The sequence below is a fragment of the Klebsiella sp. GB_Kp047 genome (assembly GCF_040065235.1).
GTDB lineage: Bacteria > Pseudomonadota > Gammaproteobacteria > Enterobacterales > Enterobacteriaceae > Klebsiella > Klebsiella quasipneumoniae.
Map to the genome: position 1 here is coordinate 57,150 of NZ_JBEAJG010000008.1, position 57,095 is coordinate 114,244.

Annotated in this window: 51 protein-coding genes and 1 pseudogene (1 of these 52 only partly in view); 24 read left to right on the forward strand and 28 right to left on the reverse strand. The window is 58.1% G+C overall.

Going from position 1 to position 57,095, the window contains the following annotated elements; translation table 11 throughout:
• Positions 1–2,013: the 3' portion of a TonB-dependent siderophore receptor gene (locus tag ABLV76_RS06085; protein ID WP_135683454.1), read on the forward strand. Its footprint begins 246 nt before the window's first position; the window shows 2,013 of its 2,259 coding nt (coding positions 247–2,259); its start codon lies beyond the left edge, outside the window; it ends in the stop codon at positions 2,011–2,013.
• Between the two features lie 265 nt (positions 2,014–2,278).
• Here ABLV76_RS06085 and ABLV76_RS06090 read toward each other — a convergent pair whose 3' ends face one another.
• Complete coding sequence (locus ABLV76_RS06090; RefSeq protein WP_017900112.1) at positions 2,279–2,647, reverse strand: helix-turn-helix transcriptional regulator; 369 nt, start codon at positions 2,645–2,647, stop codon at positions 2,279–2,281.
• A gap of 33 nt (positions 2,648–2,680) precedes the next feature.
• On the reverse strand, positions 2,681–4,441 hold the full coding sequence (locus tag ABLV76_RS06095) for a tannase/feruloyl esterase family alpha/beta hydrolase (protein ID WP_049093106.1): 1,761 nt from the start codon (positions 4,439–4,441) through the stop codon (positions 2,681–2,683).
• Positions 4,442–5,065: 624 nt separating this feature from the next.
• Here ABLV76_RS06095 and bamA point away from each other — a divergent pair.
• Entirely contained in the window at positions 5,066–7,489 is a 2,424-nt protein-coding gene (gene bamA, locus ABLV76_RS06100; protein WP_064187833.1) for an outer membrane protein assembly factor BamA, read from the forward strand.
• A gap of 550 nt (positions 7,490–8,039) precedes the next feature.
• The gene (gene iraM, locus ABLV76_RS06105) at positions 8,040–8,393 is read left to right on the forward strand and encodes an anti-adapter protein IraM (RefSeq protein ID WP_004206315.1); all 354 of its coding nucleotides are present in this window, start codon (positions 8,040–8,042) and stop codon (positions 8,391–8,393) included.
• 38 nt (positions 8,394–8,431) lie between these two features.
• On the opposite strand, the gene ABLV76_RS06110 is transcribed toward iraM, so the two are convergent.
• The 3 genes from ABLV76_RS06110 to ABLV76_RS06120 are packed head-to-tail and all read right to left on the reverse strand — an operon-like array spanning position 8,432 to position 10,990.
• Complete coding sequence (locus ABLV76_RS06110; protein ID WP_348878229.1) at positions 8,432–9,193, reverse strand: inositol monophosphatase; 762 nt, start codon at positions 9,191–9,193, stop codon at positions 8,432–8,434.
• 10 nt (positions 9,194–9,203) lie between these two features.
• On the reverse strand, positions 9,204–10,223 hold the full coding sequence (locus ABLV76_RS06115) for a LacI family DNA-binding transcriptional regulator (protein WP_043519228.1): 1,020 nt from the start codon (positions 10,221–10,223) through the stop codon (positions 9,204–9,206).
• The gene (locus ABLV76_RS06120; RefSeq protein ID WP_004206319.1) at positions 10,220–10,990 is read right to left on the reverse strand and encodes a ribonuclease Z; all 771 of its coding nucleotides are present in this window, start codon (positions 10,988–10,990) and stop codon (positions 10,220–10,222) included. The genes ABLV76_RS06115 and ABLV76_RS06120 overlap by 4 nt, the downstream gene beginning before the upstream one ends.
• A 162-nt stretch (positions 10,991–11,152) precedes the next feature.
• Between ABLV76_RS06120 and ABLV76_RS06125 the strand changes: the two genes are divergently transcribed.
• Genes ABLV76_RS06125 through ABLV76_RS06140 form a run of 4 tightly spaced genes read left to right on the forward strand, consistent with a single transcriptional unit; the run spans position 11,153 to position 15,101 of the window.
• Entirely contained in the window at positions 11,153–12,184 is a 1,032-nt protein-coding gene (locus ABLV76_RS06125) for an ABC transporter ATP-binding protein (RefSeq protein WP_004206321.1), read from the forward strand.
• Positions 12,185–12,213: 29 nt separating this feature from the next.
• The gene (locus ABLV76_RS06130) at positions 12,214–13,353 is read left to right on the forward strand and encodes an extracellular solute-binding protein (protein ID WP_004206323.1); all 1,140 of its coding nucleotides are present in this window, start codon (positions 12,214–12,216) and stop codon (positions 13,351–13,353) included.
• 60 nt (positions 13,354–13,413) lie between these two features.
• Complete coding sequence (locus ABLV76_RS06135; protein WP_004206325.1) at positions 13,414–14,244, forward strand: ABC transporter permease subunit; 831 nt, start codon at positions 13,414–13,416, stop codon at positions 14,242–14,244.
• Complete coding sequence (locus tag ABLV76_RS06140; protein WP_348878235.1) at positions 14,244–15,101, forward strand: ABC transporter permease subunit; 858 nt, start codon at positions 14,244–14,246, stop codon at positions 15,099–15,101. Before ABLV76_RS06135 ends, ABLV76_RS06140 begins: the two co-directional genes overlap by 1 nt.
• 46 nt (positions 15,102–15,147) lie before the next feature.
• Here the strand turns inward: ABLV76_RS06140 and ABLV76_RS06145 are convergent, their stop codons facing one another.
• Positions 15,148–15,429: a YjcB family protein gene (locus tag ABLV76_RS06145; protein WP_348878230.1), complete on the reverse strand. Its 282-nt coding sequence runs from the start codon at positions 15,427–15,429 to the stop codon at positions 15,148–15,150.
• A 509-nt stretch (positions 15,430–15,938) separates the two neighbouring features.
• Here ABLV76_RS06145 and ABLV76_RS06150 point away from each other — a divergent pair.
• A complete protein-coding gene (locus ABLV76_RS06150; protein WP_065802845.1) occupies positions 15,939–17,543 on the forward strand; it encodes an EAL domain-containing protein in 1,605 nt (534 codons plus the stop codon).
• On the opposite strand, the gene soxS is transcribed toward ABLV76_RS06150, so the two are convergent.
• A complete protein-coding gene (gene soxS, locus ABLV76_RS06155) occupies positions 17,528–17,857 on the reverse strand; it encodes a superoxide response transcriptional regulator SoxS (protein ID WP_023291646.1) in 330 nt (109 codons plus the stop codon). The two genes, ABLV76_RS06150 and soxS, sit on opposite strands and share 16 nt — an antisense overlap.
• Positions 17,858–17,941: 84 nt before the next feature.
• Here soxS and soxR point away from each other — a divergent pair, with 84 nt between their 5' ends.
• The 4 genes from soxR (at position 17,942) to ABLV76_RS06175 (ending at position 22,862) form a co-directional block, all read left to right on the forward strand.
• Entirely contained in the window at positions 17,942–18,400 is a 459-nt protein-coding gene (gene soxR / locus ABLV76_RS06160) for a redox-sensitive transcriptional activator SoxR (RefSeq protein ID WP_004206331.1), read from the forward strand.
• A gap of 259 nt (positions 18,401–18,659) precedes the next feature.
• Entirely contained in the window at positions 18,660–19,328 is a 669-nt protein-coding gene (locus tag ABLV76_RS06165; protein WP_017900107.1) for a glutathione S-transferase, read from the forward strand.
• 390 nt (positions 19,329–19,718) lie between these two features.
• Complete coding sequence (locus ABLV76_RS06170; protein WP_122542255.1) at positions 19,719–21,068, forward strand: NCS2 family permease; 1,350 nt, start codon at positions 19,719–19,721, stop codon at positions 21,066–21,068.
• A 147-nt stretch (positions 21,069–21,215) separates the two neighbouring features.
• Positions 21,216–22,862 carry a Na+/H+ antiporter gene (locus ABLV76_RS06175; RefSeq protein ID WP_002885082.1) on the forward strand — a complete coding sequence of 549 codons (1,647 nt, stop codon included), beginning with the start codon at positions 21,216–21,218 and terminating at the stop codon, positions 22,860–22,862.
• A gap of 162 nt (positions 22,863–23,024) precedes the next feature.
• On the opposite strand, the gene ABLV76_RS06180 is transcribed toward ABLV76_RS06175, so the two are convergent.
• Positions 23,025–23,906 (reverse strand): LysR family transcriptional regulator, encoded by an 882-nt coding sequence (locus ABLV76_RS06180; RefSeq protein WP_004177821.1) that lies wholly within the window; start codon positions 23,904–23,906, stop codon positions 23,025–23,027.
• 105 nt (positions 23,907–24,011) lie between these two features.
• On the opposite strand from ABLV76_RS06180, the gene ABLV76_RS06185 reads away from it, so the two are divergent.
• From ABLV76_RS06185 to ABLV76_RS06215, 7 genes are all read left to right on the forward strand, one after another.
• On the forward strand, positions 24,012–24,419 hold the full coding sequence (locus tag ABLV76_RS06185; RefSeq protein WP_002885086.1) for a CidA/LrgA family protein: 408 nt from the start codon (positions 24,012–24,014) through the stop codon (positions 24,417–24,419).
• Positions 24,416–25,105 (forward strand): LrgB family protein, encoded by a 690-nt coding sequence (locus tag ABLV76_RS06190; protein ID WP_002885088.1) that lies wholly within the window; start codon positions 24,416–24,418, stop codon positions 25,103–25,105. Before ABLV76_RS06185 ends, ABLV76_RS06190 begins: the two co-directional genes overlap by 4 nt.
• 510 nt (positions 25,106–25,615) lie before the next feature.
• Positions 25,616–26,173 carry a fimbrial protein gene (locus ABLV76_RS06195; protein WP_004192602.1) on the forward strand — a complete coding sequence of 186 codons (558 nt, stop codon included), beginning with the start codon at positions 25,616–25,618 and terminating at the stop codon, positions 26,171–26,173.
• 60 nt (positions 26,174–26,233) lie between these two features.
• Complete coding sequence (locus ABLV76_RS06200) at positions 26,234–26,923, forward strand: fimbrial assembly chaperone (protein ID WP_348878231.1); 690 nt, start codon at positions 26,234–26,236, stop codon at positions 26,921–26,923.
• Complete coding sequence (locus ABLV76_RS06205) at positions 26,877–29,462, forward strand: fimbria/pilus outer membrane usher protein (RefSeq protein ID WP_348878232.1); 2,586 nt, start codon at positions 26,877–26,879, stop codon at positions 29,460–29,462. Before ABLV76_RS06200 ends, ABLV76_RS06205 begins: the two co-directional genes overlap by 47 nt.
• Positions 29,463–29,497: 35 nt before the next feature.
• A complete protein-coding gene (locus ABLV76_RS06210) occupies positions 29,498–30,046 on the forward strand; it encodes a fimbrial protein (RefSeq protein WP_004151734.1) in 549 nt (182 codons plus the stop codon).
• Positions 30,047–30,065: 19 nt separating this feature from the next.
• The gene (locus ABLV76_RS06215; protein WP_002885139.1) at positions 30,066–31,163 is read left to right on the forward strand and encodes a type 1 fimbrial protein; all 1,098 of its coding nucleotides are present in this window, start codon (positions 30,066–30,068) and stop codon (positions 31,161–31,163) included.
• Positions 31,164–31,210: 47 nt separating this feature from the next.
• Here ABLV76_RS06215 and actP read toward each other — a convergent pair whose 3' ends face one another.
• The 3 genes from actP to acs all read right to left on the reverse strand — a co-directional run bounded on the left by actP (position 31,211) and on the right by acs (position 35,317).
• On the reverse strand, positions 31,211–32,863 hold the full coding sequence (actP, locus tag ABLV76_RS06220) for a cation/acetate symporter ActP (protein ID WP_348878236.1): 1,653 nt from the start codon (positions 32,861–32,863) through the stop codon (positions 31,211–31,213).
• Entirely contained in the window at positions 32,863–33,174 is a 312-nt protein-coding gene (locus ABLV76_RS06225) for a DUF485 domain-containing protein (protein ID WP_004206350.1), read from the reverse strand. Before ABLV76_RS06225 ends, actP begins: the two co-directional genes overlap by 1 nt.
• Before the next feature lie 184 nt (positions 33,175–33,358).
• On the reverse strand, positions 33,359–35,317 hold the full coding sequence (gene acs / locus ABLV76_RS06230) for an acetate--CoA ligase (RefSeq protein ID WP_004206352.1): 1,959 nt from the start codon (positions 35,315–35,317) through the stop codon (positions 33,359–33,361).
• A gap of 100 nt (positions 35,318–35,417) precedes the next feature.
• On the opposite strand from acs, the pseudogene ABLV76_RS06235 reads away from it, so the two are divergent.
• Both ABLV76_RS06235 and gltP read left to right on the forward strand, forming a co-directional pair.
• Positions 35,418–35,618: pseudogene (locus ABLV76_RS06235) on the forward strand (hypothetical protein).
• 111 nt (positions 35,619–35,729) lie between these two features.
• The gene (gene gltP, locus ABLV76_RS06240; protein WP_004206354.1) at positions 35,730–37,043 is read left to right on the forward strand and encodes a glutamate/aspartate:proton symporter GltP; all 1,314 of its coding nucleotides are present in this window, start codon (positions 35,730–35,732) and stop codon (positions 37,041–37,043) included.
• A gap of 34 nt (positions 37,044–37,077) precedes the next feature.
• Here gltP and ABLV76_RS06245 read toward each other — a convergent pair whose 3' ends face one another.
• Positions 37,078–37,764, reverse strand: a complete 687-nt coding sequence (locus ABLV76_RS06245) for a tetratricopeptide repeat protein (protein ID WP_004206356.1) — start codon at positions 37,762–37,764, stop codon at positions 37,078–37,080.
• A 204-nt stretch (positions 37,765–37,968) separates the two neighbouring features.
• A complete protein-coding gene (gene fdhF, locus ABLV76_RS06250) occupies positions 37,969–40,116 on the reverse strand; it encodes a formate dehydrogenase subunit alpha (protein WP_077598907.1) in 2,148 nt (715 codons plus the stop codon).
• Positions 40,117–40,388: 272 nt separating this feature from the next.
• On the opposite strand from fdhF, the gene ABLV76_RS06255 reads away from it, so the two are divergent.
• Positions 40,389–41,117 (forward strand): response regulator transcription factor, encoded by a 729-nt coding sequence (locus ABLV76_RS06255; RefSeq protein ID WP_004206359.1) that lies wholly within the window; start codon positions 40,389–40,391, stop codon positions 41,115–41,117.
• A 50-nt stretch (positions 41,118–41,167) separates the two neighbouring features.
• Here ABLV76_RS06255 and ABLV76_RS06260 read toward each other — a convergent pair whose 3' ends face one another.
• The 4 genes from ABLV76_RS06260 to ABLV76_RS06275 all read right to left on the reverse strand — a co-directional run bounded on the left by ABLV76_RS06260 (position 41,168) and on the right by ABLV76_RS06275 (position 45,737).
• Positions 41,168–42,175, reverse strand: coding sequence for a carbohydrate kinase family protein (locus tag ABLV76_RS06260; RefSeq protein ID WP_017900095.1), 1,008 nt, complete (start codon positions 42,173–42,175; stop codon positions 41,168–41,170).
• Between the two features lie 74 nt (positions 42,176–42,249).
• Entirely contained in the window at positions 42,250–43,191 is a 942-nt protein-coding gene (locus ABLV76_RS06265) for an ABC transporter substrate-binding protein (protein ID WP_004206362.1), read from the reverse strand.
• Between the two features lie 30 nt (positions 43,192–43,221).
• Entirely contained in the window at positions 43,222–44,220 is a 999-nt protein-coding gene (locus tag ABLV76_RS06270; protein ID WP_004206363.1) for a ribose ABC transporter permease, read from the reverse strand.
• On the reverse strand, positions 44,217–45,737 hold the full coding sequence (locus tag ABLV76_RS06275) for a sugar ABC transporter ATP-binding protein (RefSeq protein WP_032456860.1): 1,521 nt from the start codon (positions 45,735–45,737) through the stop codon (positions 44,217–44,219). Before ABLV76_RS06275 ends, ABLV76_RS06270 begins: the two co-directional genes overlap by 4 nt.
• A gap of 179 nt (positions 45,738–45,916) precedes the next feature.
• Between ABLV76_RS06275 and ABLV76_RS06280 the strand changes: the two genes are divergently transcribed.
• Both ABLV76_RS06280 and yjdP read left to right on the forward strand, forming a co-directional pair.
• Positions 45,917–48,202 (forward strand): ATP-binding protein, encoded by a 2,286-nt coding sequence (locus ABLV76_RS06280; RefSeq protein ID WP_032456861.1) that lies wholly within the window; start codon positions 45,917–45,919, stop codon positions 48,200–48,202.
• A gap of 70 nt (positions 48,203–48,272) precedes the next feature.
• Positions 48,273–48,626, forward strand: a complete 354-nt coding sequence (gene yjdP / locus ABLV76_RS06285; RefSeq protein WP_348878233.1) for a DDRRRQL repeat protein YjdP — start codon at positions 48,273–48,275, stop codon at positions 48,624–48,626.
• A gap of 22 nt (positions 48,627–48,648) precedes the next feature.
• Here the strand turns inward: yjdP and phnP are convergent, their stop codons facing one another.
• From phnP to yjdN, 11 genes are all read right to left on the reverse strand, one after another.
• The gene (phnP, locus tag ABLV76_RS06290; RefSeq protein ID WP_064795165.1) at positions 48,649–49,407 is read right to left on the reverse strand and encodes a phosphonate metabolism protein PhnP; all 759 of its coding nucleotides are present in this window, start codon (positions 49,405–49,407) and stop codon (positions 48,649–48,651) included.
• A 15-nt stretch (positions 49,408–49,422) separates the two neighbouring features.
• A complete protein-coding gene (gene phnN / locus ABLV76_RS06295; RefSeq protein ID WP_004206368.1) occupies positions 49,423–49,986 on the reverse strand; it encodes a ribose 1,5-bisphosphokinase in 564 nt (187 codons plus the stop codon).
• Complete coding sequence (gene phnM, locus ABLV76_RS06300; protein ID WP_050533645.1) at positions 49,986–51,122, reverse strand: alpha-D-ribose 1-methylphosphonate 5-triphosphate diphosphatase; 1,137 nt, start codon at positions 51,120–51,122, stop codon at positions 49,986–49,988. The genes phnN and phnM overlap by 1 nt, the downstream gene beginning before the upstream one ends.
• Complete coding sequence (phnL, locus tag ABLV76_RS06305; protein WP_004206372.1) at positions 51,119–51,799, reverse strand: phosphonate C-P lyase system protein PhnL; 681 nt, start codon at positions 51,797–51,799, stop codon at positions 51,119–51,121. Before phnL ends, phnM begins: the two co-directional genes overlap by 4 nt.
• 107 nt (positions 51,800–51,906) lie before the next feature.
• Positions 51,907–52,665 carry a phosphonate C-P lyase system protein PhnK gene (phnK, locus tag ABLV76_RS06310; protein WP_004206373.1) on the reverse strand — a complete coding sequence of 253 codons (759 nt, stop codon included), beginning with the start codon at positions 52,663–52,665 and terminating at the stop codon, positions 51,907–51,909.
• The gene (locus ABLV76_RS06315; RefSeq protein ID WP_002885202.1) at positions 52,662–53,510 is read right to left on the reverse strand and encodes an alpha-D-ribose 1-methylphosphonate 5-phosphate C-P-lyase PhnJ; all 849 of its coding nucleotides are present in this window, start codon (positions 53,508–53,510) and stop codon (positions 52,662–52,664) included. The genes phnK and ABLV76_RS06315 overlap by 4 nt, the downstream gene beginning before the upstream one ends.
• Complete coding sequence (locus ABLV76_RS06320; protein ID WP_017900090.1) at positions 53,503–54,567, reverse strand: carbon-phosphorus lyase complex subunit PhnI; 1,065 nt, start codon at positions 54,565–54,567, stop codon at positions 53,503–53,505. Before ABLV76_RS06320 ends, ABLV76_RS06315 begins: the two co-directional genes overlap by 8 nt.
• On the reverse strand, positions 54,568–55,152 hold the full coding sequence (gene phnH, locus ABLV76_RS06325) for a phosphonate C-P lyase system protein PhnH (RefSeq protein WP_004206375.1): 585 nt from the start codon (positions 55,150–55,152) through the stop codon (positions 54,568–54,570).
• The gene (gene phnG / locus ABLV76_RS06330) at positions 55,149–55,601 is read right to left on the reverse strand and encodes a phosphonate C-P lyase system protein PhnG (RefSeq protein ID WP_004206376.1); all 453 of its coding nucleotides are present in this window, start codon (positions 55,599–55,601) and stop codon (positions 55,149–55,151) included. Before phnG ends, phnH begins: the two co-directional genes overlap by 4 nt.
• Positions 55,602–56,327, reverse strand: coding sequence for a phosphonate metabolism transcriptional regulator PhnF (gene phnF, locus ABLV76_RS06335; protein WP_004206378.1), 726 nt, complete (start codon positions 56,325–56,327; stop codon positions 55,602–55,604).
• 155 nt (positions 56,328–56,482) lie between these two features.
• On the reverse strand, positions 56,483–56,917 hold the full coding sequence (gene yjdN, locus ABLV76_RS06340; protein ID WP_032456862.1) for a VOC family metalloprotein YjdN: 435 nt from the start codon (positions 56,915–56,917) through the stop codon (positions 56,483–56,485).
• Positions 56,918–57,095 lie beyond the last annotated feature (178 nt).

The following is a 57,095-nucleotide window of genomic DNA, read 5'->3' on the forward strand; positions in this document are numbered from 1 at the left end:
ATTCGTACGCAACCCGGGGTCAATCTGACCGGTAACTCCACCAGCGGTCAGCGAGGCAACAACCGACAAATTGATATCCGTGGGATGGGACCAGAGAACACTCTGGTGCTGGTCGATGGAAAACCGGTCACCAGCCGTAACTCGGTGCGGTATGGCTGGCGCGGCGATCGTGATTCCCGTGGCGATACCAACTGGGTGCCGGCAGAGATGATCGATCATATCGATGTGATCCGCGGCCCGGCGGCGGCGCGCTATGGTAATGGCGCGATGGGCGGGGTCGTCAACATCGTGACCAAACCGACCACGCCTGAATGGCATGGGTCGTGGAATACCTATATGAATGCTCCGCAGCATCGTAAAGAAGGGTCGACGAAACGTACCAACTTTAGCCTCAATGGTCCGCTGTCAGACAGTGTCAGCTTCAATCTCTGGGGTAATCTGAGTAAAACCCAGGCCGATGCTCAGGACATTAACGCCGGGCATGAAGCCGAGCGTACAGGCTCCTACGCGGGCTCTTATCCCGCCGGACGTGAAGGGGTGGTGAACAAAGATATTCACAGTAAGCTGCGCTGGGAGTTCGCCCCGATGCAGGCCCTGGAGTTTGAGGCCGGCTACAGCCGACAGGGCAACCTCTATGCCGGCGACACACAAAACACCAATACCAGTACGCTGGTGAAGAGCATGTACGGGAAAGAGACTAACCGTCTCTACCGGCAAACTTATGGCGTGACATGGACCGGCGGCTGGGATAATGGCGTGACCAGCAACAGCTATGCCCAGTACGAACACACCCGCAACTCGCGAATGAATGAAGGGCTGGCGGGGGGGACGGAAGGGATCTTCTCCAGTAGCGAGTTTTCAGATATCGATCTGGCCGATGTTCTGCTACATAGCGAAGTGAATATTCCGTTTACGCTGGGGGTCGATCAGAATCTGACGCTGGGGACAGAATGGAATCAGCAGCGGATGAAAGATGGCGTATCGACAACCCAGGCGCTCTCTTACGGAACTATCGATGGCGTATCGGCTACCGGTCGTAGCCCGTACTCCAGCGCCGAGATCTTCTCGCTGTTTACCGAAGATAATATGGCGCTAACGGACAGCACCATGCTGACACCCGCTCTGCGCTTCGACCACCACAGCATCGTCGGCAATAACTGGAGCCCCTCACTGAACCTGTCCCAGGAGCTGACGGACGACTGGACGCTGAAGCTGGGCATTGCCCGCGCTTACAAGGCGCCTAACCTCTACCAGTTGAACCCGAACTATATTCTCTACAGCAACGGTCAAGGCTGTTACGCCAGTAGTTCCGCCTGCTATCTGATGGGGAATAGCGACCTGAAAGCGGAGACCAGCGTTAATAAAGAGATTGGTCTTGAGTATAAGCATGAGGGCTATCAGGCGGGAATCACCTGGTTCCGTAACGACTATCACAACAAGATTGAGTCAGGGTACGCGGCGGTGGGCACTGCCAGCAACGGCACCACCAATATCTATCAGTGGGAAAACGTACCAAAGGCGTTAGTGGAAGGCCTGGAAGGAACGTTGAATCTTCCGATGGGGGAGACGGTTAACTGGAGCAATAACCTGACATGGATGCTGCAGAGCAAGAATAAGACGACAGGCGACCGACTGTCAGTGATCCCGCAGTTTACCCTGAACTCGACTTTGAGCTGGCAGGTCCGTGAAGATCTCTCTCTGCAGAGCACCTTTACCTGGTATGGCCGACAGAAACCAAAACGCTTTAATTATAAGGGCGAGGCGGTCAGCGGCAGCGAATTAAACGAAGTCAGCCCATACAGTATTGTCGGTCTCAGTGCGACCTGGGATGTGAACAAAAATCTGAGCTTCACCAGCGGGATAGATAACCTGTTTGATATCCGCCACTATCGGGCAGGGAATGCGCAAACGACCGGCAACGCGACGACGGGAGCTTATCTGTATGGCGCGGGTGCCGAGACCTATAACGAATCGGGGCGGACCTTCTTTGTGAGCGTAAATACTCACTTCTGATGGTGCTGGTGAGAATGAAACCGGGTGCAGCGCGGCCCGGTTTTTTTATTTCAGATGAGAGCGGTGGAGACAATTATAAATGGTGACAAAATCTTCACGCCCTCTACATTATTAGCTCAAAATATCTTTTTATACTGATTTCCGTCGCGCAAGGTCGTTGATCCCGATCGGGCTCGATAATAGCACCCTGCTATTTCCCTTCTGCAATACCCCCCTGTCCCCCTTCCATTCCCAACCGCAGCGATGCGGAGGAGGGGGACCTTCCTTATTTTTGCCGGGTGACCTGATGACGATATTGAGTGGGTGTGAGCGCATGATATTTTTTGAAGGTACGATTAAACGCACTGAGATCGTCATAACCAACCATAATACAAATATCGACAATACGGTAACCAGGCGTCGTCAGCAATAAACGGCGACAGAGCGACATGCGCTGCTGGCGGATATATTCCATCGGCGATCGATCAAAATAATGACGGAAGAGCCGAAACAAATGCCAGGGGGAATAACCAGAGATATCGCTCAGATCGTCGACGGTCAGTTTCTTATCCAGATTATTATCGATCCACAAGAGCAGGTCGCTTAATACCGATTGCTGGAGCGTTTTGCTATGCATGATTGAGGCCAATCCCAAAAACGAAGGGCTCCTCAATGAGGAGCCCTTGATTTATTGAACGGCGAGCTCGCCGTGGCGAACCTGATAATTTTTTTGGTTATCAGGGCCAATAAAGTCGCTGGCGGGTTTTGCCACCTGCAGATGACCAAACGCGGTTGATTGCTCTGCATGATAATTTTCGCCGTCATTCACGTTGCCGTGCCCGTTATAACGGGCAATGGCCGGGAAGGGATACACCGGACGCGTTGCGATAACGGCTGGAGCGGCGTCAGCGTAAGGCTGACTGACTTTCTGCACGCCGTGAAACTGCGTTTGGGCATCTGGTTTTTCTGTCATCGGCGGCAGCCTGGCGGCGGCTGGCGCCCGTTTGCCGGCCATAATCTCTTGCGGCGCGATGCCTTCCTCGGTCCAGCGCATCAGCGGGGTAAGGAGATCAATTTGATCGTAACCTTCGCCATTACCGCAATGTGCTACCCCAGGCAGCAGGAATAACCGCAGGAAGGAATCCGTTGCGGCATGGCCCATCTCTGCTTCTACGCCGCGGTAATAGGCGATAGAAAAGGCTGGGCTGACGGAGTCATCGGCCAGACCGTGCCAGAGGATAAGCTTGCCGCCGCGCTGCTGATAGGCATGAAGATTGGTATTTGCCGCATTATAGAGCGGTGCCAGTTGAGCGACGGCGTCAAAATTCTGCTGATTAAGTGGGAAATCCCGCATCGATTGGATCTTCTGTTTTCCTCCCGGCAGGAGCACGGATTGCAGAGCCGGTAGTACCATCATTTCCGACATTGAGTGGCCGGTCGGCGTCTCCGGCACCGGCCAGCGTAGCTCGGAGCCCAGCGGAAGACCGCCAGCGACGAACTGGGCGCCGTGGCTGTCGTAAGCGCCGCGGTAGAGCTTTTTCACTACCTCAATCTCTTCCTGTGTCAGGCAGGCGGAACGGTCCTGAGCGTTGGCAGGACAGCGGGGGAGCCAAGTCTCAGAGAACTGACAGGCATAGGGGTTTTGCAGGATGCCGTCCTGCACGCCGGAAAGCGTCGGACAGTGAGCCAGTATGGCCTGGTGAATCAAAGGTAAGCGATCTTTCAACAAGATAGCGGTACCGTCCGGACGCTGATTGGCGGCCACATTCCAGCCGTGGAAGAAGGAGTTCTGAAACTGGAAAAAGGCCGCTGGCGCGCCAGCGCTGATACCGTCAAAATCCTGCGGAAAGCGCTGCGCTTCCATCAATGCTTCGCGACCGCCGTCTGAGCAGCCCATAAAGTACGCGTACTTTGGCGGCTGGCGGTAAAGCGTCTGCATCACCGCTTTGGCCAGCACTGCGGTCAGGTGGTTGGCGCGCCAGGCAAAATCGATGCGCTTTTGCGGATCTTCTGCCCATGACGCATCCATCATACTGCCATGGTGCCCCATATCGGTTGCTGCCACCACAAACTCGCCGTTCATTGCCGGTAGGCAGCCGCTGGCATTCGACAGACTCAGGTTAATACTCCCGCACAGTCCGCCGCAGCCGACCTGCAAGAAACGTTGACTCCAGCGCTGGGTCGGCAGGGCAATCTGCACGCCAATCTGGGGGGCGATAGTGGCGCTCACCTTGCACCAGCTTCCCTGCGCAGAGGTCTGCATTTCAGTGTGGTTGATAGTGACCTTTGCGCCAACGGCGGCGCTGAAGTCGGTAGCGCTTAGCGCATCGCATGTTAGCGCGGGGAGAACAATCGGCAGACTGGAGGCAGCCTGCGTGGGTGAAGCGAACGATAACCCAACGAGGGTGCAGAGAATGATAGGTAACATCGTTTTAAGTAAGCGTGTCATACGCGATTCCCTGTGATTGATGATGGGAGGCGGCAGGATGGTGAAGCCTATGCCTCACCTTCCCTGGCGAGGCGCCACTGCTTGGCTATTGTAGATAACGATAGACTTTCCTTGATGCCTTGATAAGGCGTCCCTACTGTATTCTGCTATTTTGAGGAAAATATGGAGATGTTCGCCATCGGCGTCTGGCGGTGAATACAAGATAGAATGTTGTGATGTCGATTGCATAATTTATTCAATTTCTCTTCATTATATCTGCTGGCTTTAAGAATATGATTGTGCCTGTTCCTGGTGATTCCAGAGAACAACATTCCTAACGAGATCCTTCCCCCTTTCCATTAGCAAGAAAGGGGGCTTTTTCAATAAAGACCGTTCAGAAAAATCTAAATATAGCTCTGGTGTTGGCCATTAGAACCACGGCGTTCAGGAAAAGTTCCATCATTAAATATATTTTTAAAGATGATTTAACATCCTTTTTTTCTCCATTTTGTCGCCATAATTGCATGTAATTCTGCGCCTCGCTCAGGTTATTTCTGTCGCATATCTTAGATACGCATCCTGAACAAATAAGCTCAACGCCAGCAGATAACTGCTATTGCTCATTATCTCGTAGACGACACATTCATGTTAAAAAAGACTCATATCATCAGCGGATTATTGATTACCCCTTTAACGTTGTACGCCGCAACCTCATATCAAGTTGATGATATCCGTTTTGAAGGGCTGCAGCGCGTGACCGTCGGGGCGGCGCTATTAAGTATGCCGTTGCACGCGGGAGAAGCGGTGACGGCAGAGGAAGTCAGCGAGGCAGTGCGCGCGCTGTATGCGAGCGGCAATTTCGAGAATGTGCAGATCCTGCGCGATGGGAAAACGCTGGTGGTGCAGGTTAAGGAGAGGCCCACTATTGCCAGCATCAGTTTTTCCGGGAATAAGTCGGTGAAGGATGATGCGTTAAAGGAAAATCTCACCGCGACAGGTATTTCAGCAGGTAGCGCACTGGATCGAAATTCGCTTAGCGAAATAGAAAAGGGGTTGCAGGATTTCTATTACAGCGCGGGGAAATACAGCGCGCAGGTTCACGCTGTGGTGACTCCGTTACCGCGTAATCGCGTTGACTTAACGTTCGTCTTTCAGGAAGGCGTATCGGCGAAAATCGCACAAATAAACATTATCGGTAATCAGGCGTTTCGGGAAGAGACGCTCCTGGACCAGCTTCAGCTACGCGATAATGTGCCGTGGTGGAATGTGGTAGCGGATAAAAAATATCAGAAACAGAAGCTGGAAGCCGATCTGGAAACGCTGCGCAGTTTTTATCTCGATCGCGGCTATGCGCGCTTTGCGATCCAGTCCACGCAGGTCAGTATGACGCCAGATAAAAAATCCCTGTATATCACCATCACCCTCAATGAAGGCGAACGTTATCAGGTCGACCGAACTCAGGTGACAGGCGACCTGGCGCAGCATGGACCGGAGATCGAGGCCCTTGCCCAGCCGCTGGCGGGGGCATGGTATAGCGGGGCGCAAGTCACCACGGTTGAAAATGAGATCAAAAAGCGTTTTGGTAAGTATGGTTATGCCTGGCCGCAGGTGACGACCACGCCGGAAATCGATGACGCGCATCATCGTGTGACGCTGCATATTCAGGTCAACGCCGGCCGCCGTTACTCGGTACGCCAGATCCGCTTTTCCGGTAACGACACCTCCCGGGACGCGGTGTTACGTCGTGAAATGCGCCAAATGGAAGGGGCGTGGCTCAACAACGAAAAAGTCGAGCAAGGGAAAGTACGTCTTGATCGAACGGGTTTTTTTGAGAACGTTGAACAGCAGATCGTTCCGGTCAATGGAACGGCGGATCAGGTCGATGTGGTCTACAAGGTGAAGGAGCGCAACACCGGCTCATTCAACGTGGGCCTGGGATTTGGTACGGATAGCGGCGTGAGCTATCAGCTTGGCGTGACGCAGGATAACTGGCTGGGTACGGGCAATAGCGTGAGCTTCAATGGGACGCGCAACAGCTATCAGTCTTATCTTGAACTGGGGGCGACGAACCCGTGGTTTACCGTTGATGGCATCAGCCTGGGCGGAAAGATTTTTTATAACAGCTATGATGCTTCCGATGCGGATGCCGGGAGCTATAACCAGCAGAGCTATGGCTTAGGCAGTACGCTAGGGTTTCCCATTAGCGAAAATAACTCCCTGAACCTGGGGCTGGATTATGTCCATAATCGCCTGACCAATATGGATCCGGAGCTGACGACCTGGCGCTACCTCAGCTCTCGGGGAATCGAGCCCAGCGTGGTGACGAAAGATGGCGACAGTGGCGCAAAATATAGCGCCAACGATTATTTTTTGAGTCTTGGATGGGGCTACAACGATCTCGATCGCGGCTTCTTCCCGCGTGCGGGAAACAAGAGCAGCCTGAGCGGTAAAGTGACGCTCCCTGGTTCGGATAATAGCTACTACAAACTCTCTTTTGACACCGCCCAGTATCTGCCGCTGAGCGAAAACAAGCGCTGGGTCTGGATGGAACGCCTGCGCGCAGGCTATGCTGGCGGGTTAGACGGCAAAAGTGTGCCGTTCTACGATAACTTTTACGCTGGCGGTTCGTCGTCGGTGCGCGGCTTCTCTTCTAACACCATTGGGCCTAAAGCGGCCTATTACCGCTGCAATGGTAGCGAAAGCAGCTATAGCGCCTGCCCGCTGGACGCCTCGTCTGATGCGGTCGGCGGGAATGCCATGGCGGTGCTGAACAGCGAATTTATCATTCCAACCCCCTTTGTGAATGACAAATACGCCGATAGTCTGCGAACCTCGCTGTTTGTTGACGCGGGGACGGTCTGGAGCACCTCCTGGCACAACACCACGCAGACGCTGGCGGCAGGTATCCCTGACTACGGCGATCCGAGTCATATTCGTCTCTCCGCGGGGATTGCCGTGCAGTGGATGTCTCCCCTTGGTCCACTGGTCTTCTCCTGGGCAGAGCCGTTTAAAAAGTACGATGGTGATAAAGCAGAACAGTTTCAGTTTAATATCGGCAAAACCTGGTAGGGCCTCAGCGGGGCTTGTTAAACCGGCGTGGCAATATTCTGTGGACTGTCTTCCGACATAGCGATTGAGCAGAATATGCTCAATCGCTATGTCGATATTAGCGCTAAGGAATGCGATCTGGCGGGACTCCCGCGACATTTACCCGAGCGCGGTCTGAGGGCCTCGCGGACCTGGTGACGTACGACGAGGTAACCGCGCAATAAATAGCTGCCTGCTACGGTCCTCTTTTCTTGCCAACCGCGGGTAATGCTCAGTGCTGCATCATCTAATACCAATGACTGAGGCCTCATCCAGAGGGACTAAGACGTATTGTCAATTAAGTTTATATTATCTTATTTTTTATTATATTTTCTTTTTTAAGGTTAATTTGGCTGTTTTTTATCGGGCCTAATCATAAATTTCGAGAGGAAAATGAAACGTTACTAATAATGGGTTGTGTTGTTAGGAATTGTCTTAAGTCACATAATTGTCAGGGGCGCTTGCGGTTTATAATAATGAATGCTATCACTATATACGGTAACAATTTGTAGCATCTGTATAAGGAAGGAATATGAAATGGACTATTCTTAATACTCTGATCTGCCCGCAATCCGGTATCGCCTTCTCGGCAATATCCAGTCTGCGTTTCTTAAAATTTATCATGTGGTACGAGGCCGATGTGATCCTGCTGCCCGGCGAGTCGATGAAGCTCTATTCCTCGAGAGTTTTAATTAATGACCAGTATCATTCATTAAAAATCTACAATATTACGGTGTACGATGAGGCGCAATGGGAAAAATTACGTGAGCGGCCATCTTGCCCATACCATGCCGGCGGCGAGCGGTCTGACTCCTGTTTTTACCAGTCCTTTTGCGCAATTAAGCGCTGTCCGAATAATATTCCCCGCAGCGAACCCTGGCGGTAGTCAGTCCACGCCGCCGGCCAGCCGCCGGCGGCGTGGCGTTATTTCGCCAGCAGGGCCGCCAGCCGCGGCTGGACGCTTGCGCAGCCCGCCAGCACGAGGTTGCCTCTCCGCAGACCCTCATTGGCGAGAAACGCATTGCACTTTCCACCCGCCTCCTCGATCAACAGCATGCCTGCCAGCGCGTCCCAGCTGTTCATATGCGCTTCATAATAGGCATGGAGCTGGCCGGCGGCGACATGCGCCAGCATCAGGGCCCCCGCGCCGAAGCGGCGATATTCCAGGCCGGCGTCGAGCAGGGTCGCGATGGCCTGGGCGTAGTCGCTGGCCGGGGCGCGGCTGGAACGGCCCATACCCACCACCACCGCATCCGGATCCGGTTCGCGTAGCGTCAGACGCTGGTCGTTGAGATACGCGCCTTCGCCGCGGCCGGCGAAGAAAAACTCATCGCGATCGGGAGCGTAGATAATGCCAAGCGTCAGCTCGCCCTGGCATACTCGCGCCAGCGAGATACACCAGTAATCCATACCGAGGATAAAGTTGGTGGTGCCATCGACAGGGTCGAGCACCCAGACGGTCTGTTCATCGCCAGCAAAACCGCTCTCCTCGCCGAGGAAACCCTCCAGGGGAAAATGGGCCTGCAGCCAGCCTTTAATCTGTTGTTCTACCGCGAGATCCGCCTGGGACACAAAGTCCTGGCGCGATTTTTTATCGACCTGTAATCCCGCATCGCGCAGCGCCTGGGCGTGGGCGCCAGCCTGGCGAATCAAGTCGCATAATGATTCTCGTTGTGCTTCCGTCATAGTCCTGCTCTCAGATAACAAAGGGCGACGTGCGCCGGTGAATTAACGTCACCTCCACCCAGGTGGTGCGTGAAGGTTGTAAAGGGTCGGCGGCGCGCTCCTGCAGCCGGGTAAGCGCCTGGCGGGAAATCGCCGCCACATCCTGATGTAGGGTGGTGAGCTGGTAGCTATATTGCGCGGTCGGCGGCGTGTTATCAAAACCAATCAGCTGGTAATCCTCAGGCGCCTGTTTGCCGCGCTGGCGCATTCCATCGAGAAAGCCACAGGCAAGCTGGGCATTGGCGCAAAAGATCCCCTCAGGCACCTCGCCAGCGAGCGCCGCGGCCTGCTCACCGCCGACGTAGCCCTCTTCCGGACAGGCGAGGTGCGCCAGGTCGCGTTCGATGTTCACTCCGCGCGTCTGTAGCGCCCGGCTGAACGCTTCCCCGCGCATGCGTCCGGCCCAGGTGGAAGGGTGAGTATTGAGCCAGCCGAAGCGCCGACAGCCGCTGCGCAACAGCTGGTCGGCGGCCAGCTCGGCGCCAGCGGCGTTATCAGAGCAGACATAATCCACCCCGGGGATCGTCGGTTGACGGTTAATGCCCACCACCGGAATATGCTGGTGAACGCACTCGTTCACCAGCGCTTCCGGCGGCTGGCCGGAGGTAACGATAACTCCGGAGACGCGAAACTGAGCGAAACGGCGCAGGGTGTGCGCCAGATCCTGCTCGCTATGGATCTCGCTCACCAGCGCCTGAAAGCCCTGGCGTTGGATCTCGTTGAGCAGGGCATCAAGCAGGGCGCTGCGAAAAGGATCGCTGATGCGCGAGACGATCACGCCGATTAAGTGGCTGCGCTGGCGGTTCAGCCCCTGGGCGAGGAAATTAACCTGATACCCCAGCTCTTCGGCGGCGCGCAACACCCGCGCCCGGGCATCGGGAGAGATGCTGCCGTTGCTGCTCAACGCCCGGGACACCACCGCCCGGGAGACGCCCGCTCGCCGGGCAACGTCCTGGGCAGTGACGCTGGGTTTACGGGGTGCAGGGCTCATAGGATATGCGCCTCGTCGTTAAACGTGGGACGCGGCAACGTTAAGGCGAGCCCATCCCGGGAAACGAATAAACCCGGCCACGGCTGGCAGGCCTGCTTCAGCGCCGGCAGGGAAGCGTCCTCGCAGTGATAGAGCCCCAGCGCCGGGAGCTGCAGCGTTCTGAACAGCATCAGGCAAGAGGGGAAATCGCCATGAGAGGCGTCATCGTCCAGAGCCGCCACCGAGGCACACTCCTGAAACGCCAGCCCGGCGCCGGCCATCAGGGCCATCGAGTCGGCGGTCGGCCGGCCATCGCCGCTGTAAAACAGTGTCTGCCCGGCAATGGTGATACGGATGGCGCGATTACTCAGCTCATGCTGGGTGGGGGCAGTACGGATCTGCCAGTCCTGCCACGTCCAGGCGTCGCGACACGCTTGCCAGTCGAGGGTGAAGCCAAGCTCCGCCTGCGGCCAGTTCGCCAGCGCGGCCAGCTGCTTGAGCACCGGCTGCTGCGCCGGCTGGCAGTAGATAATCAACGGCTTCTGGCGGGAGCCGCTTTTCCAGTAATTCAGCAGCGCCGTCAGACCGGTGCAGTGGTCCGGATGAACGTGGGTGAAGTAGATCGCGTCGATATCGTTGACCCCGCCGCCGCGCTGCCAGAGCGCGCGGGGAACGGTGGGGCCGCAGTCGATTAACCACTGTTTGTTGTCCGCGTCGATTACCCGCAACGCGGAAGTATTTTGCGTGCAGGAAAAGGCGCTCCCGCAGCCAAGCACATCTATTTTCATTTACCCTCGCCAAAAATTTTTGCCGCTTAATTAAATTGTCATAAATACCCGACAAAGTAGGCTCACATCATGTCGAGTCAACGTTGCATTTTTTTTACAGCTAAATGAACACGTGTTCATACCAATAAAAAATGCCCGCAACAGCGCTTTCAGGTAGCGAATATGAGTTATTTAAAGATCTCTGGCCTTAAAATTAGTTATGGCGATAAAGTGGTTTTACATAATATCGATCTGGCGGTCGAGCAGGGGGAGATGATCGCCCTGCTCGGCCCTTCCGGATGTGGAAAAACCACCCTGCTGAATGCCCTCTGCGGTTTTATTCCGGTGGAAAGCGGGGAGATCGCCATCGCCAGCCGATCGATCACCCATCAGGCGCCGGAGCAGCGCAATATCACCATGGTGTTTCAAAGCTACGCCCTGTGGCCGCACCTGACGGTGGCGCGCAATATTGGCTATGGCCTGAAGCTGCGCAAATGGCGCGGGGCGGATATCACACGGCGAGTGGCGGAGCTGCTACGGATCGTCAATCTCGACGGGCTGGCTGACGTGAAGGTGACCGAACTCTCGGGCGGCCAGCGGCAGCGGGTGGCGCTGGCGAGGGCGCTGGCGATAGAGCCTCAGGTGCTGGTGCTGGATGAGCCGTTATCTAATCTGGATGCCAAAGTGCGGCTCAATGTGCGCCATGAAATTAAATCTCTGCAAAAGAAACTCGGCTTTACGTCATTAATTGTCACCCACGATCAGCAGGAGGCATTAGTGATGGCGGACCGAATTGCGGTATTAAACCAGGGGCGAATTGAGCAAACCGGCACGCCGGAACAAATATATCAGCGACCCGCGACACCCTTCGTCGCTGATTTTATGGGCGCCGATAATAAAATAACCTCTGATGAAATATCCGCTGCCGCAATATCCGGTTTATCCGCTGCTCAGCAGGGTGAAAAAGTCATTTATTTTCGCAGCGCCGATGCCACGCTCGCTGAATTAACGCAGCCCGCGCCGCAGGAAGGGCTCGCCCTGGAGGGGATGGTGGAGCAGAGCGCGTTTCTGGGCAATCTGTATCGCCACAGCGTGCGCTGTCATGACCGCCTGCTGCAGGCCGACTCCGCTCAGTGCTGGCCGACGAAAAGCCGCGTCAGGCTCCATGTGCCGATGCCGGCCCTCCATATTTTTCCTTTACCACTATCACAGTGATATCAGCGTGTTCATTCTGGGGACAATCCATGTTTACTAAGACGAAAGCAGCGATCTTAACGACCCTCTGCCTGAGCGTTAGCGCCCAGGCCGACACCTTTCTTAACGTCGCCACCGCGGGCGATCAGAATATGGTGGATTACGTGAAAACCTGGCTGGGGCCAAAATTTGAAGCCGCTCATCCCGGCGTCAAGGTGCGGGTGATCGGTACCGGCCCAGGCGACGCCGGGTCGAATAAAATTAGCGAGAAGCTGAGCGCCCAGCAGGAGAGCGGCGCGCAGCAATGGGATATCGACGTCGCCGTGGTGCATCAGAAGGCGGGCGGGGAGCAGGTGGAAAAGGGATTGCTGCAAAAATATCGCCAGGATATTCAGACCGGCGGCATGGTGAGCTCGCCGAGCGCCACCCAGGCGCTGGGCGTTAACGTCGACGGATACGTCATGCCGATGTTCTTAAGCCAGACCGCTATCGCCTGGAACAGCGATCTCGTCAATACGCCACCGGCGTCGTATGACGAGCTGGTGGCCTGGACGCAGAAACATCCTCAGGCTTTTGGCTATAACGGCATCAAGAACGGCATGTCCGGCGTTAGCTTTGTGGTGGGCTGGATCTACGCCTACGGGACCGACGCCGAGCGCCTCTCCTCCGCGCCTTATGATAAAAGCGTCGAAAAGGGCTGGCAGCAAGCCTATGAGAAACTGAAGGCGTTCAATAAAAATGTCACTTTCACTCCGGGCAACGCTGGTACGCTCGACATGCTAAGTCGGGGAGAGATTGCCATGGGCCCGGTATGGGTCGACATGTTCTATAGCTGGAAAGATCAGGGCAAGCTGCCGCCATCGATTAAGCTCGCTTTACTGGCCCCGGGCATGCCGGGTCAGCCGATGTATTACGTCATTCCGGCGAAAGCGGCGAATCCGCAGCTGGCGCGCGACTTTATCGCGCTGGCCACCAGCCCGGAAGTGCAGGCGCAGGGGATCGTTAAGCAGTTCAACTGGTATCCGGGCATCGACGCCGGGCAGGTGAAGCCGAAGCTGGATGCAGCGACCTGGCAAAAACTGTTTGCCGAAATCTCGCCAGAAGCGTTGGCGAAGTATGGCAAAAGCTTCCCGATCGCTCCCTACTTTGACGATATCAAAGAGGGTTACGAAAGCCAGGTGGCCAATTAACCCTTTTTCCAGCCCGGGTCGCCGACCCGGGCGCTTGCTTGTGCCAACGCCAGGTTCTTTATGTCCAGTTCATTAAAATATTTGCTGCTGGTTGCCCCGGCCGCGCTGATGGTCGCGATCTTGTTTTTGTATCCGCTGGGGTTTTCGCTGGTCTCGGCGTTTACCGCGCCGGGACAGCCGTTCACCCTCGATCATTTTCGCAAGGTCTACGCGCTTTACGCCAACGATGTGCTCTTTTCGCTGCTTATCGTGCTGATCTCGGTGGCGTTGTTAGCGCTGATCGCCATTACCCTGTCGGCAGTGATTGCGCTGTCGCCTTGCCGGCCCGTTGTTCGCCTGCTGGGTTTTTTGTATCGCCTGCCGCTGTTTATTCCTTTTATCGTCGTCGCTCAGATGATGCGCACTTTTCTCGCCAAAAATGGCCTGATGAACAATGCGCTGGTGGCGGCCGATCTGGTCAGGCCGCTGGAGACCCTCTCCTGGCTGGGATGGAAGGGAATTGTCATTACCTTTGTCTGGAAGCAGCTGGCCTTTGCTACGCTGTTGATCTGCGGAGCGATGGCGGCGCTGGAGCCGTCGCAGATCCTCGCCGCACGTAACCTTGGCGCCTCCCGGCCGCGGCTGCTGTTCGATATTATGCTGCCGCAGGTCCTGCCGACCATCGGCGTGGCGCTGGTGCTGTCGACGGTAACCATGATGTCGGTGCTGTCGGTACCGCTGATGATCGGCGTGGGGACGCCGACGATGCTGACCGTGGATATGGCGTTTCGCGTCAATTCCTATGGTGATTACGCGGTGGCGAATGCGCTTGGCGTGGTGTCGCTGGCGATCTGCGGCGCGCTGTCGTGGTTTTACCTGCGCCATAGCCTGCAGCAAAAAGGCGGTGAATGATGAAAGCGCTGAACCTTGCTTCCTCTCCGTCATGGTGGGTAAGAGGACGCCGTAAAGTGAACGCCAGCCCGGTGCTGCAGACCCTGCTGCTGCTGTTTATGCTGCTGGCGATGTTTGGCCCGCTTCTGAACCTGTTGATCTGGACCGTAGCGGAAAGCTGGTATTTTCCCCATTCGCTGCCCAGCCAGTGGGGCCTGAAGTACTGGTATCAGGTTTTCAATCCGTACAGCGATGTCTCCAGCTCGCTGTTAACCAGCATACTGATCGCCCTGCTGTCGGTGGGGGTCTGTTTGCTGATTTCCGTTCCCGCCGGCTATGCGCTTTCCCGGCGGAAAATGCCGCTGCGGGTGCTGTTTATGCTGCTGTTTCTCCTCCCGCAGGCCTTTCCCAACCTGACGGTATACATGAATATTGCTCGTCTGTTTTACCAGTGGGGCTTGAACGGAACTATCGCGGGGGTGGTGCTGGTGCATAGCGTCCATGGTCTGATGTACTCGGTGTGGGTCTGTGTGGCCGCGTTTTCAGCCATCGACCCGCTGCTGGCGCGGGCATCGCGTAACCTGGGCGCCGGACCGGTGTATACCTTCTGGCACATCGTGCTGCCGCAGGCGGCGCCAGGGATCGTTGCCGCCTGCATCTTTGTTTTTCTGGAGTCGTTGGATGAGTTTACCGGCTCCTTCTTCGTCGGGGCGCCGGATATCACTACGCTGCCGCTGCTGCTCTATAACGCCAGCATGTCGGGTAACTATCAGGTCTCGTCGATTACCGCGCTGATTTTGCTGGTGCCATCGCTGCTCTTTATGGTGGTGATCCATAAATTTATGCGTCCGGAGATGATGGCGAAATTGGGGAAATAAGAGCTGCAGAAAACGAAAAAGCTTCCCGTCGGGAAGCTTTTTAACCTCAGGTCATCATCATTGGCCATTCTGGCGGCGTCTGACTCATGACTTCAATCATCACATCTTTGATATTGCCCCAGATTTTGGCAATATCGAGCAGGGTGATGCCGAGCAAACCGGTGGCGAACCAGCAGGCGGCGGCAAGGCCGAGGCAGCTGCAGATCACCGCCAGACCGGCGTAATCGCTTTTGCGAAGCTGAATATTCAGTGAGCTGGCGAGAAACATGAGTACTGCGCTCACCAGGGGCCAGCGGAACAACACGACACTGGTAGTAATGGAAGCCATTAACCTATCCTCAAAGAAAGTCGGGGAGCCATGGACGACCTGGCGCGACTGACGATGGCATAGCGCTCTGGTCTCAACTGGCGTACTAGAGAGTGATGAAACGCCATTTCTGTTTCATCAACTTGTGTGAAATATATCACACTTGGCGCTTTCTTCACCAGTCAAAAAATGAGCTTTCGCTGCGTTTAATAGCAATGTTATTTGTGTGGATATTAGTGAGCAACCCCCGCTGATCTTATTTTCATTGCCTTGCTAATGATTATTATTCTGCGGGTTTTATTACCTGTTCTTGTTTATTACACGGAGAAACCGAGTCAGATACGCGTCTATTCTTAATCTTGGCGGAATATCTTCCGAATACCTGATAAATAAGTATTATTCTTCACCATCAGGGGTAAAGCTGACGCCCGTGAGGGCTGGCAGAAAATCTGCTGATGTCTATCGCAGTCGCGATTGCTAACGTGTTTGGTCTACCTTAATTAAGGCATATCGCATGGATGTAAGCGTAAATGGGTGACAGTGCGCCGCATAAGGCGCTAAGGCTCATCGGAACGGGTTTGGTTATTTTATTGCCAGTGGTACTGGCATTGTGGTTTGCCCAGCTGCGGGCGAAAGCCGAAACCATTGATCAATTACACTCATTTTCGCAGCTGGCGCTGCAAAAAACGGAAATGGTCATCCGCGAAGCGGATCAGGCCCGGGCGAAAGCCAGCCAGTATCGCGGGGAGCTATGCTCAGCGGACCATCAGCGTTATTTATTGCATATCGTTCGTGGCCTGCTGTATGTGGAAGATCTGATCTACGCTAACGGCCAGCGCTTTATCTGTTCAACGTCCGTTCATCAGCAAACCGGCTGGCGGATGCCGGCGGCCAATTACACCAAAAAGCCGGATGTCGCGATTTACTATTACCGGGACACGCCGTTTTATCCGGGCTTTGCCATGAATTATATGCAGAAGGGGCCCTATGTGGTGGTGGTCAATCCCTTCTCGTACAGCTCGGTAATCGCCAGCGATCGCGATTTAGCCTATGGCGTATTTGATACCAAAACCAACCTCTTTTTCTCGGTCAGTAACAATGTCGAGCCCGCGGAACTTCATGCGTTGATTCGCGAAGGCGATACCTTTTTTAATCAGAATGGCCGGGTGTATACGATAGCCCGCTCCGCTATCCGGCCGATCGCCGTCATTATGTCCACCTCGCGGGCCAGCTATTATCACAACTTTTGTGACCAGGCCAGCCTGACGCTGCCGCTGGGGATCATTTGCAGTATTTTACTGGTGCTGGTGTGGTCGCGCACCCGCCGGGAGTATCACTCGCCGCGCAATATGCTGCAGCGGGCTCTGAGCTGCCGCCAGCTGCGCCTGCACTACCAGCCGATTATCGATATTAAAAATAACCGCTGCGTCGGAGCGGAAGCGCTGCTGCGCTGGCCAGGGTTTGACGGCCCGGTGATGAACCCGGCGGAGTTTATTCCGCTGGCGGAAAATGAAGGCATGATTGCCCAGGTGACGGACTACGTGGTGGATGAGCTGTTTTACGAAATGGGCGAGTTTCTTGCCAGCCATCCGCAGCTGTACGTGGCGATCAATCTCTCTGCGTCGGATTTCCACTCGGCGCGGCTGATTTCACAGATCAGTGAGAAAGCGCGCAGCTATGCGGTCTGTATCGGACAGATCAAAATCGAAGTTACCGAGCGGGGGTTTATCGATGTGCCGAAGACCACGCCGGTGATCCAGGCGTTTCGCGAAGCGGGCTATGAAATTGCCATCGATGATTTCGGCACCGGCTACTCGAATCTGCATAATCTGCACGCCCTGAACGTCGATATCCTTAAAATCGATAAAACCTTCGTTGATACGCTGACCACCAACAACACCAGCCACCTCATTGCCGAGCACATCATCGAGATGGCGCGCGGGTTGCGTTTAAAGACTATCGCGGAAGGCGTGGAGACGCCGGAGCAGGTAAGCTGGCTCTACAAGCGCGGCGTGCAGTATTGCCAGGGCTGGCTGTTTGCGAAAGCGATGCCGGCGCGGGAATTTATGCAGTGGTTAGCCAATGCGCCCGCGCCCGTGAACGTGCCTCAGCCGCCGCGTCACGCGGAGATCTGATGGCGGTAGTCGCTGGGGGTGCGGTCAAACTCCCGGCGGAATACCCGCGAGAAGGTTTGCTGCGAGACATAGCCCAGATCCATAGCGATATCAAAGATCGGCCGCTGGGTGGTTCGCAACGCCTCCGCCGCCAGCAGCAGGCGGCGCTGACGAATATAATCCCCCAGCGTCTGATGCATCACGGTGCGGAACATCCGCTGCAGGTACCACTTCGAGTATCCTGACTTTCTGGCGACTACATCAATGTTAAGTGGTTGATCGATATGTTCATCAATCCATTCAATCAGTGTTTGAATAATATCCTGATGGGACATAAAGCGGCCTCTCTCAATTCTCGATTCGTCGTTTTGTCTGCGGGCGAGTATAATTCCTCAAGTTAACTTGAGGTAAAGCGCTTTATGGAAAAGAAATCACCCCGTATCAAAATGCTGCTGACGCCCGGGGAAGTGGCAAAACGAACCGGCGTGGCGGTCTCGGCCCTCCATTTTTATGAGAGTAAAGGGCTGATCCACAGCCAGCGGAATGCCGGCAATCAGCGGCGCTACCGGCGCGATGTCCTGCGCGCGGTGGCGATTATCAAAATTGCGCAACGTATCGGCATCCCGCTGGCCACCATCGGCGACGCGTTTGGCGTGCTGCCGGAAGGGCACAATCTCAGCGCAAAAGAGTGGAAAATGCTGTCATCACAGTGGCGCGAGGAGCTTGACCGGCGTATCCACACCCTGACGGCGCTGCGCGACCAGCTCGACGGCTGCATTGGCTGCGGCTGTTTATCGCGGCGCGATTGCCCGCTACGCAACCCGGGCGATAAGCTGGGGGAAGAGGGGACCGGCGCCCGGCTGCTGGAAGAGGAGTGATAAAACTAAAGCGCCACAACTGGGCGCTTTAGTTGTTTTCCGGTCTTGGTCTTTCGCATTATCTCGTTGGTTCACGAGAGGGTTTCCCCCGACGTCGACGTCCCTCAGTATTGCGCAATCTGTTGATGGAGGTTCCGGTTTGCGTCGACACTTTAACTATGGCATCTGCCGCCGTTTTTTCCTCACTATTTTGCCGAAATTTTCCCGGCAATCAGCGCCTGTTCCTATAGTTAATTTGAACAAACCACGGGAGAGGCCCATGCTGACGGTACATCATCTTAATCAGTCACGATCGCAACGCGTACTGTGGGCGCTGGAGGAGCTACAGCTGCCTTATCAGATAGTCCGCTATCAGCGGGAAAAGTCGATGCTGGCGCCAGCGGCATTGAAGAAAATCCACCCGCTGGGTAAATCGCCCGTGCTGGAAGACAACGGCTATGTGCTGGCGGAGTCCGGCGCGATCCTTGAGTATTTGCAGGAGAGTTGGGACAGCGATGGGCTGCTGAAGCCGCAGGGCACAGATGACAAACTGCAGTACCGCTTCTGGCTGCACTATGCCGAAGGTTCGCTGATGCCGCTGCTGTTAATGAAGCTGGTGTTCGCCAGCCTCGGCAGACCTCCGGTGCCCTTTGGCGTCCGCTCGCTGGGCTCGCTGCTGGGCAAAGGTATCCAGAAAGCGTGGCTCGATCCCCAACTGGCCACCCATGCGCGGTTCATTGACAACCATCTGGCCACGCGGCCATGGTTTGCCGGCGAGCAGCTGAGCATGGCCGATATCCAGATGAGCTTCCCGGTGATGGCGCTGTTGTCCCGCGGCGGCATGGATGATCTTCGCCATATCGAGGCCTGGCGACAGCGGGTGGAGCAGCGCCCGGCCTGGCAGCGGGCCATCGAGCGCGGCGGCCCCTTCACCTTACCCGGCGCCTGAGGTATCAGCGGATCCGATGACGCGGCTAAATGAAAGCAACTGACTAAAAAATTGTTAGCGGATTGCGCATGGACGATAACGTTTGCGCATCAGCTGGTTATTTTCTGTTCGTCATAAGCGAAATTTAGCGAAATACGATAAACATCGGTTGAAAAGGGTTATCTAAAGGCCGGATAATCGTTTGCCTTTCTGTTTTGCTCCCTCTTTTATCTGCTATCCAGGGGGAGGAGACAAGGTTGACACACCGTAGTGTATGCGTGGAGTTAAACGTTTGCTTTTTTGCAGCCCCCCTGGCGCTGCGATTCGGTACAAGGAGATCGCGTTTAACTGGCAGTGGAGGGTCCACCACGCATACCAACGAACAATAAAAATTTTCAGGGGAAGTTTTCTATGTCTACGCCTTCAGCGCGTACCGGCGGTTCATTAGACGCCTGGTTTAAAATTTCGGCGCGCGGCAGCACCGTGCGTCAGGAGATTGTTGCAGGTCTTACTACCTTTCTGGCGATGGTGTACTCCGTCATCGTGGTGCCGGGCATGCTCGGTAAAGCGGGCTTCCCGCCGGCCGCGGTATTTGTTTCCACCTGTCTGGTGGCGGGCGTTGGCTCGCTGGCGATGGGGCTATGGGCGAATCTGCCAATGGCCATCGGCTGCGCTATCTCGCTGACCGCCTTCACCGCCTTCAGCCTGGTGCTGGGGCAGCACATTAGTATTCCGGTGGCCCTCGGCGCAGTATTCCTGATGGGCGTCCTGTTTACGGTGATTTCGGCAACCGGCATCCGCAGCTGGATCTTGCGCAACCTGCCGCAGGGTGTGGCACACGGTACCGGGATCGGGATTGGCCTGTTTCTGCTGCTGATCGCTGCCAACGGCGTTGGTCTGGTGATCAAAAACCCGCTGGACGGTCTGCCGGTGGCGCTGGGCAAATTTGCCAGCTTCCCGGTGGTGATGTCGCTGATTGGCCTCGCGGTGATCATCGGTCTGGAAAAAATGAAAGTACCAGGCGGTATTCTGCTGACCATTATCGGCGTGTCGATTGTCGGCCTGATTTTCGATCCGAACGTCCATTTCTCCGGGATTTTCGCCATGCCATCCCTGAGCGATGATAAAGGCAACTCGCTGATCGGCAGCCTCGACATCATCGGCGCGCTGAACCCGGTCGTGCTGCCCAGCGTGCTGGCGCTGGTGATGACGGCGGTCTTTGACGCCACCGGTACTATCCGCGCGGTGGCCGGCCAGGCAAACCTGCTGGACAAAGACGGACAGATCATTAACGGCGGTAAAGCGCTGACCACCGACTCCCTGAGCAGCGTCTTCTCCGGTTTAGTCGGGGCGGCGCCAGCGGCGGTGTATATCGAATCGGCGGCGGGTACCGCGGCCGGCGGTAAAACCGGGCTGACCGCGGTGACGGTCGGTGTCCTGTTCCTGCTGATCCTGTTCCTCTCTCCGCTCTCGTATCTGGTACCACCTTACGCGACGGCACCGGCGCTGATGTACGTCGGCCTGCTGATGCTGAGCAACGTGGCGAAAATCGATTTCAACGACTTCGTCGACGCGATGGCCGGCCTGATCACCGCGGTGTTTATCGTGCTGACCTGTAACATCGTGACCGGCATTATGATCGGTTTCGCGACCCTGGTGATCGGCCGCCTGGTCTCCGGCGAGTGGCGTAAGCTGAACCTCGGCACGGTGATTATCGCGGTGGCGCTGGTGGTCTTCTACGCCGGCGGGTGGGCGATTTAAACCCTTTGTGCTCCTCACGGGCGGCTCAGGCCGCCCGTTTTATTTTTAAGCCACATCCTGTTTCCATTTGCGTTAATCTGGGTAGCGTATGATTCACAGGCAAGACGCCTCACAGGTATAAAAGAAAACGCAGCAAACAGGGAACACATGGAAATATTCTTTACCATCCTCATCATGACCCTTGTGGTCTCACTCTCCGGGGTAGTGACGCGCGTACTGCCCTTTCAGGTTCCACTCCCACTGATGCAAATCGCCATTGGCGCGCTTCTGGCGTGGCCGACCTTTGGTTTGCACGTTGAATTTGATCCAGAGCTGTTTCTGGTCCTGTTTATCCCGCCGCTGCTGTTCGCCGACGGCTGGAAAACGCCGACCCGCGAATTCATTGAGCACGGGCGCGAGATCCTTGGCCTGGCGCTGGCGCTGGTGGTCGTGACGGTGGTCGGCATCGGCTTTCTGATCTACTGGATTGTGCCGGGCATTCCGCTTATCCCGGCGTTCGCGCTGGCGGCCGTACTGTCGCCGACTGATGCCGTGGCGCTCTCGGGTATCGTCGGGGAAGGGCGGATACCGAAGAAAATCATGGGCATTCTGCAGGGGGAGGCGCTAATGAACGACGCCTCCGGCCTGGTCTCGCTCAAGTTTGCCGTCGCGGTGGCGATGGGCACCATGGTCTTTACCGTTGGCGGCGCCACCGTAGAATTTCTGAAGGTGGCGATTGGCGGCGTGCTGGCCGGGTTTGTGGTGAGCTGGTCGTATGGCCGCTCGATGCGCTTCCTCAGCCGCTGGGGCGGGGATGAACCCGCCACGCAGATTGTCCTGCTGTTCCTGCTGCCGTTTGCCTCCTATCTGATTGCCGAACATATCGGTGTCTCCGGCATCCTGGCGGCGGTAGCGGCGGGGATGACCATCACCCGTTCCGGCGTGATGCGCACCGCGCCCTTGGCCATGCGCCTGCGCGCCAACAGCACCTGGGCAATGTTGGAGTTTGTCTTCAACGGCATGGTCTTCCTGTTGTTGGGCCTGCAGCTGCCGGATATCCTCTCCAGTTCGCTGGTAGCGGCGGAGGCCGACCCCAACGTTGAGACCTGGATGCTGTTTACCGACATTATCCTGATCTATGCCGCGCTGATGCTGGTGCGTTTTGGCTGGCTGTGGTCGATGCGTAAGCTCAGTCAGCGCTTCCTGAAGAAGAAGCCGATGGAGTTTGGCTCCTGGACCACGCGCGAGCTGCTGATCTCCTCCGTTGCCGGGGTGCGCGGGGCGATTACCCTCGCCGGTGTGCTCTCCATTCCTCTGCTGCTGCCGGACGGGAATGTCTTTCCGGCGCGCTATGAGCTGATTTTCCTCGCCGCCGGGGTGATCCTGTTCTCGTTGTTCGTTGGGGTGATTGCGCTGCCGATCCTGCTGCGTCACATTGAATCGAGCGATAATGTGCAGCAGCGGAAAGAGGAGCGTCTGGCGCGCGCGGCGACGGCGGACGTGGCGATTGTGGCGATCCAGAAGATGGAAGAGCGGCTGGCGGCGGATACCAAAGAGAATATCGATACCCAGCTGCTGACCGAAGTCAGTTCGCGGGTGATCGGTAACCTGCGCCGGCGCGCCGATGGGCGTAACGACGTGGAAACCTCTATGCTCGAAGAGAGTCTGGAACGCCGCTTCCGCCTGGCGGCGCTGCGCTCTGAGCGCGGCGAGCTGTATCATCTGCGCGCCACCCGGCAGATCAGTAACGAGACGCTGCAGAAGCTGCTCCACGATCTCGACCTGCTGGAAGCGCTGTTAATCGAAGATCAATAACCTGTCATCCGGATAGCGCGACATTCATTCGGGCTACCGGCGAGACCGCAGTAAATGTGTAGCCCCGGTAAGCGTTAGCGCGACCGGGGGAAACCCGGGCAGCGGCGCAAGCGCCTGACCCGGGCTACCCCTTCCCTTGCGGAACGCGTTGTCACCAGGGAATTATTCCAGCCAGAACGCTTTGCTGCACGCCAGCCAGGCCTCAGCGCTGCGCGACATATATACGCCTTCCCGCCAAATCATCCCCAGCTCCCAGCGCAGCTCGCTTTGCAACGGGATCCAGCAAAAATTCTGCCGGTCGAGACGCTGGCAAATCGGCTCCGGCAGGATCGCCACGCCAATGCCGGCCTGCACCATGGCGGCGAGAAAATCCCACTGGCCGCTGCGCACCGCGATACGTGGCTTCACGTCATGCTCGGCAAACAGCCGCATCAGCTGCTGGCTAAGGGCAAATTCCTCGTTGTAGATAACCAGCGGATGCGACGCCAGCTCGGCCGGCGAGAGCGAGGTTTTACCTTCCCACTCCGCGGTTCTTGGCGTCAGGACGCACAGCGGGTGATTGAACAACGGCAGAATGGTGAGGCTGCTATCCTCCTCGACAGGCAGGGCGGTCATCGCCATATCAAGTTCGCCATTGCTGACCGCCTGCTGGACCGTCAGGCCGCCAAACTCGGCGATCTTCAGCTCGACGCCCGGATAGCGCTGGCGGAAGCGACTGATCGGCTCGGCCATCAGCATCCCGACCATCGGCGGAATGCCAAGCCGCAGCACCCCTTTATGCAGGTGGTTGATATCGCTCAGCTCTGACTCCAGCTGGCTGAACTCGCCCAAGATCGCCTGGCCGCGTTCAAAAACGACGCGCCCGGTATCGGTGAGCAGTAGTTTGCGGCCGTCGCGGATCAACAGCGTGCAGTTCAGCTCATCTTCGAGATTCTTGAGCATCTTGCTGATGGTGGGCTGTGTGACAAACAGCTTTTCCGCCGCGCGAGTAAAACTCTGCTGACGAACCACTTCAACGAAATAGCGCAGCGTTCGGATATCCATAATTATTCCCTGAGACTATACCTGCGATGATTTTAATTCATTTCTGTCCGCTTCGGCGGCTCTCTATACTGCTCGCCTGACTTCTTTTTTTCAGGACTATCGCACATGGCCTTCGCGCCAGCTCGCGTTGCCCCCGCCGTGGCGCAACGACTTCAGATCCCGGTACAGGTACTTCTCTACGTCGGGTTATTCATCTTCGCACAATATCTGGTGAACAGGTGGCAGGTACCGCTGCCGGCTAACCTGGTCGGCATGGTGATGCTCCTGCTGCTGATCGTCTGCCGGGTGATACCGGTAAGCTGGGTGCGCGCCGGCGCCCGCTGGCTGCTGGCGGAGATGCTGCTGTTTTTCGTCCCGGCGGTGGTCGCGGTGGTGAACTACGCCCAGCTGTTGATGGTCGATGGTTGGCGGATATTTCTGGTGATTGCCTTAAGCACGCTGATGGTGCTCGGCGCCACCGCCTGGGTCGTTGACAAGGTCTATCGTTACGAAGTGGGCAGGTTAAAAAAATGAGCGATGCCGTGCTGAGTATCCTGTGCCTGGTGGCGACGCTGGTCCTCTATTACGCCAACAAAAAACTGTATCGACGTTTTCATAAACTCCCTCTGATGCCGCTGGTGTTCACGCCGATCCTGCTGGTGCTGATTCTGGTGGTAGGCCATATCTCTTATCAGAGCTATATGGGAGAGACCCACTGGCTGCTGTGGCTGCTGGGCCCGGCGACCATCGCCTTTGCCGTTCCGGTGTATGAAAATGTCGCGGTGATTAAACGCCACTGGATGTCGCTCAGCGCCGGGGTGGTGACGGCGGTAGTGGTGGCTGTCACCAGTTCCGTATGGCTGGCGCGCGGGTTTATGTTGTCTGATGAAATTCAGCGTAGCCTGGCGGTGCGCTCGGTGACCACGCCCTTTGCGCTGGCGGCGGCGAAACCGCTCGGCGGTCAACCCGATCTGGTGGCGCTGTTTGTGGTGATCACCGGCGTGTTTGGCATGGCGGTGGGAGATATGCTGTTCTTACGTCTTGCTATCCGGGAGGGGATGGCGAAAGGAGCCGGGTTCGGCGCGGCTTCCCATGGTGCGGGAACGGCGCGCTCGTATGAGCTGGGCCAGCAGGAGGGCGTGGTGGCCAGCCTGGTGATGATGCTGTCAGGCGTAGTGGTGGTGCTGGCTGCGCCGGTCGTCCGCTGGCTGCTGTTTTAACATTATCGCCAGAGTGAATGTTAATAAATATTGAGGAGAGGAATAGCTATCGGCTATTCCCTGTTTTTGTTATTGATGTATTTAACGGTTCATCATAAAAGATTAAGCCAATTCTTATATCAGCACTGACTTTGTAACTAAATGTTTCTCTGCATGCCCGTATTTAATTATGGGGTAAATATTATATAAATATCCAATTATCTTTGCGAATTTTATAACTTTATAACTATTTGATTTTTATGGTTTTGAGTATGGCCACTCATGCGTTGCGATGTTATGTCGCAAAAAATCAATTTTTACATTAATAATTGAGTTCTTACCTCATGCTAGTTATTATTTTTACGCGAGCTTGTATTATTGAATGGATTCAAATGCTGGTCGTTTATTTATGAATAATATTAATTGTCATAAACCATATGTCATGTAAATACATGCATGACGCCGCGCTGCTTGAATTTCATTCTCTAATATCGCTGCATAAAGCAATTGACGGACTGATTGTCGTTTATAATGGATATGGGAATAAATATGAAGATGAGTAAAAAATTTCTGGCGGGTGCCCTGATTTTCTCTGCCTGCAGCGCGCTGTCTACCGTTGCGCAGGCTGATAACACCATTACCTTTAATGGTATTGTTTCCGATACCACCTGTACGGCGACCATTGATGGCGGTGTAACGGCTATTGATATGGGCACCACCTCAGTGGCGGATCTGAAAGCGTATACCTTCGGCGCTGCCAAGAACTTCTCCTTTAGCTTAGCTGATTGCCCGACCGCGGAAGAAGGTGGCAACAGTATCGCCCGCGTCACTTTTGGCGGTGTTTCCGATACCGCGAACAGCGATTATTTTAAAAACCAGGCAACTGATGAGCCGGCAACCGGCGTCGCTGTGGCCCTTTTCGACGAAGCGGGCAATGTGATGAAGAATAACGAAGAGGGTTCTGATGTTGATATCTCTTCGGGTGCAGCAACCATTCCGTTCACCGTTAAAATGGTGAAATCGGGTGATGCCGATCCGACGAAAGGTACCGTTCAGACAACCGTGACTTATAACGTGACCTATCATTAATTCGGCTTCTTGTTGAATGGAGAAAGGGGAATCGCCTGCTATTCCCCTTAAATTAAACATATGAGATATCCTTTTTTTGCGATCGGTTTATTGCTGTCTTCTTCCTTCGCGCAGGCCAGCGTGGTCGTTGGCGGTACGCGTCTGGTTTTTGATGGTACGAAAAATAACGCTGTAATAACGGTTGAAAATAAAGATCAGAACAGCAATATCGTTCAGTCCTGGCTCTCGGTGGTTGATGCAGCCTCACCCGCCAAAGACGCATTTATTATTACGCCGCCGCTGTTTCGTCTCAAAGCCGGGGAGAAAGGATTTGTCCGCGTAGTTCGATCAGGAAAGAAATTACCCGACGATCGCGAGTCGATGTTTTGGCTCAATATTAAAGGGATCCCGGCAACAGAGTATGTACCTGATAAGAATGTCGTACAGTTTGCGATTAATTCGAAAATAAAATTGATTTATCGACCCGCTGCGTTAAAAGGTAATACACCGGAAGCGTACGCTGAAAAATTACAGTGGGGGAAAGAGGGGACGTCGGTGACGGTAAAAAATAACTCACCGCTGTATATGAATTTCTCACAGGTTAGCCTTAACGGTAAAAATATTTCTGGTGCATGGTTTGCAGCCCCGTTTTCGACTTTAAAAATACCCGTCAGGAGTAACCTGTCCTCGGCAGGAAAAAAAGAAATCACATGGAGCGTGATTAATGATTATGGTATGTCAGGGAAGAAATATACCGCTCTTATTCAGTAGCATTGAGCCGCTATTTCCAACTAAAAGTCTCTGCGTCGCTATTTTTCTGTGCCTGAGTACCCTACCTACTTGCGCTGAGGCCGGCGAATATTTCAACCCAAACCTACTCGAAGTCACCGCTAATAGTGCGACTTCAGTTGATCTGTCTTATTTTTCGCAAGATGGCGTACCGCCGGGTACTTATTACCTGGATGTTTTCATCAATGATAAGTATGTCGGTTCTGAATCGCTCCTGTTTCAGGTAAATAACCCTGACGCTGGTGCAAACGCAACGGTGACTCCCTGTCTTTCTACGGAGTTTCTTCATTCATGGCTCATCAATACCGCCGCCTATCCGAAGCTGTTCGAGGCAGGAAAAACCTGTGCTCAGCTGTCGGCGATCCCGGGCGTGACGTTTACGGTTTCACTTGCCCAACAGCGGATAGATTTTACCGTCCCACAAGCCGCCATGCTGAACCGCCCCAGGGACTATGTGCCGGAGAGCCAGTGGCAGCAGGGGATTAACGCCGGTATTCTCAACTACAGCATTTCCGGGCAGCGTAATGCGCCGCGGCATAACGGCGCCACTATCGACAGTCAGTTCGTCAGCCTGCAGCCAGGGCTGAATCTGGGACCATGGCGCCTGCGCAACTACAGCACCTATAGCCACAGCGATAACAACAGCCGCTGGGAGTCGGTTTACTCCTATCTTGCCCGCGATATTCACACCCTACGCAGCCAGCTGGTGGTCGGTAATACGTATACCTCTTCCGGCATTTTCGACAGTTTGAGTTTTACCGGTCTGCAACTCAGTTCGGACAAAGAGATGCTGCCGGATAGCCTGCATGGCTTTGCGCCGACGATTCGAGGGATCGCGCGCACCACCGCGGAGGTCTCGGTTTATCAGAATGGTTACAGCATTTATAAAACCACCGTCGCTCCCGGCGCCTTTGAAATTAACGATCTGTACGCCACCGGCAGCGCCGGCGATCTGTACGTCAAAGTTAAAGAGTCTGACGGCAGCGAGCAAAACTTTGTGGTGCCTTTCGCGTCGCTGGCGATCCTGCAACGTGAGGGCCAGCTGGACTATGCGCTGAGCAGCGGCAGGACGCGATCGGGTAGCTCCGACGATAAAGAATATAACTTTATTCAGTCTTCCCTGGCCTATGGCGCCACCAGCAACATCACTTTTTATACTGGTTTCCAGCAGGCGGAAGATAAATACACCAACCTGTTGTTAGGCGCTGGCTTTAACCTCGGTACTATCGGTGCGCTGTCGTTTGATGGCTCTCAGTCGTGGGCCGACGTGAAAACCAGCGATACGGCCTCGTCAACCAGTAAAGAGCAAGGGCAATCGTATCGCGTCCGCTTCAGTAAAAGCTTTCTGCAGACGGGCACCAGCTTTTCCGTGGCCGGTTATCGCTACTCCACCTCGGGATATTATTCGTTTCAGGACTTTGTCGATAACTCTTCCACACAGCGCGACTGCTGTACGCAGAGCGGCAGAACGAAAGGCCGGTTTGACGCATCGTTGTCGCAGACGCTGTTTGGCTATGGTTCGCTCTCGCTTTCGTTGGTCAATGAGACCTACTGGGACAGTTCGCGTATGGAATCGGTGGGCGTGGGCTATAGCGGGTCGATTGGCAAGGCCTCCTACTTTATTAACTATTCCTATAACCGCAATGTGCAAAGCATCGATGACAGCGACAATAACCGGCCGGCCAGCGATACCGTCATCTCCCTGACGTTAAGTATTCCGCTTGGCGAGACGCTCTCGGCAAATTACACCATGAACCATGGTCGACATAACGATACCACGCACAGCGTGGGGCTCAACGGCTCGGCGTTTGAGGATCGTTCCCTGAACTGGAGCGTACTGGAAGGGTACAACACGCAGGATAAAAGCACCTCCGGCAACCTCAGCGTCAACTACCAGGGCTCGAAAGGGGATGTAGCTGGCGGCTATGGCTACGACCGCTACAGCAATCACTACAACTATTCGCTGCGCGGGGGCATGGTCGCCCATGCGGGCGGACTCACGCTATCACGCTTTCTGGGCGAGAGTTCTGCGCTGGTCGAAACGCCTGGCGTCAGCGATGTGACAGTGCGCGGTCAGACAAACGTGACGACGGATGCCGCCGGATATGCGGTGGTGCCTTACGTCCGTCCGTACCATCGTAACAGCCTGGCGCTGGATGAACAGGAAATACCTGGCGCTGAAGTGGATAACGTCGCCAGAACGGTGGTTCCGACGCGCAATGCGATCGTCAAAGTGAAGTACGACACGCGAATTGGCTATAAGGCGATGCTCACCCTGCGTACCCGCAATGGCGTGGTGCCTTTCGGCGCGCTGGTGACCCTCGATAATGATCACGGTAGCGCGTCGCGCAGCAATATCGTTGGCGATGAGGGGCAGGTGTATCTAACGGGGCTGCAGAAAAAAGGCCAGCTGTTAGCGCGCTGGGGGGAGAAAAGCAGTGAGCAGTGCACCGTTCATTATGACTTCTCCGGCATGGCCCTTGGCGACGATATTCTGTTCTATCAGGCCGAATGTCGGTAATGGATGCAGGTTTTCAACATGGAAGAGGGGCTGATATGAATATGCGAGACGGCAGCACAAGGGGCCTCCTGGTGGCCATTTTGCTGCTCTCCCTTCCGGCGCTGGCTTATGAGGGCAGCAGCACGGTCAATTTTAACGTCACGGGCACCATCGAAGCGCCTTCCTGTGAGGTGGCCGTGGAGCCGTCGAACAGTATCGATTTAGGCACCGTCTCCTCGCAGACGTTCTCCGGACATGCCGGGGCGAGCGGCGCCAGCGTGCCGGTTAAGCTGGTCTTTTCCAGCTGTTCCGCCGATGCGTCGGCGGTGACCATCGCGTTTAGCGGCACCAGCTTCGATAGCACCCACGCTTCAATCTATAAAAACTTCCAGACTGGCAGCAACGGTGCCAGCGGCGTCGGTTTGCAGCTGCAGAGCATGGCCGACCAGCAGCCCCTTGGCCCCGGCGACCAGTATCTCTATACCTTTGGGGACGATGCGGATATCCATACCTTTAATATGGTGGCACGTATGTTTTCGCCTTATGGCCAGGTAAGGTCCGGGATGGTCGGGTTTACCGCCACGTTCGATGTGGCCTACAAATAACGTTTCGACAGGGATGGGTATGAAAAAACTGATCTTATTGCTCATATTGGCACTGTGTCCCGTCTATAGCTGGGCGGCCTGCACGGGAACCAACTATGGCGATGTCTCGATGACCAACCTGCCGGAAAAGATCCTGGTCAATGCCGGGAGCTATACCGCAGGGACGGTACTGTATGACTCGGGGAAGATTACGCGCTCGCAAACGGAATTGCTTAACTGTGAGGGGAGCACCTACGCGGTTTTTGCCTGGTCCTCGAACAATGCCGGGGCACTGATAGGGGATAATATCTATGCCACCTCGGTGCAGGGGATCGGTATCCGCGTCAAGGTGTGGCTCAATATCAGCGGTGAATATGGCGATGACACCGATGATTTCAGCCCCGACTCGCAGGTGCATTATATTGGTGATGTGAATTATTACCTCGGAAAGCCGACAGGTCTTTTCGACTCTTTCGCGTCGACTCATTATACCCCAGCGTATCAGCTGCAGCTGGTGGCCACCGGCGGCGCCATCGCCAGCAAGAGTCAATTATCGTTCAGCGACCCGGTGGCCACGGTATCGGCCAAGGATAAAAAGGGGACCATCGCTATTTCACAACTGCACATCAGCGGCACCACCAGCATCCAGCTAATCCCGATGGGGTGTATTGTCGGTAGCAATAATCTCAGTTTTTCCATGGGCAGCATCAATGCCAGTGAGTTTAATACCGCGACGAAGGTGGGTAGCGCGCGGCAGTCTCTGAGCCTCTCCTGCGAGCCGGGAACTAACGTTTCGATGCGTGTGGCGGCTGCTTCTGCAAGCGGGGATAACCCTGACAATACGGTGATGGCCCTCACGGCGGAACAGAATGCCGCCACTGGCGTGGGAGTGCAGTTAAATTTGAATGGCAAAGCACTGCCGTTAAATACCGATATCAGCCTCTATACTTCGAGCCGCGCGACGGTGACCAACAGCGGCGCGGATGCCAGCTACAGCTATTTCACCAACCCCGACAGCCCCGGAGGCGCAGCGGCCATGCAGACGCTCGCCTTATCCACTAACTATTACAGGACGGGGAGCGCGGTGACCGCGGGGACAGCCAACGCCACCGGGGTGATCACCTTTACTTATAACTGAGGGGGAGAATCCCTTCCCCGAACGATGCCGGGGAAGGGAGAGGACAATTAATGCGCCTGGCCGCGTTCGATACCGATCCCGGTTTGTGAACGGATAAACTGGGCGCGGAACTGCTCGCGCTCGCGCATCCCTTCCGGTGAGTTATCGGTGGCGGAGAAGACCCAGATGCCAATGAACGCGATGGCAATGGAGAACAGCGCCGGATATTCATACGGGAACAGCGCTTTCTCATGGCCGAGGATCTGCACCCAAATGGTAGGGCCGAGGATCATCAGAATGACCGCAGTCAGCAGGCCCAGCCAGCCGCCGACCATCGCGCCGCGGGTGGTCAGCTTCGACCAGTACATCGACAGCAGAATAATCGGGAAGTTACAGCTGGCGGCGATGGAGAAGGCCAGGCCGACCATGAAAGCAATATTCTGATTTTCAAACAGAATACCCAGCAGAATGGCCACCACCCCAAGGATCAGCACGGTGATCTTGGAGACCTTCAGCTCCTGACGCTCGGTCGCGCCCTTGCGGAAGACGTTGGCGTACAGGTCGTGCGACACCGCTGACGCGCCGGCGAGGGTCAGGCCCGCCACCACCGCCAGGATAGTGGCGAAGGCTACCGCAGAGATAAACCCGAGGAACAGGTTGCCGCCAACCGCATCCGCCAGGTGCACCGCCGCCATGTTATTGCCGCCGATAAGCTGTCCGGCCGCGTCTTTAAACGCCGGGTTCGCGCCGACCAGCATGATGGCGCCGAAGCCGATGATAAAGGTCAGGATATAGAAATAGCCCATAAAACCGGTGGCGTAGAAGACGCTTTTACGCGCTTCTTTGGCGTCGCTCACGGTAAAGAAACGCATCAGGATATGCGGCAGGCCGGCGGTACCAAACATCAGACCGAGGCCAAGGGAGAGCGCGGATATCGGATCTTTCACCAGCCCGCCTGGGCTCATAATCGCCGCGCCTTTCGGGTGGACGGCCATCGCTTCGGTAAACAGATTATTGAAGCTGAAGCCGACGTGCTTCATCACCATAAAGGCCATAAAGCTGGCGCCGAACAGCAGCAGAACCGCTTTGATAATCTGCACCCAGGTGGTCGCCAGCATGCCGCCGAACAGGACATAGAGCACCATCAGGACGCCCACCAGCACCACCGCAACGTGATAGTTAAGGCCGAACAGCAGCTGGATCAGCTTGCCGGCGCCAACCATTTGGGCGATCAGATAGAGGGCCACCACCACCAGCGAGCCGCAGGCGGAGAGGGTGCGGATCGGTCCCTGTTTGAGACGATAGGACGCCACGTCGGCAAAGGTGTAGCGGCCAAGGTTGCGCAGACGTTCGGCAATCAGAAACAGGATAATCGGCCAGCCGACAAGGAAGCCCAGCGAGTAGATCAGACCGTCGTAACCGGAGGTATACACCAGCGCGGAGATACCAAGGAACGACGCTGCCGACATAAAGTCGCCGGCAATCGCCAGCCCGTTCTGGAAACCGGTGATATTGCCGCCGGCGGTGTAGTAATCGCTGCGCGAACGCACCCGTTTTGACGCCCAGTAAGTGATGTACAGGGTCAGGGCGACGAAAATCAGGAACATGACAATCGCTTGCCAGTTGGTCGGCTGGCGCTGTACCGCGCCGGTAATGGCGTCTGCGGCCTGAACGCCGAGGGGCAGCAGCGTGGCGGCGAGCGCCGTCAGGACTCTCTTGATCATGCTTTTACCTCGTTGAGAACGCTCTTGGTCAAACGGTCAAATTCACCGTTGGCCCGCCAGACATAAATACCGGTGAGAACAAACGAAATGACGATCACCCCGATGCCCAGCGGGATCCCGCGGGTGACGCTGGTCCCGGCGTGCAGCGGCGTGCCGAGCCAGCCTGGCGCGAAGGCGATAAGCAGAATAAAGCCCACATAGATCACTAACATAATCACTGACAGAATGGCGGCAAACCGTTGCCGTGATGCTACCAGCTCCCTGAAATGCGCACTATTTTCTATCCGCTGACAAAGTTGTTCATTCATCTTAGCGTCTCCAGAGGTCTCCCTTTCGTCATCCACGCAGCGGACGCTGGCGACAGCAACCCCTCCGGCGTTAAAGGCCGGGATACGGTTCGCTGACGGCGTTCCTGCGAGTGAAATCCTGGGGGAGGGACTTATTTTTATCCTCTCCCCGGTGGGGGAGAGGGTGTAGGGAATCGGTCCTTACTTAAGAAGGCATGGTAATGGCCTGCTTCTCTTCGAGCAGTTTTTCCACTACGCCAGGATCGGCGAGCGTCGAGGTATCGCCGAGGTTGCTGGTGTCGCCCGCGGCGATCTTGCGCAGAATGCGGCGCATGATTTTGCCCGAGCGGGTTTTTGGCAACGAATCGGTCCAGTGCAGAACATCCGGCGTCGCCAGCGGGCCAATCTCTTTACGCACCCAGTTACGTACTTCCGCATACAGCTCCGGCGTCGGTTCTTCACCGTGATTGAGCGTCACGTAGGCGTAGATAGCCTGGCCCTTGATGTTGTGCGGAATACCGACCACTGCCGCTTCGGCGATTTTCGGGTGCGACACCAGCGCCGATTCGATCTCGGCAGTACCCAGACGGTGGCCGGAGACGTTCAGTACGTCATCCACGCGGCCGGTGATCCAGTAATAGCCATCTTCATCTCGGCGCGCGCCGTCGCCGCTAAAGTACATATTTTTGAAGGTGGAGAAGTAGGTTTGCTCAAAGCGCTCATGATCCCCGAACAGGGTACGCGCCTGGCCGGGCCAGGAGTCGGCGATGGCAAGATTGCCCTCGGTGGCGCCATCCAGCGGCAGCCCTTCGTTATCCACCAGCACCGGCTGAACGCCGAAGAACGGGCGGGTAGCGGAGCCAGCCTTCAGCTCAATCGCCCCCGGCAGCGGGGTGATCATAAAGCCGCCGGTTTCGGTCTGCCACCAGGTGTCCATCACCGGGCACTTCTCGTTACCGATCTTCTTCCAGTACCACTCCCAGGCTTCCGGGTTAATGGGTTCGCCGACCGAGCCGAGAATGCGCAGCGAGGAGCGGTCTGTGCCTTCGATAGCCTTGTCGCCTTCCGCCATCAGGGCACGGATCGCCGTCGGAGCGGTATACAGAATGCTGACCTTATGCTTATCGACGACCTGGCACATACGCGCCGGGGTTGGCCAGTTCGGCACCCCTTCGAACATCAGAGTGGTGGCGCCGCAGGCCAGCGGGCCGTACAGCAGATAGCTGTGGCCGGTGACCCAGCCGACATCGGCGGTGCACCAGTAAATATCGCCCGGGTGGTAATCGAAAACGTATTTAAAGGTGGTGGCCGCGTAGACCAGATAGCCGCCGGTGGTGTGCAACACCCCTTTCGGTTTACCGGTGGAGCCAGAGGTATAGAGGATGAACAGCGGATCTTCGGCGTTCATCTCGACGGGGCGGTGTTCGGCGCTGGCGTTCGCCATCAGATCGCTCCACCACAGATCGCGGCCTTCCTGCCAGTCGATTTTACCGCCGGTACGTTTCAGGACCACGACGTGTTCAATGCTGTTTACGTTCGGGTTTTTCAGCGCGTCATCGACGTTTTTCTTCAGCGGGATGGCGCGACCGGCGCGCAGCCCTTCATCCGCGGTGATCACCAGGCGCGAGCTGGAGTCGATAATGCGTCCGGCCACTGCCTCCGGCGAGAAGCCACCGAAAATCACCGAGTGGATGGCGCCGATGCGGGCGCAGGCCAGCATCGCCACCGCGGCTTCCGGCACCATCGGCATATAGATGGCGACCACGTCGCCTTTTTTAATCCCGAGGCCGAGCAGCACATTGGCGAAGCGGCACACGTCCGCATGCAGTTCACGGTAGGTGATGTGCTTGCTCTGGCTGGCGTCGTCGCCTTCCCAGATGATGGCGGTTTGATCGCCGCGCTCGGCGAGGTGGCGGTCGAGGCAGTTGGCGGCGAGGTTCAGGGTGCCGTCTTCATACCATTTGATGGAAATGTTACCTGGCGCGAAGGAGGTATTCTTCACGCGGGTGTAGGGGCGCATCCAGTCAAGGATTTTCCCCTGCTCGCCCCAGAATGTATCAGGGTCGGTTATGGATTGTTGATACTGCGCCTTGTACTGATCCGGGTTAATCAGGCAACGTTCCGCAATGTTAGCGGGAATAGGGTGTTTGTGTATTTGGCTCATGGCTTTTTTTCTCCTTTGAACTTGTTAAATATATGTCAAACAAACGTTAAGAGTAGGGGTTTTGACAGCTTTGTTTGTTAATTGGGGGGCAGATCACGCAATGATTCAACTGAGTGAAATTTCGTCAAATGAAACTTTGAAGTGAAATAATTACGCAAATGAATTTATAGAAATGGATGGTGTGAAATATTTTTTATTACAAATACTTATGCAAGGTAACTGGGGGAAATTCGCTGCTTTATGCAGAAAAGCAGAGGAAAGCCCTGTTCTTAAAGGCTTGCGCAGCATGCCGTGCAAATGATACTGATATTGCGCGTTAAATAACCCCACAAAGCAACGCAACACAATTCATACCCCCTGCAGTGGGTACCATGACGAAAAGGAATGGTGCCTTTCATTGAGGAAGTCAGTAGTGAAGAAAACAAAAAAAGTCAGTCTGGCCTGGCAAATTTTGCTAGCCCTGGTGCTGGGTATCCTTCTGGGCAGTTATCTGCATTACCACGCCGAAAGTCGCGATTGGTTGATTAGCAATTTGCTGACACCGGCGGGCGATATCTTTATCCATCTGATTAAAATGATCGTGGTCCCGATTGTTATTTCGACCCTGGTGGTCGGGATTGCCGGCGTGGGCGATGCCAAACAGTTAGGCCGGATCGGCGCCAAAACGATTATCTATTTCGAAGTGATCACCACGGTGGCGATCGTGCTGGGTATCACCCTGGCCAACGTCTTTCAGCCGGGAACGGGCATTGATATGTCGCAGCTGGCGGCGGTTGATATTTCGAAATACCAGAATACCACCGCTGAGGTGCAGAGCCATGCGCATGGCCTGATGGGCACCATCCTGTCGCTGGTGCCAACCAACATCGTGGCGTCGATGGCGAAAGGCGATATGCTGCCGATTATTTTCTTCTCGGTGCTGTTTGGTCTGGGGCTCTCCTCGCTGCCGGCGACGCACCGTGAACCGCTGGTGACGGTCTTCCGCTCCATCTCCGAAACCATGTTCAAAGTCACCCATATGGTGATGCGCTATGCGCCGATCGGGGTGTTCGCCCTGATTTCAGTGACCGTCGCCACCTTCGGGTTCGCCTCGCTGTGGCCGTTGGCCAAGCTGGTGCTGCTGGTTTACTTCGCGATCCTGTTTTTCGCGCTGGTGGTGCTGGGGATTGTCGCCCGCCTGTGCGGCCTGAGCATCTGGATCCTGATCCGCATCCTAAAAGATGAGCTGATTCTGGCTTACTCCACCGCCAGCTCCGAGAGTGTGCTGCCGCGAATTATCGAGAAAATGGAAGCCTATGGCGCGCCGGCGTCGATCACCAGCTTCGTGGTGCCGACCGGCTACTCCTTTAACCTCGATGGCTCAACGCTGTATCAGAGCATTGCGGCGATCTTTATCGCCCAGCTCTACGGCATCGACCTCTCCATCTGGCAGGAGATCACCCTGGTGCTGACCCTGATGGTGACCTCGAAGGGGATCGCCGGCGTGCCGGGCGTCTCCTTTGTCGTGCTGCTGGCCACCCTGGGCAGCGTCGGGATCCCGCTGGAAGGTCTCGCCTTTATCGCCGGCGTTGACCGTATCCTCGACATGGCGCGTACCGCGCTGAACGTGGTGGGCAATGCGCTGGCGGTGCTGGTTATCGCCAAGTGGGAGCATAAGTTCGACCGTAAAAAAGCGCTGGCGTATGAACGCGAAGTGCTGGGCAAGTTTGATAAAACCGCCCAATAAAACACAAAGCCCGGCGCGAGCGCCGGGCTTTTTCTTATCCTTTACTGATCCTGTCAAACTCTTCGCAGCCGGTATCAAATCCCTCAAGACAGCTAACGTTCAGCCAGTGCAGCGCCTTCTGCTTATTCGGTTCGATAAAGCCTTTCTCCCCCTGCTGGAACATCATCCCGGCCCAGTATTCGGCATAGCCGGTCCGCGAGAGCGCTGAGCTGCCTTTGAAGTATTCGCTCGCTTTCACATCATCTTCCGGGCCGTGCACACCGCTGGCGTAGATCAGCCCGAGCAGCATCTGGGCGTCTACCGCCGCATCGCTTTCGCTGTCCTGGGCGGCATCCTGCAGGAGCGTGATGGCGTGCGCCACGTCGGTGGGACCGGCCTGACGGTTCACCAGCACCCGCGCGAGGACGATTTCCCCGGATTTACTGCCGGCCTTAACGGCTTTTTCCGCCAGCTGGCGGGCCTGCGGATAGTCCGCCTGCTGCGGATTGCGAATTTTGAGCTGCGCCAGCAGGGCCAGCGCGTCACCATCGCCTTGCGCCGCTGCTTTCTGGGCCCAGAATTCGGCTTTCTGATAATCGCCGGAGCTGACCCAGGTATCCGCAAGGTAATATTGCGCGCGACGATCGCCGGCTTCCGCCTGCTGTTGATACTGACTGCCGGGTTCGGTGGCCACCGCTGCGCCGCTGGTGAAAACCAGTAAAAATAAAAAGAGGTATTTCATTTGTATTTATTATCAGCAAGGAACATAGCGCGCAGTATAAAGGGAGGCGAAAAAGAAGAAAATGGCGGGAATTAGCGGGGTGAATACCCGGATAGCGGCGCGTAGCGCCTTATCCGGGCTACGGTTCGGTATTCGGTTGGTAGCCCCGGTAAGCGTAAGCGCCACCGGGGAGGGTTCCCGGATATCGGGTATGGCCGTCGAACCTTAACCCATCGCGCTTTCGCGCAGGCGGGATTTCAGCTTGTTGTACTCGTCGATCACGTACTGTTCCGCCGCGCGCTGATCGGCAATCCGCTCAACGTTGACCGCGCAGTACTTGTACTCCGGCGTTTTGGTTATTGGGCTCAGGTTCTCCGACACCAGCTCGTTACAGGCGCCAATCCACCACTGGTAGGTCATATACACCGCGCCTTTATTCGGCCGGTCGCTGACCTGCGCGCGGGTGATGATCCGACCCTTGCGCGAATTCACCCACACCAGCGCTTCATCCTCAATGCCTAACCGTTCGGCGTCGGCGGTGTTGATTTGCGCATAGCCAGGCTCATCCGCCAGCGCCGCCAGCGCCGCGCAGTTACCGGTCATTGAACGGCACGAGTAGTGGCCGACTTCGCGCACCGTCGACAGCACCATCGGGTACTCGTCGGTGAGCTTATCGATCGGCGCGACCCAGTCGCAGGTGAAGAACTGCGCCAGCCCGTTCGGGGTATCGAACTTCTCTTTAAACAGATACGACGTCCCCTGATCGGCGTCGGACTCATCGCGGCACGGCCACATCACATAGCCGAGCTCACCCATTTTCTCGTAGGTGGCGCCGTAGAAGTCCGGGCACAAATGCCGCAACTCGTCCCAGATCTCCTGGGTGTTGTTGTAGTGCATCGGATAACCCATCCGGGTAGCGATTTCGCTGATGATCTGCCAGTCGGTTTTCAGATCCCACTTCGGCTCCACGGCTTTAAAGAAGCGTTGGAAGCCGCGGTCCGCTGCGGTGTACACGCCTTCGTGCTCGCCCCACGACGTGGACGGCAGGATGACGTCGGCCGCGGAGGCGGTTTTGGTCATGAAAATGTCCTGGACGATCACCAGTTCCAGATCGTCGAACGCTTTGCGCACCGCTGACAGTTCAGCATCGGTCTGCAGCGGATCTTCACCCATAATGTACGCCGCCCGCACTTCACCGTGCGCCGCGCGGTGCGGCAGCTCGCTGATGCGATAGCCGGTATGCGCCGGCAGGCTGTCGACGCCCCAGGCTTTGGCGAACTTCTCGCGGTTTTCCGGGAACTTAACGTACTGGTAGCCTGGATAGGTATCCGGCAGCGCACCCATATCGCAGGCGCCCTGGACGTTGTTCTGGCCACGCACCGGGTTGACGCCGACGCTCGGTTTGCCGAGGTTGCCGGTGAGGATCGCCAGGCTGGTCAGGGAACGCACGGTCTCCACGCCCTGGTAGAACTGGGTAACGCCCATGCCCCACAGAATGGCGGCGGATTTGGCGCTGGCGTACATCCGGGCGCAGGCGCGGATCTCCTGGGCGCTGACCCCGGTGATCTCCTCCACCGACTCCGGCGTGTAGCCTTCAACGATTTTGCGATACTCCTCGAAGCCTTCGGAACGGCTGGCGACGAAGGATTTATCGTACAGATCCTCTTCAATAATCACGTGGCCAATCGCGTTGAGCAGCGCGATATTCGAGCCGTTCTTCAGCGCAATGTGCATATCGGCGATGCGCGCGGTTTCAATTTTGCGCGGGTCGCAGACGATAATTTTCGCCCCGTTGCGTTTAGCGTTAATGACGTGATTCGCCACGATAGGGTGGGAATCCGCCGGGTTGTAGCCGAAGATAAACACCAGATCGGTGTTATCAATCTCTGTGATGGCATTACTCATGGCGCCGTTACCGACCGACTGGTGCAGACCTGCAACCGAAGGGCCGTGTCAGACGCGAGCGCAGCAGTCGACGTTATTGGTACCAATAACGGCGCGCGCGAATTTTTGCATCACATAGTTGGTTTCATTACCGGTGCCGCGGGAGGAGCCGGTGGTTTGGATCGCATCCGGGCCATATTTGGCTTTAATGGCGCTGAGGCGAGTGGCGACGTAATCCAGCGCCTCATCCCAGGAGACAGCTTCCAGCTTGCCGCCGCGTTGACGACGGATCATGGGGGTTTTCAGGCGCGGCGTCAGGATCTGGGTATCGTTAATAAAGTCCCAGCCATAATAGCCTTTCAGGCACAGGGTTCCCTGGTTGGTTTTCCCCTGCGCCGCTTCAGCCCGAACGATTTTGCCGTTATCGACCACCAGATTGATTTTGCAACCTGATGCGCAATACGGGCAAACCGTGACGACTTTTTTCATCGGTCTTGCTCCAGTTATTCAATGGGCGCGTTTGCGCTATCGCGCCGTCACTATGCATCTTCTATGCCATATTTTCATTGTGGGTATTCCTTGATGATACGCGGCTTTTTTGGGCGAAATGCTGACGAAAAACAGCCTGTCGACAGATTTGACGTGTCGATACCCTGGAGATGTGACGGCGCTTGAAAAAATGTCACCGGGAGAGGAATTTGTCGGCGCAGCCTTGCAGAATCGATCAGACTGACACTAACTCCCCGCGGGCAGAGGCAAAGATGAAACCGGTCATTTTAGTGGTCGATGACGACATAGCGATGGGCGAGCTGCTCAGAGATGTGCTCGGCGCGCACGCGTTTGAGGTGCTGGTCTGCCAGACCGGCGGCGACGCGCTGGCGACGGTGGCGCAGCGGGCGGACATCGCGCTGGTTTTGCTGGATATGATCCTGCCGGATACCAATGGCCTGCAGGTGCTTCAGCAGCTGCAGCGCACCCGGCCGGAGCTGCCGGTGGTGATGCTCTCCGGCCTGGGCAGTGAGTCCGATGTGGTGGTGGGCCTGGAGATGGGCGCCGATGATTACATCGCCAAACCGTTCAGTTCGCGGGTGGTGGTCGCCCGGGTGAAGGCGGTGCTGCGGCGCAGCGGGGCGCTGGCCAGCGAGGCGCCGGGCGTCGCCGCCGGCCTGACGTTCAACGGCTGGCGGCTGGATACCACCCGCTGTGAGCTGTATAACCCGCAGCAGCAGGCGATCCCGCTGACCCAGGGAGAATACGGTTTGCTGCTGGCGCTGGCGCAGAACGCCCGCCGGGTACTGAACCGCGAACAGTTGCTGGCGCTGACCCATACCGAAAGCACCGAGGTGTTCGACCGCACCATCGATGTGCTGATCATGCGCCTGCGGCGCAAAATCGAGCTGAACCCGCATCAGCCGACGCTGATTAAAACGCTGCGCGGCCTGGGCTATGTCTTTTCCGCCGACGTGACCCACAGCGAGAAGGCGGCATAGGGCGGGAAGCTGTCTAACCGGCCTGGCCATTGCTGGGGGAGTCAACCCTTCTAATTATTTTGCAACTGAATAAACGTCTGTAGCTCAGTGAGCGTTTTGGCGCCGTCGATCGCATTGGCAGCCTGCAGGCTGGCGCGGGCGCAGGCGTGGGCCAGCTGCAGACTGTCGGTTAACGGCCAGCGTTCGTGGCTGCCGTACAGCAGGCCGGCGCAGAAGGCATCCCCGGCGCCGACGCTGCCGACAATCTCCTCCGGCGGCAGCCGCCATGACGGCACCCAGCGCCCGGCTTCGGTACGTGAGACGCCCCATGCCCCCTCCGGGCAGTGGATCACCACCCGTTGGCGCACGCCGGCGTCAAGCAATGCGCTGGCGGCGCTGGCGATATTGGCGACGTGCGGCTCGCCGTTGGGTAGCCGAATCTCCAGCCCGCTAAACTCGCTGGCTTCCAGTTCATTGATGGTCAGGTAGTCAAGATGCGCCAGCGCCGGCAGGACCAGCGGGCGGTAGCGCGGGTCGCCCTTGCGCGACACCAGATCGAGGGAAACCTCATAGCCTCGCTCGCGCATCTGCGCCAGCAGTCGCGCGCTGCGGGTGCCGTACACTTCGTCGGGGCGATCGAGACTCTCAAGCAGCAGCAGATAGCCGAGATGGAAAATTTTCAGCGGCGCATCCAGCGGCTCAAAGGCCGGAAGGTCAAGCAGGCGGTTGGCGCCGGGGGAGTGAAAAAAGGTACGCTGACCGTCAGCGTCGGTCATCACCTGAGTCATCGAGGTGGGGGCAGAGCTGGTGCGCTGCACGAGCTGGCGATTGATATGGTACTGATCGAGCATGGCGGTAATGTAGTCGCCATCGTTATCCTCGCCAATCAGGCCGACCGCCTGCAGCGGCAGGCCGGCGTGCATTTTGGCCAGGGTCAGCAGGACGTTCAGCGGCGCGCCGCCGGTGGCGCGTTCGCTATGCATAATCTCCACCAGCCAGCCGCGCTCCGGCCACTGTCTGATCTGGTGGACATGATCGACCAGCATGTTGCCTGCGGCAATAATGCCTTTACGTTCCATGATCGCTACTCCGCGCCGTCATACTTGTTAAGCGTAGCGCACAATCGGCGGAACGATCGTGCGCCCGGTTGCGCTTATTTCACGGTCCAGCCTTTGTAAGAGCTGACGTTGTTTTTGTCGATCATGGTCACCGGGATCAGCACCGGCGCGGTTGGGGCCGGTTTGCCCTGCAGGATGTTGTAGCCAATTTCCACCGCCTTCGCCGCCATCACCTGGGGATCCTGCGCCGGCGTTGCGACAAACAAGGAGTTCTTACGCTTCAGTGCCTCTTCGCCGTCCGGGCTGCCGTCGACGCCGACGATGAAGAACTCGCTGCGCTGCGCCTGTTTCGCTGCCAGATCGGCGCCAATCGCTGTCGGATCGTTGATCGCGAACACGCCGTCAATCTTCGGATTGGCCGCCAGCAGGGAGGTCATCACCTCCAGTCCGCCTTCCCGGCTGCCTTTGGCGTTCTGGTTGGAGGACAGAATTTTTATATCCGGGTGTTTTTTGAACTCCGTTTCGCAGCCTTCGACGCGGTTTTGTACGGCGGAGACCGGCGGCCCGTTGATGATCACCACGTTGCCTTTGTTGTTCAGACGATCGCTAATGTATTTACAGGCCAGCTCGCCCGCCTGGGTGTTATCGGAGGTGATGGTGGCGTCGGCCCCTTCGGCGGCAACGTCAACCGCCACCACCACGATCCCGGCCTCTTTGGCCCGTTTCACCGCCGGGCCAATGCCTTTCGAATCGGCGGCGTTGAGGATAATCATATCGACTTTGGCGGCGATAAAGTTATCGATCTGCGCCACCTGCTGGCCCAGATCGTAGCCGCTGGAGACCAGCGTCACTTTGACGTTATCCCCCGCCAGCTTGCGGGCCTCCAGCTCCGCGCCCTTGGTGATCTGCACAAAGAACGGGTTGGCAAGGTCGCCCACCGTCACGCCAATCGCTTTCAGCTCTTTGGCCGACGCAAAAGGGGAGGCGGCCAGCAGCGCGCCAGCACACAGCGCGGTGACTATCGGTTTTAAACGCATTCGCTTTTCCTCGCAGGTAAGATGGTGTTGTTATGCACTTTGATGATGTCGGGTACGGTATTTGTCGATCAGCACCGCAATGATGATCACCGCCCCTTTGATCACCAGTTGCCAGAAGTAGGAGACCCCCATCAGGGTCATACCGTTATTGAGGGTGGCGATAATCAGCGCCCCCACCAGCGTACCGGTGATGGTGCCGATCCCGCCGACGAAGCTGGTGCCGCCAAGAATGACCGCGGCGATGGCGTCCAGCTCGTAGCCGACCCCGAGGTTACCGTTGGCGCTGTACAGCCGGGAGGCGCTCATCACTCCGCCAAGGCCGGAGAGCAGGCCGCTCATGCCATAGACAAACAACAGCACCAGCCAGACTTTAATGCCGGTCAGCCGCGCCGCCTGCATGTTGCCGCCCACCGCGTAGATATGCACCCCAAGGGTGGTTCGGCGCAGGATAAACCAGCACACCGCGATAACCGCCAGGGCGATGACCACCAGCCACGGCACCGGGCCGAGGTAGTCATTGCCGATCCACTCGAAGCTGATATCGGAGTTGATCACCGTGGTGCCGTCGGCCAGCAGATAGGCGGCGCCGCGCAGCGCCGTATAGGTGCCGAGAGTGACAATAAACGGCGGTAGCCCGGCGAAGGCCACCAGCGCGCCGTTGAACAGGCCGAGCAGCAGGCCGAGCATCAGCGCCGCCGGAATCGACAGCAACGCCAGCTCCGGGATCAGCGAGACCACCATTGCCGCCACCGCGGTGGTGCCGAGAATGGAGCCGACGGAAAGGTCAATGCCGCCGGTGAGGATGATGAAGGTCATTCCCGCCGCCAGCACAATGTTGATCGAGGCCTGGCGGGTGATATTCAGCAGATTGCTTTCCGTGAAGAAGTTGGGGGCGATAAAGCCGAAGACGGCGACGATCAGGATGAGGATCGGCAGAATGCCGACGGTCTGCATCAGGTCGCCCATCAGCATTTTTTTCGCCGAAGCGGATTTCGCGACCGGCGCGGAGGTCTCTTTCGGTATGCTCATAGTTGCCCTGCCTTAAGGTGAGAATCGTTCACGCCGGTGGCCAGCGTCATGATCTGTTCCTGGCTGATATCGCCGGACTGCAGCTCGCCGGCGATAGTCCCTTCGCGCATCACATAGACCCGGTCGCTCATGCCCACCACTTCGGGCAGTTCGCTGGAGATCATCAGAATGGCGACGCCCTGGCGCGCCATGTCGTTCATGATGCGGTAAATCTCGCTTTTCGCGCCGACGTCGACGCCGCGGGTGGGTTCATCAAGGATCAGAATGCGCGGGCCAATCGCCACCCAGCGTGAAATCAATAATTTCTGCTGGTTGCCGCCGGACAGCCCGCCGGCGCGCACCTGGGCGTGCGGTACGCGGATGTTCAGCAGCTGGATGGCATCATCGGAGATGGTTTGCGCCTTCCGGCGGTTGAGCATTCCCCAGGTCGCGTCGCGCTCCAGCGTCGCCATGGTGATGTTTTCCTGGGCCGCCAGTTCGAGAAACAGGCCCTGCTCTTTGCGGTTTTCGGTCAGAAAGCCGATGCCATGGTCGATGGCTTCGCGCGGCGAGTGGATCACCACCGGCTCGCCGTCGATCTCGATCACCCCGCCGGTGGCTTTGCGCACGCCAAAGATCAGCTGCGCCAGTTCGGAGCGTCCGGCGCCGACCAGCCCGGCGAGGCCGACGATTTCGCCGGCATGCACCACCAGGCTGCTGGGCTTAACCTTACCGCCATCGGTCAGATCCTCGACCCGCAGGCGCGGCTGGCCGCGGGGAATATCGCGCTCTTTATTGAACAGATCGCTGAGCGGACGGCCGACCATCATGCGCACCAGCTCCGGTGCGTTGAGCTTGTCGCGCACCAGGCTGCCGACATACTGCCCGTCGCGCAGGACGCTGACCCGGTCGGAGAGCTCATACACTTCCGCCATGCGGTGGCTGATATAGATAATCGCCATCCCCTCATCGCGCAGGCGCAGGATGAGGTCGAACAGGCGCTGGGTTTCCCGCGAGGAGAGGGCGGCGGTGGGTTCATCCATCACCAGAATGCGGCTTTGACGGTGCAGGGCGCGGGCGATCTCCACTTGCTGCTGCTCGGCGATGGTCAGGGTCATCACCCGGTCGCTGGCCCTGAACTGGGCGCCGAGACGGTCGATCACCGCCTGCGCCTGGCTGAGCATGGCTTTGCGCTGCACCAGGCCACCACGTGCCAGCTCGCTGCCGAGGAAAATGTTTTCCGCGACGGTCAGGTTCGGCGCCAGCTGCATCTCCTGGTAGATCAACGTGATCCCGGCGGCCAGCGCGTCCTTGGGGCCGCGGATCGTTTGCGGTTTTCCGTCGATCAGGATCTCGCCGCTGGTGGCGGTATAGGCGCCGGCGAGGATCTTCATCAGCGTGCTTTTTCCGGCGCCGTTCTCCCCCATCAGGGCGTGGATCTCGCCGGGCCAGACCGTCAGGTCGACGCCCTTTAGCGCGTAGAATTTGCCAAAAGCTTTGGCGATATGGCGCATTTCCAGTACCGGGGTGGCGGTCATCACGGCGCTCCTGTCTGCGAGAACAATAGCAGCAGTCCACCACCGGAAAATAAATGCAGGATGTCAGAATCCATTCATATTTGTCATAGTGATAAATAGTTAACCGCGATCACAGTTACGCGGCGTCATTTTCTGCACCGTCACGCCTATATGCCGACCGTTCCTTCACCGGAGTTGCTATGACCGCTCGCCGACACCCGTTTTTCACCAGCGCCCGTGGCCGCCTGCTCTCCTTTAATCTGCTGATGGTGGTCGTCACCCTGCTGGTGAGCGGCGTGGCGGTGTTCGGCTTTCACCACGCCAGCCAGCTGCAGGAGCAGGTGCAGCGCCAGACCCTCAACGATATGCGCGGCAGTATGGATCTGGCGCGGGACACGGCGAATGTCGCCACGGCCGCGGTGCGCCTGTCGCAGGTGGTGGGCGCGCTGGAGTACAAAAGCGAAGCGGAACGGCTGCTGGCGACGCAGCAGGCGCTGAAGCACTCGCTGGCTCAGCTGGCAGCGGCTCCGCTGGCGCAGCAGGAGGAGGCGCTGGTGGCCAGTATTATTCGCCGCAGCAACGCGCTGCAGCGGAGCGTGGCGGAGATGCTGGAGCGCGGCCAGCGTCGTCATCTGCAGCGCAATGCGCTGCTGAGTTCGCTTTACCAGAATCAGAGCAACCTGCGCCATCTCGCCGATCTTAACGATCGCGGCGGGGACCGGGCGATCGATCCTCGTCGGCTAGCCGAGATGGACCGGCTGATCGCCGCCGCGATCCATACCGTCACGCCGCGGTCGATCGTTCTGCAGCTCGACCAGCTGCGCGGCGACCTGCCGGCTCAAAGCGCCGATCCCGCGCTGGCGTTTGTTCTCCCCGACGTCACCCGGGAGCTGGCGAAGCTGGCCCCGCTGTCGGCCCAGCTGGAGGAGAGCGACCTCACGATCAGCTGGTACATGTACCACATCAAAGCGCTGGTCGCGCTGCTTAACGACGACATCAATCAGTACGTGACCCGGGTGGCGGAAGCCTCCGAACAGCGGGCGGCGCAGAGCCATCGGGAGCTGCGCTCCATCAGCATGTTTATTCTGCTTTCCGCGCTGCTGGCGCTGGCGATCACCGGCTGCGCCGGGTGGTACATCTACCGTAACCTGGGCTCTAACCTGACCGCTATCTCGCGGGCGATGTCGCGGCTGGCTCAGGGAGAGCCGAACGTCTCGGTGCCGGCCCTGCAGCGGCGCGACGAGCTGGGCGAACTGGCGCGCGCCTTTAACGTTTTCGCGCGCAATACGGCGTCGCTGGAGCACACCACCCGGCTGCTGAAAGAGAAGACCACCCAGATGGAGATCGATAGGATTAAGCGTCAGGAGCTGGAGGAGGCGCTGTTGCACAGCCAGAAGATGAAGGCCGTCGGCCAACTGACCGGAGGCCTGGCGCATGATTTTAACAACCTGCTGGCGGTGATCATCGGCAGCCTTGAGCTGGTGGAGCCGAATGCGCAGGATGCGCCACGCCTCACCAGGGCGCTGAAGGCGGCGGAACGCGGGGCGCTTCTGACCCAGCGGCTGCTGGCCTTTTCGCGTAAGCAGGCGCTGCATCCCCAGGCGGTGGCGATGGCGCCGTTGCTGGAGAACCTCAGCGAGCTAATGCGTCACTCCCTGCCGGCGACCTTGAGCCTGGAGATTGAGGCGCAGTCGCCGGCGTGGCCGGCATGGATAGACGTCGGCCAGCTGGAAAACGCCCTGATTAACCTGGTGATGAACGCCCGCGACGCCATGGCCGGGCGCGCGGGCGTCATTAAAATTCGTACCTGGAATCAGCGGGTCACCCGCAGCAGCGGCCAGCGGCAGGATATGGTGGCTCTGGAGGTGATCGATCACGGCTGCGGCATGTCGCAGGCGGTGAAAGCCCGGGTGTTTGAACCCTTCTTTACCACTAAAGCCACCGGCAGCGGCAGCGGCCTGGGGCTGTCGATGGTGTATGGCTTTGTGCGCCAGTCGGGCGGCCGGGTGGCGCTGGAGAGCGCGCCGGGGCAGGGGACGACGGTGCGGCTGCAGCTGCCGCGGGCGATGACCGAGGTAGAGAAGGCGGCGGTGCCGGTGGAAGACGAACCAATCCCGGCGGGAGAACGGCTGGCGCTGGTGCTGGAAGATGAAGAGGATGTTCGCCAGACGCTGTGCGAACAGCTGCATCAGCTGGGCTGGCTGACGCTGGAAACCGCCAGCGGGGAAGAGGCGCTGCAGCTGCTGGAGGCCTCGCCGGATATTGCCCTGTTGATTAGCGATCTGATGCTGCCCGGCGGGCTGAGCGGCGCCGATGTGATCCATACCGCGCGCCGCCGCTTTCCGGCGCTGCCGGTGCTGCTGATCAGCGGTCAGGATTTGCGCCCGGCGCAGAACCCGGCCCTGCCGGAGGTGGAGTGGCTGCGTAAGCCCTTTACCCGCGCTCAACTGGCGCAGGCGCTGAGTGCAGCGTACGCGAGGATTTGAGATTCCTCCGCTACCCGGGCGGCATGCCGATGATTAAGGTAGCGGCAGGACTCTGATGAGATTGGCCCCGATGAAACGTTACGCAATCGCACTGCTCTTTTGCACTCTGTCGCTGACCAGCCTGGCCGCCCGCGCCGATATTATCGATGACGCGATCGGCAATATTCAGCAAGCCATTAACGACGCCTATAACCCGGGTAGCAGTCGCTCTGATGACGACGACAGATACGATGACGATGGCCGGTATGATGACGGGCGCTATCAGGGAAGTCGCCAGCAGAGCCGTGACAGCCAGCGTCAGCATGACGTTCGGCAACGCCAGCTGGACGATCGCCGCCGTCAGCTGGATGAACGCCAGCGCCAGCTCGATCGCGATCGCCGTCAGTTAGAAAGCGATCAGCGTCGTCTGGACGATGACTATTGATCGCCCCGCAGCAGACCGACGCCTAATCCAGCACGATTTCCATCCCGTCATAACCCGCTTCGAAACCTTCCGGTAGCGGGTTATCCATCATCCAGACGTCAAACTGATGGCTGATATGGGTGAGGATCACCCGCGGACAGCCTATCGCCTGGTTAAGGGCGCGAACGGTATTGAAATCGTTATGGTTACGCGGGGTCTGCGCCCGCGGCTCATGGCTGCAGTCGATGATCATCGCCTGCGGGCGGTTGCTGAGTAAAAACTTCAGCGTCTTGTCCGGCAGCCCGGCGGTATCCGAGAGCCAGGCTACCCGACTGTGGGCCGACTCCAGCAGATAACCGAAGGTGAGCTTCGAATGGTTGAGCGGCAGGGGCGTTACCCGCAGGCCCTGCAGCTCAAACACCACAAACGGCGTGACGGTATGGCTGAAGTCGAGCAGGCCGGGGTGCTTGAGCAGATCGTCGCAGCCGGCGTCGTCCGGCGGGCCGTAGACCGGGATCGGCGCGCTCACGCCCCAGCGCAGCGGAAACAGCCCCTGCACATGATCCAGGTGATAGTGGGTTAGCAGCACCTGCTGAAAGCTGCCGGCGGGATGATGTTCCATCAGATCCGGTCTGCCGGCGTCCAGCAGCGTCACTGCGCTGTTGAACGTCACCACCCCGCTACAGGGGCGTCGGCGATGGCTTTCCTCGCGGCGGGCGCGGCGGCAGGCCGCGCAATCGCAGCCAAAGGCCGGCACCAGCTGAGCGCCGCCGGTGCCGGTTAAGCGGAGGGTCAGGCTCATCGTGTCACCTTTGGTTTATACCAGCGGATCCGCTTCGCGCACCGCGTGGCTGCGCAGCAGGCGGAAAAATTCATCGACCGATTGTCGGAGACTGCCGTCGTTATTCAGCGTCAGGCAATCGTCCGGCTTATAGCGCGCGGCGCGGTCCAGACGCTGGGCGATATCCACCGCATTTTCCCGGCCGCGCTGCTCCAGCCGCTGGCGCAGCACCGGCGGCGAGACGGCGAGACAGATCGGCACCAGCACCTCGCCGTAGCGTTCCCGCGCCAGCGCCAGATGGGCGCGGGAGCCATTGGCCACCACGTCGAAGCCGGCGTGCAGCCACAGGTCGATCTCCACGCCAATGCCATAGTAAGTATGGTTGGCGTGCCAGCTGAGGGCAAAGAGATGCTGCTCGGCGCGGGTAAAAAATTCATGTTCGCTGAGGGCGATATGGTTTTCGTTACCGGCGTTAAAGGGCCGGGTAATGTAACGATGCGCCACCAGCAGCTGCGGGTGCTCGCGCTGGCGCAGCGCCGCCAGCAGGCTGTCTTTCCCGGAGCCGGAGGGGCCCACCAGCCAGATCAGTTTTCCCGGCATTAAAAGACCCTCCTTCCCTGGCGCCAGACATGGTCGATGTGGACATGCTCGCCGCGACGGTGCGCCAGCACCAGGTCGGCGCGTTTCCCCTCGGCGATGACACCGCGATCGTCAAGGCCCAGCGCCTGCGCCGGATGTTTGCTGACCAGACGGATCGCCTGCGCCAGGGTGAAGGCGTTATCCTCGGCGTCGGCGATGCGGAATGCGGCATCCAGCAGGCTGGCGGGGTAGTAGTCGGAAGAGAGAATGTCGAGCAAACCGTGGTTCGCCAGCTGGTGGGCGGCGACGTTGCCGGAGTGGGAACCGCCGCGCACGATATTCGGCGCCCCCATCAGGACGTGCATCCCGTGCTGACGTGAAGCCTGCGCCGCGGCCAGGGTGGTGGGAAACTCGGCGATGACGCTACCCAGCTGGTGGGATTCAGCCACATGCGCCTCGGTGGCGTCGTCGTGGCTGGCGAGGGCGATACGGCGGGCGCGGCACATGGCGGCGATGGTCTGGCGATTGGGCTGCGACCAGGTGGCGGCCAGAGCCATCTGCTCGGCTTCAAAACGGTCCATTTCGTCATGCGTCAGATGATATTTTCCCTGATAGTAATCGCGGTACTTGCTGCGATCGGCGTACTGACGCTGGCCGGGCGAGTGGTCCATCAGAGAGACCATGCTCACCGACTCGCGGTCGATCAGCTTTTCAAACAGCGGCAGCGTGGTGTGATGCGGCAGCTCGCAGCGCAGGTGCAGACGGTGCTCTGCGCGGTTAAGACCGCGCTTTTGCGTCTCTTCCACCGCATTGACCATCTTCTCCAGATTCTCAAGACGATCGCCGCCATCGCGCACGTCGCCAATCGCCACGGCGTCCAGCACGGTGGTGATGCCGCTGGCGACCATCATTGCGTCGTGGCTGCTCATCGCCGAGTGGGCCGGCCAGTCTACCTTCGGCCGCGGGGTAAAGAACTTGTCGAGGTTATCGGTATGCAGCTCGATAAGGCCCGGCAGCAGCCAGCCGCCTTCCCCATCCAGCGCCTGCGGCAGCCGGCTCTGGCTTTCAGCGAAGGCGAGAATGCGACCGTCCTGGACTTCCAGCGAACCGTGGACCACGTCATCGTCGAGAACCAGTTTTACGTTATTGATAATCATGCTGTTATTCCCATGGGGTGCAGCCGGTCGGCGACCTGACGGCGTACCCCTTCGTCATGGAAAATCCCGACGATGGCCGCGCCGCGCGCTTTGGCATCGTGGATCAGGTCGACCACGGCAGCACTGTTTTTGCCATCCAGTGAGGCGGTGGGTTCATCGAGGAGCAGGATCGGATAGTCGACCGCAAAACCGCGGGCGATATTGACCCGTTGCTGTTCGCCGCCGGAAAAGGTCGACGGCGCAAGGTGCCACAGACGTTGCGGAACGTTGAGGCGGGTCAGCAGCTGGGCGGCTTTGGCGGCGCTCGCTTCACGCGGCGTCCCGAGATCGAGCAGCGGCTGCATCACCACCTCCAGCGCCGAAATACGCGGGATCACCCGTAGAAACTGGCTGACCCAGCCGATGGTGGTTTTGCGCACTTCCAGCACCTTGCGCGGCGTGGCGGTGACCAGGTCCACCCATTCGTCGCCGTGGCGGATATGAATATGGCCGCTGTCCGGCAGATAGTTGGCGTACAGCGAACGCAGCAGGGTCGATTTGCCGCTGCCGGAGTGACCGTGGAGCACCACGCACTCCCCGGCGTTAACGGTCAGCGAGGCGTCGGCCAGCACGGGCAGACGCACGCCGTGCTGCTGGTGCAGAACAAAGGTTTTATGGACGTTTTCAACGCGGATCATGTTAGCTCTCACGAGGTTGGGTTGCCGGGTGGCGCTTCGCTTACCCGGCCTACGAATAACGCACCTGTGGGCCGGGTAAGGCGCAGCCGCCACCCGGCAAAACAGCATTAATTCTGCAACACCGACGACACCAGCAGCTGGGTATAAGGATGGTGCGGATCGTCGAGCACCCGGTCGGTTAAGCCACTTTCCACCACCTGGCCCTGCTTCATTACCAGCAGTCGGTTCGCCAGCAGGCGGGCGACGCCGAGATCGTGGGTAACAATCACTACCGCCAGATTCAGCTCCACCGCCAGGCCACGCAGCAGATCAAGCAGCCGCGCCTGCACGGACACATCCAGCCCGCCGGTGGGTTCATCCATAAACACCAGCTTCGGCTGGGTGACCAGATTGCGGGCAATCTGCAGACGCTGCTGCATGCCGCCGGAGAAGGTGGTGGGCAGGTCGTCGATGCGCGAGGGCGGGATCTCCACCTCCTGCAGCCACTTTTCAGCGGTGGCGCGAATGTTGCCGTAGTGGCGGGCGCCGGTGGCCATCAGCCGTTCGCCGATGTTGCCCCCGGCGGAGACCTGGCGACGCAGACCGTCCATTGGGTGCTGATGCACCACCCCCCATTCGGTGCGCAGCAGGCGGCGGCGTTCGGCTTCGCTCATGGCGTACAGCGAGCGCTGCTGGTACAGCACCTCGCCCCGCTGCGGCGTCAGGCGGGCGGAGATTGCCTTCAGCAGGGTGGTTTTACCGGAGCCGGACTCGCCGACGATGCCGAGCACTTCTCCCGGCCACAGCTCGAAGGAGACATCGCGAAAACCTTTATCCGGGGCGTAGAGATGGGTCAGGTTATTCACAGCAAGTAATGGCTGGTTCATTTTTTCTGCCCCTCGCTCTGCTGGCGGCAATAGTCGGTATCGGAGCAGACAAACATCCGCTGGCCGCTGTCATCCAGCACCACTTCGTCGAGGTAGCTGTGGCGCGAGCCGCAGATGGCGCAGGGTTCATCCCACTCCTGGACGGTAAATGGGTGGTCGTCGAAATCGAGACTCTCCACCGGGGTATAGGGCGGCACGGCGTAGATCCGCTTTTCGCGCCCGGCGCCGAACAGCTGCAGCGCCGGCATCATATGCATTTTCGGGTTATCGAATTTCGGGATCGGCGAGGGATCCATCACGTAGCGGCCATTGACCTTCACCGGGTAGGCGTAGGTGGTGGCGATATGGCCGAAGCGGGCGATATCTTCATACAGTTTCACCTGCATCACGCCGTACTCTTCCAGGGCGTGCATGGTGCGGGTTTCGGTTTCACGCGGCTCGATAAAGCGCAGCGGCTCCGGGATCGGCACCTGGTAGATCAGGATCTGATCCTCCACCAGCGGCGTCTCCGGGATGCGATGGCGGGTCTGGATCAGGGTGGCGTCTTCGGTACGCTCGGTGGTGGCGACGCCGGTAACACGCTTAAAGAACTGACGAATCGACACCGCGTTGGTGGTGTCATCGGCGCCCTGGTCAATCACCTTCAGCACGTCGTTCTCGCCGATGACGCTGGCGGTCAACTGGATGCCGCCAGTGCCCCAGCCGTAGGGCATCGGCATTTCGCGACCGCCGAACGGCACCTGGTAGCCGGGAATGGCTACCGCTTTGAGAATAGCCCGGCGGATCATGCGCTTGGTTTGCTCGTCGAGATAAGCAAAGTTATAGCCAGTCAGTGGGTTAGCCACGTTCGTTCTCCCGTTGCAGGCGTTTCAGCAGCGCCAGTTCGGCCTGGAAATCGACATAGTGCGGCAGCTTCAGATGCGAGACGAAGCCGGCGGCTTCAACGTTATCGGCGTGGGCCAGCACAAACTCTTCATCCTGGGCGGGACCGGCAATCTCTTCGTCATAGTCCGCCGCCTGCAGGGCGCGGTCGACGAGGGCCATGGCCATCGCTTTGCGCTCGCTCATGCCGAAGGTCAGACCGTAGCCGCGGGTGAAGTGCGGCGGCTCATCCTGCGGGGCGACGAAGCCGTTGACCATTTCGCATTCGGTGAGCAGCAGCTCGCCAATATTGACGCTAAAGCCCAGCTCTTCCGGGACAATCTCCACCTGCACGTAGCCGCTGCGGATCTCGCCGGCAAACGGATGGTTGCGGCCATAGCCGCGCTGAGTCGAATAGGCCAGCGCCAGCAGGTAGCCTTCATCGCCGCGCATTAGCTGCTGCAGGCGCGAAGAACGTGAGCAGGGGTAGACCGGCGGGGTGCGGGTGATATCGTCGGGCGGTGTGCCGCGATCTTCCTCGGCCTTCGCCAGACCCTGCTGCGTGAGCAGGCTAAAGACGTGCGGCGTCGGCTGCGTGTCGCACTCGGCTTGCTGCACAGAAGGCGCTTCGCCGTTTGCCAGCAGGGTAAAATCGAGCAGGCGGTGGGTGTAGTCGTAAGTGGGGCCCAGCAGCTGGCCGCCGGGGATATCTTTGTACACTGCCGAGATGCGGCGTTCGAGACGCATTTTGGCGGTGTCGATCGGTTCGCTAACCGCCAGCCGCGGCAGGGTGGTGCGGTAGGCGCGCAGCAGGAAGATCGCTTCGACGTTATCGCCGCTGGCCTGTTTGAGCGCCAGCGCCGCCAGTTCGCGGTCGGCGATGCCGCCCTCGGTCATCACCCGGTCCACCGCCAGATTGAGCTGTTCGCCTATCTGGTCAACGCTCAGTTCGGGAAGCCGTCCATCGCCCCGTCGTTTCTGTTCCTGTAAGGCGTGAGCGGCGCGGATCGCCTTCTCGCCGCCCTTGACGGCAACGTACATTTAGCAAACCTCCACGTGAGTGGTGCGCGGGATCGCCAGCAGGCGCTCGCCGCAGGTGAGGATCAGATCAATGCCCAGCGGGAACGGGTGTGGGCGCTCCGTCAGTTCGTCAATGATGCAGTCCGGCAGCTGAGGGGCGATCATTCGCTCTTCGGCAATGCCCGCCCCGGTCAGGCGCAGCATGCGTCCGCCGCTAAGGCTGGCGAGCTGAACGATCAGCGTGACGCCGGTCTCCGGGGCGGTGACGGTGCCAGCGGAGAGGACGTTGAGCTGCTCGGCGCTGATGCCGTCATTGGCGACGGCAAAGACCGCCTGCTGCGGCTGGTCCACCAGCGGCGCGCCGGTATGAAAGCGCAGATTCTGTCCCACCAGATCGTTATGCAGAGCGCTGGCGAGCCAGACCGGCGTTTCGTGATCGGCAAGGGTCAATAGCAGGCTGGTGGAAGCGACGTTCAGCGGCTGCCAGCCGTGCTGTAACTGCTGCAGGGAGACAATCACCCCCGGCTCGCTCATCGCTTTCAGCAGGCGACGAAAACTGTGTTGGGCATCCTGCACAGCCAGGGAAAAAGCGGGTTGTAAGGTCATGCGTTATCTCCGCGAACCAGGGTAAAGAAGTCGACCCGGCTGGCGTTGACTTCGGCGCGTCGGGCTTCAATGCGCGCGCTGCGTAGCGCTTCCAGCGGGGTTATCAGGGTTTCCATTAAATTGTGAAAATGGCGGGGTGACTGCAGCAGGGCGTCGATGGCCGCGCAGCGTTCGGCGTGCGGGCGGTCGCGGCCTAAGATCCAGCTGTAGCCGAGCGTTCCGTCGGCCAGACGTACCGCGGCGCGGGTGAGCGTGGCGTCGCCGGCGAAGAAACGGTCGCCGATACCGCCCATCCGGGCCTGAAGCTGCACCAGGCCAGTCTCGGGAGTGCGGATCAGTTCATACTCCGGCGCCAGCTGCAGGGAGTGCATGCGCGCCAGAAGATCTTGCGGTTCACTGTGGGCCAGCACGGACATCCAGCGCTGGCGGGTGGCGGTATCGAAGTGCATTCAGTGCTCCATGGTGAATTCAATCATGTCGGCGCGGGTGAGGCTGACGGAGTATTCGGTGGCGGCCTGCTCGCCCTGGCGGCTGTTGAGGGTGCGGACGCAGAGCAGCGGCGCCATATTGGGGATCTCCAGCAGTTTGCTCTCTTTCGCCTGTGCGCGACGGGCGCTGATTTTGGTGCGCACCCGGGTCAGTTCGACGTCAAGCCGATCGCGCAGCAGGTCGTGCAGCGAGCCGTGGCTGAAGGTCTGTAACACCGGCCAGAAGCGCAGGTCGGCGAAGTAGTGGTCAATCAGGCACAGGGCGACGCCATTGACCCGGCGCAGGGTGCGCAGATGAATGACGTTCTCGCCCTCGCTAATACCAAAGGCTTCGGCAACGTGCGCGCTGGCGGGGCGCAGTACCGACAGCAGTTTTTCGCTGGTGGGATCGCTGCCTTGTTCCAGCAGGTTTTGGCTGAAACGCGCCTGGGCGTTGAGCGGGTAATCGATCGGCCGCATCAGCACCAGCACGCCCACGCCCTGACGGCGTTGTACCCAGCCGCGCTCAACCAGCTGGTCGATCGCCCGGCGCAGGGTGTGGCGGTTAACGTCGAAGCGCGTCGCCAGCTGCTGCTCGGCGGGCAGATAGTCACCGCAGCGATAGTGGTGGCGCAACTCCTGCTCAAGCCGGGCGGCGATTTCCTGATAGCGCGTGGGATAACTGGTCGGATGTCTGGACAGGTGCATGGTTATCAAGCCTCACACAGCATAGGCGAGGAGCTTCCTCGCGTTGTGAGCCGATCCTGACCGGTTTATGTTGCAGTTCGGTTAAGTGATGATGACTAAAGGATGAAGAGTTAATGCCAGACGGATGACAGGGCGGCCAGGCCGCCCTGGCGGGGTCAGCCTTGTTTGACCACGTTGATCATCCAGGGAACGCCAAAGCGATCCACGACTTTGCCGAAGCCGTGGGCCCAGAAGGTTTCCTGCCAGGCCATCTCAATGCGTCCGCCGACCGCCAGCGCTTCGAACCAGCGCTGACCTTCAGCGACATCCCTGGGATCGAGGACGAGGGTGAAGCCGGCGTAGTGTTCATCGGGCCCGAAGGCGCTGTCGCTTAGCATCAGCTCGCCGTTGCCGATGCGCAGGCTGGCGTGGGCGATGGCGTCATTCGCCATCTTCTGGCCAGACGGGCAGCCGTCAGAGGCTTCCTGCGCCGAAGGCGGCATTTCGCCAAAGGTCATTTTAAACATCAGCTCCGCGCCCAGCGTCTGCTGATAGAAAGCGATCGCCTCGGCGCAGTTGCCCGCAAAGGCAAGGTAGGGACTTAAGGACATGGTGAATACCTCAGTGACCGTAACCCGTAAAGCGTAGTCGCCCGCAGCGGGATTGAGCCAGACGGCAGCGCGAAAATGGGGGTGGGAATACCGCTGCAGGGGGCAGCATAAATAGCGGCGGCTGGCCGGATAAATAACCGGATACGCAGGGAGGCGAGGGACCGTCAGGATATCGGGA

Excerpts from the sequence above, each read along its gene's own strand:
- ABLV76_RS06095 (WP_049093106.1), bottom strand. The coding sequence starts at position 4,441 with ATGACACGCTTACTTAAAACGATGTTACCTATCATTCTCTGCACCCTC.
- bamA (WP_064187833.1), top strand. The coding sequence starts at position 5,066 with ATGTTAAAAAAGACTCATATCATCAGCGGATTATTGATTACCCCTTTA.
- iraM (WP_004206315.1), top strand. The coding sequence starts at position 8,040 with ATGAAATGGACTATTCTTAATACTCTGATCTGCCCGCAATCCGGTATC.
- ABLV76_RS06110 (WP_348878229.1), bottom strand. The coding sequence starts at position 9,193 with ATGACGGAAGCACAACGAGAATCATTATGCGACTTGATTCGCCAGGCT.
- ABLV76_RS06115 (WP_043519228.1), bottom strand. The coding sequence starts at position 10,223 with ATGAGCCCTGCACCCCGTAAACCCAGCGTCACTGCCCAGGACGTTGCC.
- ABLV76_RS06120 (WP_004206319.1), bottom strand. The coding sequence starts at position 10,990 with ATGAAAATAGATGTGCTTGGCTGCGGGAGCGCCTTTTCCTGCACGCAA.
- ABLV76_RS06125 (WP_004206321.1), top strand. The coding sequence starts at position 11,153 with ATGAGTTATTTAAAGATCTCTGGCCTTAAAATTAGTTATGGCGATAAA.
- ABLV76_RS06130 (WP_004206323.1), top strand. The coding sequence starts at position 12,214 with ATGTTTACTAAGACGAAAGCAGCGATCTTAACGACCCTCTGCCTGAGC.
- ABLV76_RS06135 (WP_004206325.1), top strand. The coding sequence starts at position 13,414 with ATGTCCAGTTCATTAAAATATTTGCTGCTGGTTGCCCCGGCCGCGCTG.
- ABLV76_RS06140 (WP_348878235.1), top strand. The coding sequence starts at position 14,244 with ATGAAAGCGCTGAACCTTGCTTCCTCTCCGTCATGGTGGGTAAGAGGA.
- ABLV76_RS06145 (WP_348878230.1), bottom strand. The coding sequence starts at position 15,429 with ATGGCTTCCATTACTACCAGTGTCGTGTTGTTCCGCTGGCCCCTGGTG.
- ABLV76_RS06150 (WP_065802845.1), top strand. The coding sequence starts at position 15,939 with ATGGGTGACAGTGCGCCGCATAAGGCGCTAAGGCTCATCGGAACGGGT.
- soxS (WP_023291646.1), bottom strand. The coding sequence starts at position 17,857 with ATGTCCCATCAGGATATTATTCAAACACTGATTGAATGGATTGATGAA.
- soxR (WP_004206331.1), top strand. The coding sequence starts at position 17,942 with ATGGAAAAGAAATCACCCCGTATCAAAATGCTGCTGACGCCCGGGGAA.
- ABLV76_RS06165 (WP_017900107.1), top strand. The coding sequence starts at position 18,660 with ATGCTGACGGTACATCATCTTAATCAGTCACGATCGCAACGCGTACTG.
- ABLV76_RS06170 (WP_122542255.1), top strand. The coding sequence starts at position 19,719 with ATGTCTACGCCTTCAGCGCGTACCGGCGGTTCATTAGACGCCTGGTTT.
- ABLV76_RS06175 (WP_002885082.1), top strand. The coding sequence starts at position 21,216 with ATGGAAATATTCTTTACCATCCTCATCATGACCCTTGTGGTCTCACTC.
- ABLV76_RS06180 (WP_004177821.1), bottom strand. The coding sequence starts at position 23,906 with ATGGATATCCGAACGCTGCGCTATTTCGTTGAAGTGGTTCGTCAGCAG.
- ABLV76_RS06185 (WP_002885086.1), top strand. The coding sequence starts at position 24,012 with ATGGCCTTCGCGCCAGCTCGCGTTGCCCCCGCCGTGGCGCAACGACTT.
- ABLV76_RS06190 (WP_002885088.1), top strand. The coding sequence starts at position 24,416 with ATGAGCGATGCCGTGCTGAGTATCCTGTGCCTGGTGGCGACGCTGGTC.
- ABLV76_RS06195 (WP_004192602.1), top strand. The coding sequence starts at position 25,616 with ATGGATATGGGAATAAATATGAAGATGAGTAAAAAATTTCTGGCGGGT.
- ABLV76_RS06200 (WP_348878231.1), top strand. The coding sequence starts at position 26,234 with ATGAGATATCCTTTTTTTGCGATCGGTTTATTGCTGTCTTCTTCCTTC.
- ABLV76_RS06205 (WP_348878232.1), top strand. The coding sequence starts at position 26,877 with ATGATTATGGTATGTCAGGGAAGAAATATACCGCTCTTATTCAGTAGC.
- ABLV76_RS06210 (WP_004151734.1), top strand. The coding sequence starts at position 29,498 with ATGAATATGCGAGACGGCAGCACAAGGGGCCTCCTGGTGGCCATTTTG.
- ABLV76_RS06215 (WP_002885139.1), top strand. The coding sequence starts at position 30,066 with ATGAAAAAACTGATCTTATTGCTCATATTGGCACTGTGTCCCGTCTAT.
- ABLV76_RS06225 (WP_004206350.1), bottom strand. The coding sequence starts at position 33,174 with ATGAATGAACAACTTTGTCAGCGGATAGAAAATAGTGCGCATTTCAGG.
- acs (WP_004206352.1), bottom strand. The coding sequence starts at position 35,317 with ATGAGCCAAATACACAAACACCCTATTCCCGCTAACATTGCGGAACGT.
- ABLV76_RS06245 (WP_004206356.1), bottom strand. The coding sequence starts at position 37,764 with ATGAAATACCTCTTTTTATTTTTACTGGTTTTCACCAGCGGCGCAGCG.
- ABLV76_RS06255 (WP_004206359.1), top strand. The coding sequence starts at position 40,389 with ATGAAACCGGTCATTTTAGTGGTCGATGACGACATAGCGATGGGCGAG.
- ABLV76_RS06260 (WP_017900095.1), bottom strand. The coding sequence starts at position 42,175 with ATGGAACGTAAAGGCATTATTGCCGCAGGCAACATGCTGGTCGATCAT.
- ABLV76_RS06265 (WP_004206362.1), bottom strand. The coding sequence starts at position 43,191 with ATGCGTTTAAAACCGATAGTCACCGCGCTGTGTGCTGGCGCGCTGCTG.
- ABLV76_RS06270 (WP_004206363.1), bottom strand. The coding sequence starts at position 44,220 with ATGAGCATACCGAAAGAGACCTCCGCGCCGGTCGCGAAATCCGCTTCG.
- ABLV76_RS06275 (WP_032456860.1), bottom strand. The coding sequence starts at position 45,737 with ATGACCGCCACCCCGGTACTGGAAATGCGCCATATCGCCAAAGCTTTT.
- ABLV76_RS06280 (WP_032456861.1), top strand. The coding sequence starts at position 45,917 with ATGACCGCTCGCCGACACCCGTTTTTCACCAGCGCCCGTGGCCGCCTG.
- yjdP (WP_348878233.1), top strand. The coding sequence starts at position 48,273 with ATGAAACGTTACGCAATCGCACTGCTCTTTTGCACTCTGTCGCTGACC.
- phnP (WP_064795165.1), bottom strand. The coding sequence starts at position 49,407 with ATGAGCCTGACCCTCCGCTTAACCGGCACCGGCGGCGCTCAGCTGGTG.
- phnN (WP_004206368.1), bottom strand. The coding sequence starts at position 49,986 with ATGCCGGGAAAACTGATCTGGCTGGTGGGCCCCTCCGGCTCCGGGAAA.
- phnM (WP_050533645.1), bottom strand. The coding sequence starts at position 51,122 with ATGATTATCAATAACGTAAAACTGGTTCTCGACGATGACGTGGTCCAC.
- phnL (WP_004206372.1), bottom strand. The coding sequence starts at position 51,799 with ATGATCCGCGTTGAAAACGTCCATAAAACCTTTGTTCTGCACCAGCAG.
- phnK (WP_004206373.1), bottom strand. The coding sequence starts at position 52,665 with ATGAACCAGCCATTACTTGCTGTGAATAACCTGACCCATCTCTACGCC.
- ABLV76_RS06320 (WP_017900090.1), bottom strand. The coding sequence starts at position 54,567 with ATGTACGTTGCCGTCAAGGGCGGCGAGAAGGCGATCCGCGCCGCTCAC.
- phnH (WP_004206375.1), bottom strand. The coding sequence starts at position 55,152 with ATGACCTTACAACCCGCTTTTTCCCTGGCTGTGCAGGATGCCCAACAC.
- phnG (WP_004206376.1), bottom strand. The coding sequence starts at position 55,601 with ATGCACTTCGATACCGCCACCCGCCAGCGCTGGATGTCCGTGCTGGCC.
- phnF (WP_004206378.1), bottom strand. The coding sequence starts at position 56,327 with ATGCACCTGTCCAGACATCCGACCAGTTATCCCACGCGCTATCAGGAA.
- yjdN (WP_032456862.1), bottom strand. The coding sequence starts at position 56,917 with ATGTCCTTAAGTCCCTACCTTGCCTTTGCGGGCAACTGCGCCGAGGCG.